Origin of the sequence: Pseudomonas sediminis (assembly GCF_039555755.1) — a bacterium.
Taxonomy (GTDB): Bacteria; Pseudomonadota; Gammaproteobacteria; order Pseudomonadales; family Pseudomonadaceae; genus Aquipseudomonas; species Aquipseudomonas mendocina_D.
Genome location: NZ_CP154631.1, coordinates 962,465 through 1,018,365 on the forward strand (window position 1 = coordinate 962,465; position 55,901 = coordinate 1,018,365).

The following is a 55,901-nucleotide window of genomic DNA, read 5'->3' on the forward strand; positions in this document are numbered from 1 at the left end:
GACATTTTCTGTACAGCGGCGCATAGTCTCCGCCGCCTGCATTGGCGCAGGCCAGTCTGCATGAGGAAACACCATGAGCAAGAAAGCCGGCAAACGGCCGAACAAGGCCAAATCCATCGTCGCCCAGCCACTGTTTCGCTCCCGCCAGGAACGACCACAGAAAGGTAAAGGCAGCTACCGCCGCGAAGCCTCCCACAATTGGGAGGCTTCTTGCTTTATGGGCCTCTTCGCTTCGCTGATAGCCCAGAATCCCCGTCGAGCATGCTAAGGTAACCGCCTGCTTAAACGCCTTGAGATAGACATGCCACACCAGCTTCCACGTCGCGCCCTGGCTCTGCTTCCTCTCCTGCTGCTGGCGGCCTGCGCCCAGGCCCCAGCGGAAAATCTGCCTACTGCCACTGCCCCTGCAGCGGTCCAGACCGCAGCCGAAACGCCCTTGCCCAGTTTTGCCGACTGGCGCCAGACGATGCGTAGCGAAGCGATTGCCGCCGGCATCGACGCAGCGCTGTTCGATCGCGTATTCGCCGGCGTCACCCCCGACCCTGCAGTGCTTAAAGCAGATAGTAGTCAGCCCGAGTTCACTCGCCCGGTGTGGGAATATCTGGACGGTGCCGTCTCCTCCAGCCGTATCGGCCGCGGCCGGGTACTGCTAGCGCAGCACAGCCTGGTGCTGCAACGCATCGAGCAGCAGTACGGCGTCGAAGCCCCGATCCTGGTAGCCATCTGGGGCCTCGAGAGCAACTTCGGCAACAACATCGGCAGCAATAGCGTCATTCGCTCCCTCGCCACCCTGGCCTATGACGGTCGCCGCCAGGGCTTCTGGCGCGTTCAATTGCTGGCTGCGCTGCAAATCCTGCAGAACGGCGATGTATCCAGCGAGCGCATGATCGGCTCCTGGGCCGGTGCCATGGGGCAGACCCAGTTCATGCCGACGACCTACAACCAGCATGCCGTCGACTTCGACGGCGACGGCAAGCGCGACCTGTGGGGTTCGTCGACCGACGCACTGGCATCCGCCGCACATTATCTACAGGCCTCTGGCTGGCAGCGTGGTCAACCTTGGGGCTTCGAGGTGAATCTACCGAACGGCTTCGACTACGCCCTGGCCGATCCCGATCAGCGCCGCACGCTGGCCGAATGGGCAGAGCTAGGCGTCCGCCCGCTGGCACCGACAGGTGCGGCCGCCAGCGCCCGCGCCAGCCTGCAACTGCCTGCCGGCCATAAAGGCCCGGCCTTCCTGTTACTGGATAACTTCCGCAGCATCCTCAAGTACAACAACTCCACGTCCTACGCGCTGGCCATCGGTCTGCTCGCCGACAACCTGCTGCGTCCAAGCGAAGTCAAAGGACAGTGGCCGCGCGGCGAGCGCCAACTGGGTCGTAGCGAGCGCGTCGAACTGCAGGAGCTGCTGACCAAGGCAGGATTCGATCCCGGCCCGGCCGACGGCATCATCGGCGCCAATACGCGCAAGGCCATTCGCGCCCTGCAACTGCAGTTGAACTGGCCAGCCGATGGCTACCCCAATACCCAGTTGCTGGAGCAGCTGCGCACACGCTGAATCCAGGCCTGTCCCGGCAAGGGCTTGCCATGCGAGCCCTTTCCGAGCTGTCGCAGCGGCGTCCAGGAAGCACCTTGCCGGTGCTTTGTCGACAGGCGGCCTCAACGTCTGCATACACCTTCTGTGGTAGACTGGCCGGCGGCCAAAAGCCACCTGCCCACGGAGCCTCTACCGGAGCCCAGATTTCCGATGTCCGACACCTCCTCGCCCAAATCCGTCGCCAGCGGCGAAAAGTTTCGCACCGCCCAAGGCATCACCGCGATCAAGGATGGCCAGAAGCGCCGCGCCTCGGCCGAGCCCCAGGTCTTCGAACCCAAGCCCAAGTGGCTGCGGGTCAAGGCCCCTGGCGGTAGCCGCTTCGAGGCGGTCAAGCGCAACGTCGGCGAACACCGCCTGAGCACCGTTTGCCAGGAATCGCACTGCCCGAACATGGGCGAATGCTGGTCCAACGGCACGGCCACGATCATGCTGATGGGGTCGGTGTGCACCCGTGCCTGCCGTTTCTGTGCCGTGGACACCGGCAACCCCAATGGCTGGCTGGATCTGGAAGAGCCACAGAACACCGCCAAGTCGGTGGAGCTGATGGCCCTGCGTTATATCGTGCTGACCTCAGTGGATCGTGACGACCTCGAAGACGGCGGCGCCGGCCACTATGCAGCTTGCGTGCGAGCGATCAAGGAAAACACCCCGCAGGTGGTAGTCGAGGCCCTGACTCCGGACTTCGATGGCGATCACCAGGCCATCGAGCGCGTGGTCGATTCCGGCCTGGAAGTGTTCGCGCAGAACGTCGAGACGGTCAAACGCCTCACCTATGTAGTTCGCGACCCGCGCGCTGGCTACGAGAAGACCCTCAAGGTGCTCGAGCACGCCAAGAAACACCGCCCGGACGTACTGACCAAGACCAGCCTGATGCTCGGCCTGGGTGAAACCGACGAAGAAATCCTGAAAACCATGGATGACCTGCGCGCCATCGGTGTCGACATCCTCACCCTCGGCCAGTACCTGCAACCCACGCGCAACCACCTCAAGGTGCAACGCTGGGTCAGCCCTGAAGAGTTCAATCGCTTCCGTGACATCGGCCTGGAGAAAGGCTTCATGGAAGTCGCCGCCGGCCCGCTGGTACGTTCCAGCTATCGCGCCGACCGCGTGTTCGAGAAGAACAACCTGGGCCTCGCCGCCCCGGTTCCAGTGCCTGGCCAGGAGGTCAACGCCAGCCTCATTCCGGCGCTGAATCTGAACTGACGGCTATCGCTGGATAAACGAAAGGGGCGCCATGGCGCCCCTTTTACGTTTCTGCTGTTCAAGGGCCCGCGCGCTGCCTGCCTTAACATGACCCTGGCGGACTGTTCGCTTCGCTCCTGAGTCCGCCCTACGCCCTGGAACCGCCCTCTGCTGTGCTGTAGCCCAATCGGCCGCGTAGCGCCTGCTCCAGCCGCTGCGCCACCTCGTCGATTGACGGCGGTGCATCGACCAGATCCCTGAGTTGAACCATCTTCAACCCGGCGTAGCCACAGGGGTTGATACGCAGAAAAGGCGTCATGTCCATATCGACGTTCAGCGCCAGGCCGTGGAACGAGCAGCCACGGCTGACGCGCAACCCCAGGGAAGCGATCTTGTCGCCTGCCACGTATACACCGGGCGCATCCGCCTTGGGCGCCGCCTCGATGCCATAGCCGGCCAATAGCTCGACCAGGCCCTGCTCCATGGCGGTGACCAGCTCACGTACGCCGAGATCGAGGCGACGTAGATCGAGCATCAGATAGGCCACCAGCTGCCCAGGACCGTGATAGGTCACCTGCCCGCCACGCTCGACCTGGATCACCGGAATATCGCCCGCAGCGAGCACATGCTCGGCCTTGCCGGCCTGCCCCTGAGTGAACACCTTGGGATGTTGCAGCAACCAGATTTCGTCGGGAGTCTGCGCATCGCGCTCACGGGTCAGTTGGCGCATGGCCTCCAGCGTGGGCTGGTAGTCGACCAGCCCGAGGTGACGGACGACAAGCTCGGGCATGGGTATCACAGCACCATATGCACGCGGCCGGTTGCACGCAGGTCGACGTGAATCGCCTGCAGCTGCTCGACACCGGTGGCAGTGATCAGCACCTGAACGGAAAGGAAGTTACCGTTGCGGCTGTCACGCATCACCAACGTGGAGGTATCCAGGTCGGGGGCGTGGCGCTGGATCACTTCGATTACCAGGTCGGAGAAACCCTCGCCAGCGGTACCAATGACCTTGATCGGGTAACGCTCACAGGGAAAATCGATTTTTGGCGGTTGCACGTCGCTATCGGTCATGGCATCAGCGGGCTTGTGGCCCGTCCAGAAAGGGCCGCTCCGGGTTGGAGCGGCGGGCTAAAAGAGGCATGGCTTACAGCACGTAAATGGGCACTGCTTCAGCCGGTTTCAATGCCATGACGACAACGCAGGTCGCTTTCAGCGGTGACTGTCAGTTGAACAGGCCGAAGAAGAACAGTCGAATGCTGTCCCACAAACGACGCAGCAGGCCGCCCTCTTCTACCGGCTCCAGCGCCACCAGATCGGTGCTGCGCACCACGTCGTCACCCAGTTTGACTTCGACCTTGCCGATCACATCGCCCTGCTGGATCGGTGCGATCAGCTGCGGGTTGATGATCATGCTGGCCTGCAGTTTTTCCAGCTGGCCCTTGGGCATGGTGATGGTCAGGTTCTCTGCCAGACCTGCCTTGACCTGATTTGCGGCGCCCTTCCAGACGGTGGCCTGAGCCAGCTCTGCGCCTTTCTGGTAGAAGGTGCGGCTTTCGAAGAAGCGGAAGCCATAGGTCAGCAGCTTCTGGGTTTCCGCCGCACGGGCCTGCTCGCTGTCGGTGCCGAATACCGAGGTGATCATGCGCGCGCCATCACGCACGGCCGAGGCCACCAGGCAGTAGCCGGCCTCCGAGGTGTGACCGGTTTTCAGGCCATCGACGGTACGGTCGCGCCACAGCAGCAGGTTACGGTTGGGCTGCTTGATGTTGTTCCAGAGGAACTCCTTCTGCGAGTAGATCGCATAGTGCTCGGCGTCCTCGTCGATGATCGCGCGCGCCAGGATCGCCATGTCATGGGCACTGGAGTAGTGCTCCGGGTGCGGCAGGCCGGTGGCGTTCATGAAGTGACTGTTCTTCATGCCCAGGCGCTCGGCGGTAGTGTTCATCATGTCGGCGAAGGCATCTTCGCTGCCGGCGATGTATTCGGCGATGGCGATGCTGGCGTCGTTGCCGGACTGGATGATGATGCCGTGCAGCAGATCGTCGACCGTGGCCTGGCTGTTCAGCGGCAGGAACATGGTGGAACCACCGGACGCGGCACCACCGGTGCGCCAGGCATGCTCGCTGATGGTCACCAGATCCTGCTCGCCGATCTTGCCGTTGCGGATTTCCAGGGTGGCGATGTAAGCGGTCATCAGCTTGGTCAGACTGGCCGGCGGCAGGCGCTGGTCAGCGTTGTTCTCGACAAGGATGTTGCCGCTGGCGGCGTCCATCAGCACATAGGATTTGGCGGCCAGTTGCGGCGCCGCAGGCACCACCTGCTGGTTGGCCATGGCGAGTGGCGCGGCCAGAAGGGTAAGAACCAGTGAAGCACGTTGCACGAAGCTGGTGATGTTCATCCGTCTCTCGAAAATCGTTGCATGGGTTGTACGGCCCCAAGGGGCCATCTTTCGACTCGCCAGCAGGCAAGCCTCGGATTAGTCCGGCAAAAGCCGGTTAAGTTGCCATCAGTCGGCGCGGACCAGCGTGGGCTGGCCAAGGTTGGCCAGGCGCACGCTGCTCTGTAGCTGCTCAGCCTCGCCCTGATTGCTGATCGGCCCCATTCGGACCCGATGCAGAATCTGCTGGTCGCGTACCACTGAGCTGATGAACACCGGCACACTGCTGGTCTGGGTCAGCTTGGACTTGAGCAGCTCCGCAGCGTCCGGATTGGCGAAGGCTCCCACCTGGAGATACAGGCCAGAGGCTCCGAGTGAATCGTTTTTTTTTGCGTCGATCTGCACGGGCACCACCGCAGCGGCGTGCTGCGTCGGCGGCGGCGCGTACTGCTCGACGACCTGCGGCACGGGCTGCGCGACGGGTTGAGCCACAGCAGCCTTGGCCGGCTGATTGTTGGCCAACACCAATGGCACCGGACGACCCTGCTGCGCCCACCACTCGTGCGGGTCGATACCTTCGACCTTGACCCGCGCAGTGCCCTTCTCGGCATAGCCGAGCTTCTTCGCGGCAGCGAAGGACAGATCGATGATGCGGTCGGAGTAGAACGGCCCACGGTCATTGACCCGCAGGATCACCACCTTGCCGTTCTCCAGGTTGGTCACGCGCACGTAACTGGGCAGTGGCAATGTCTTGTGCGCTGCGGTCATGCCGTACAGATCGTAGGTTTCGCCGTTGGCAGTGGCCTGACCATGGAATTTGGTGCCGTACCAGGAAGCAGGCCCTGTCGCCTGGTAGCGACGGGCGTCCTGAATCGGGTAGTACTGCTTGCCGAATACCACATAGGGGCTGGCTTTGACCGGCCCGTAATGTGGCATGGGGATGGCGTCCTGAATCTTCGAGACATCGACGTCCCACCAGGGTGCGCCATCCCTGTGTGGCCGGTTGAAATCATCCGGGCCAGAGATACCGGCCGACTGACCGGGCACCACCGCGGGCTGCGGTGCCCGATTGGAGGAGCAGCTCGCCAGCAACAGCGCTGCCGTTACGCAGGCTGCCAGCGGCAGCAGTTTGGACGCACTCATCGACTACCCCGCGTTTCGACCAGCAGTTCGGCCAGTTGGTTGACTGCCATGGCATACATCACGCTGCGATTGTAGCGGGTGATGGTGTAGAAGTTGGGCAAACCGAACCAGTATTCGTCGCCTTGCGCGCCTTCCAGACGGAATGCGGTCACCGGCAGGTCTTCTGCCAGTTTGTCCTGGCTCTTCCAGCCCAGCGCGCGCAGTTCGGCGACGCTCTTCACCGGGTCCAGGCCCTGGGTCAGGCCTTCGTCGACGCGAGCACCGCTGACCTCGACGCGACTGGCGACCTGGCCGCCGGCCTGCCAACCGTGACGTTTGAAATAGCTGGCAACACTGCCGATGGCATCGGTCGGGTTGCTCCAGATGTTGATATGGCCGTCGCCATCGAAGTCCACGGCGTAAGCACGGAAGCTGCTCGGCATGAACTGCGGCAGGCCCATGGCACCGGCGTAAGAGCCCTTGAGGCTGATCGGGTCGACCTGCTCCTCACGGGTCAGCAGCAGAAACTCGCGCAATTCCTTGCGGAAGAACGGTGCGCGCGGCGGGTAGTCGAAGGCCAGGGTCGACAGCGCATCCATTACCCGCCAGCTGCCGGTATTGCCGCCGTAGAAGGTTTCCACGCCGATGATGGCGACGATGAACTGCGGCGGCACACCGTACTCGGCCTCGGCTTTTTCCAGCGCAGCCTGGTTCTTGTTCCAGAACTCCACACCCTGAGCGATACGCTTGTCGGTGATGAAAATCGGGCGATAGTCCTTCCAGGGTTTGACCTTCTCGGCCGGACGCGAAATGGCATCGAGGATCGCCTGCTTACGCTCGACCTCGGTAAACAGACTGACCAGTTGCTCACTGGCAAAACCATAGTCGCGGGTCATTTCCTCGATGAACTCGGCCACCTGCGGCGAGCCGTCGTAATCGGCCGCCAGCGCCTGAGCGCCAGTGCCGAACACGCCGGCGATACCGACTCCCATCAACGTACGAGCAGCCCAACTACGCAGAGAATGCATTAACCCATAACCCCCAAATCAAACCTGAGCGATCCACTTTCTGTGGGTGTGGATCGCCATCAATATCCCGAAGCCTGACAACAGCGTGACCAGATGGGTTCCGCCATAACTAATGAAGGGCAGCGGAACCCCAACTACCGGCAGCAGCCCGCTGACCATGCCGATGTTGACGAATACGTATACGAAGAAGGTCATGGTCAGCGCCCCGGCCAGCAGCTTGCCGAACAGCGTCTGCGCCTGGGCGGTGATCACCAGGCCGCGCGCCAACAGCAGCAGATAGAGCAACAACAACAGACAAACGCCGACCAGGCCGAACTCCTCCGCGAGCACGGCAATGATAAAGTCCGTGTGGCTTTCCGGCAAAAAATCCAGGTGCGACTGGGTACCCAGCAACCAGCCCTTGCCCAATACACCGCCGGAACCGATGGCAGCCTTGGACTGGATAATGTTCCAGCCCGCCCCCAGCGGATCGCTCTCCGGATTAAGGAAGGTCAGCACGCGGCGTTTCTGGTAGTCATGCATGACGAAGTACCACATGCCCACCGCGACCGGCACAACGGCAGCGGCGGCGCCGATGATCCAGCGCCATTGCAGGCCGGCCATGAACACCACGAACGCACCCGAGGCGAGGATCAGCAGCGAGGTGCCCAGGTCCGGCTGTTTGACGATCAGTACGAAGGGCACACCGATCATCGCCAGGCTGATGACAATGTGCTTGAAGCGCGGCGGCAGGTTGTACCGCGACAGGTACCAGGCGATGGTCATCGGCATGATGATCTTCATCAGCTCCGACGGCTGGAAGCGGATCACCCCAGGGATATTGATCCAGCGTGTGGCGCCCATCGCGGTATGGCCCATTACCTCCACCACCATCAGCAGCGCGACGCCTATCACGTAGGCAAGAGGCACCCAGCGCGCCATGAAGCGCGGGTCGAACTGGGCAATCACCACCACCGCGAGCATGCCAATGCCAAAGGACGACGCCTGCTTGAGCAGCAGGTCGATGTTCTTGCCACTGGCCGAATACAGAATGAACAGGCTGCCAGTGCCGAGAATCAGCAACAGCAGCAGCAACCAGCCATCGATGTGCATGCGCTGCAGCAGACTGGCGCGACGACGCAGCACGTCCTCGTCGGACAGGGTACGGTCGAAATTGCTGATCATCGCTGACTGACCTCGGCAGGCTTGGGCAACGCGAACTTGGCCTTGAGCTGGCCGGTTTCCTTATCCAGCAGCCAGGCATCCATCACCTGCTTGACCACGGGCGCGGCAACACCGGAGCCGGACTCACCGTTCTCCACCATGACCGCGACGGCGATCTGCGGGTTGTTCGCCGGTGCAAAACCGATGAACAGCGCGTGGTCGCGGTGGCGCTCCTGTACCTTGTTACGGTCGTACTTCTCACCCTGCTTGATCGCCACCACCTGCGCCGTACCGCTCTTGCCAGCGATACGATAGACCGAACTGTCACCAACCTTGCGCGCGGTACCGCGAGGGCCGTGCAACACCTCTTCCATGCCGCGAATGCCGTAATCCCAGAACTTGGGATCACGCAGGACGATATCCGCAATCGGATTGGGGTCTGACGGCAGGCGGCCATCGACGCTCTTGGCCAGGTGCGGACGAATCCACTTGCCGCGCGTGGCCATCAATGCGGTGGCCTGCGCCAGTTGCAGCGGTGTGGTCTGCATGTAGCCCTGACCGATACCGAGAATCAGCGTCTCGCCCGGATACCAGGGTTGACGATAACGTGCCCGTTTCCAGTCGCGCGAAGGCATCAGGCCGGCGGTCTCCTCGAACATATCCAGGGAAACACGCTGCCCAAGGCCGAAGCGGCTCATGTAATCGTGCATGCGATCGACGCCCATCTTGTGCGCCAGATCGTAGAAATAGGTGTCGTTGGAGCGAGCGATGGCCAGATTGAGATCGACCCAACCGTCACCAGTACGGTTCCAGTTACGGTATTTGTGGCTGTGGTTGGGCAACTGATAGAAGCCTGGGTCGAACACCCGCGAAGTAGGCGTGACCACACCGGCATCGAGACCGGCCACAGCAACCATCGGTTTGATCGTCGAGCCCGGCGGATAGAGGCCGCGCAGCACCCGGTTGTAGAGCGGCTGATCGATGGAGTCGCGCAGCTCACCATAGGCCTTGAAGCTGATACCGGTGACGAAGGGGTTGGGGTCGAAGCTGGGCTGGCTGACCATCGCCAGCACTTCGCCATTGTTCGGATCGATGGCCACCACGGCGCCACGTCGGCCGCCCAGGGCGTTCTCGGCCGCCTCCTGCAGGTGTACGTCGAGACTGAGCACGATGTCCTTGCCCGGCTTTGGATCGACGCGGTTGAGTACGCGCAATACGCGGCCACGGGCATTGGTCTCGACCTCCTCATAGCCGACCTCGCCGTGCAGCTCGTCCTCGTAGAAACGTTCGATACCGGTCTTGCCGATATGATGCGTGCCGGCATAGTCGGTAGGGTCGAGGCGCTTGAGCTCCTGCTCGTTGATGCGCCCGACATAGCCGACCGAATGAGCGAAGTGCTCCTGCTGCGGGTAATGCCGCACCAGCTGCGCAGCCACCTCGACGCCCGGCAGACGGAACTGGTTGACCGCGATGCGGGCAATCTGCTCCTCGCTCAGCTCGAACAGGATCGGTACCGGTTCGAACGGACGCCGCCCCTGGCGCACGCGGCGTTCGAACAGCGCGCGCTCGTCCTCGCTAAGCTCCAGTACCTCGACCACTGTATCGAGCACGCTAAGCCAGTCACCGGCACGCTCACGGGTCACGGTCAGGCTGAAACTGGGGCGGTTGTCGGCGATGATCACGCCGTTGCGATCGTAGATCAGCCCACGGGTCGGCGGCAGCGGCTGCACGTGGATACGGTTGTTCTCTGCCAGCGTGCTGTGATGCTCGTACTGAATCACCTGCAGGTAGTACATGCGCATGACCAGCACGCAGGTCAGCAGGATGATCACCACGCCGCCGACGAGCACCCGGCGCTTGACCAGGCGAGCGTCCTTTTCGTGATCCTTGAGGCGAATCGGCTGCGGCATGACTACTTGATCACTTGTGGTACGGGTGGCCGGACAATACGGTCCAGGCTCGGTAGATCTGCTCGCCGAGCAGGATACGCACCAGCGGATGCGGCAACGTCAGAGGCGACAGCGACCAGCGCTGCTCGCTACGCGCGCAGACCTCCGGTGCCAGCCCTTCCGGGCCACCGACCATGAGGTTGACGTTGCGTGCATCGAGGCGCCAGCGATCCAGCTCCGCTGCCAGTTGCTCGGTGCTCCATGGCTTGCCATGGACCTCCAGCGTGACGATACGTTCGCCGGGCTGCACCTTGCTCAGCATGGCCTCACCCTCCTGACGGATCAGGCGGGCGACGTCGGCATTCTTGCCGCGGGTGTTGAGGGGAATTTCCACCAGCTCCAGCGGCAATTCTGCTGGCAGACGCTTGACGTACTCCTGCCAGCCCTCCTCGACCCAACGCGGCATGCGCGAACCGACGGCGATCAGTTTGATCCGCACGGTTTACGCTTACTCGGCGCTGTGCTGGGCGCGACTCTGCTCGGCGCCCTGCCACAGGCGTTCGAGGTCGTAGAACTGACGCGCGGTCGGCAGCATCACGTGCACGACGATGTCGCCCAGATCGAGCAGCGCCCATTCACCGCTGTCCAGACCTTCGCTGCCGATCGGGCGCACGCCCTGCTCCTTGACCTTTTCCAGCACATTGTCCACCAGCGCCTTGACCTGACGGCTGGAGCTACCGCTGGCGATCACCATGAAATCGGTGATACTGGTCTTGTCCTTGACGTCGATCACAGTGATGTCGGTCGCCTTGATCTCTTCCAGCGCCGCCACGGCGATCTTGACCAGCTCTTCGCTGGGCATGTTCTGCTTGCTCATAAATGACTCATTTGCCTCGTGTAATGGACGCCAGCGCACATGCGCAGCGTTTCAAGCATTGGGCGCACGGTACAGATCGTGCGCCTGGATATAAGCCAGTACCGCATCGGGCAGCAGATATCGCGCCGAACGGCCGGTTGCCAACAAGTGGCGAATCTGCGTGGCGGAAATCGCCAGCGGAGTCTGCCAGATGAAACTGATTTGCCCGCCTGCACCTTGCAGGCTCAGCGGGTCACTGACACTGCGTGCAGCCAGCAGATCGCGCAGCGCCTCCGGCGCCTCGCTGTCGGCATCCGGCCGCTGCAGTACCAGCAGATGGCAGTGCTCGAGCAGCTCCTGCCAACGATGCCAACTCGGCAGGCCGCAAAAAGCGTCCCAGCCAAGCAGCAGAAACAGCTGATCGTCCGCCGCCAACTCGGCGCGCACCGACTCCAGCGTGTCCACCGTGTACGACGGCTTGTCACGAAGAAGCTCGCGGTCATCGACCGTCAACCGCGCCTCGCCAGACACCGCCAGTTCGACCATGGCCAGGCGCTGCTCGGCCGTCGCCTGCGGCGTATCACGGTGCGGCGGCCTGGCGCTGGGGATCAACCGCAGCTCGTCCAGCGCCATGAATTCCGCCACTTCCAGCGCGGCACGCAGATGCCCGATATGCACCGGGTTGAAGGTACCGCCGAGCAGGCCGATGCGTCGGGCGCCGAGTCCGTTCATTTATGTGCGAATGTGTCCATCGCCAAAGACCACGTACTTCTCGCTGGTCAGGCCGTCCAGGCCGACCGGGCCGCGTGCGTGCAGCTTGTCGGTGGAGATGCCGATCTCCGCACCCAGGCCGTACTCGAAGCCATCGGCGAAGCGGGTCGAGGCATTTACCATCACCGAAGCAGAATCCACTTCGGTGAGGAAGCGCCGCGCATCACTGAAGTTCTCGGTGATGATCGAATCGGTGTGCTGCGAGCCGTAGTGGTTGATGTGCTCGATGGCCGCATCCAGCGAGTCGACGATGCGAATCGCCAGGATCGGCGCGTTGTACTCGGCGAACCAGTCGTCTTCGCTCGCTTCCAGCACATCGCCGCCCAGCAGCTCGCGGGTGGCGGCATCGCCACGCAGCTCAACACCTTTGTCGCGGTAGATGGCGGCCAGCGGCGGCAGCACCTTGCCCGCCACGGCAGCGTGCACCAGCAGGGTTTCCATGGCGTTGCACGGCGAATAACGCTGGGTCTTGGCGTTGTCGGCAACGCGAATCGCCTTGTCCAGATCAGCGGCGACGTCGATATAGACGTGGCAAACGCCATCCAGATGCTTGATCACCGGCACCTTGGCATCACGGCTGATGCGCTCGATCAGGCCCTTGCCACCGCGCGGCACGATCACGTCGACGAACTTCGGCATGGCGATCAGCTCACCGACGGCAGCGCGATCAGTGGTTTCCACCACCTGCACGGCAGCCGCCGGCAAATCGGCCTCGGCCAGGCCCTGCTGGATGCAGCGGGCAATCGCCTGGTTGGAATGAATGGCCTCGGAGCCGCCACGCAGGATGGTGGCATTGCCGGACTTCAGGCACAGGCTGGCGGCATCGATGGTCACGTTCGGACGCGACTCGTAGATGATGCCGATCACGCCCAGCGGCACGCGCATCTTGCCGACCTGAATACCGGACGGCAGGTAGCGCATGCCCTGAATCTCGCCGATCGGGTCGGGCAGGGTCGCCACCTGGCGCAGGCCTTCGATCATGCTGTCGATCACCGCCGGCGTCAGTGCCAGGCGGTCGACCATGGCCGGCTCCAGACCGCTGGCGCGGGCGGCTGCCAGGTCCAGCTCATTGGCGGCAGTCAGCTCGGCGCGCGCGGCGTCGAGGGCATTGGCAGCGGCCTGCAGCGCGCGATTCTTCTGCGCGGTACTGGCGCGGGCGAGCACCTTTGATGCCTGGCGGGCGGCTTGGCCCAGGCGGGTCATATAGTCGTGCACGGACTCGGTCATGGCGGCGGAGGTCTGGCAGTTGGAAAAAGGGGCTGATTATAGCCGGCTCGCAAGGCCGCGCCCAGCGGCGTCTGGCAAGCGGTAGGTAACCCATCCGCCGGGTGATGAATGCCAGACGTAGCCGATGTAACGCACCGTGGGCAACCGCGGCCATCATGGGCACTGGAACGTTCAGGCATTTTTAAGCTTCTTGTTGCTATGCTCGCCGCCCGAGACTTAGCACCCGTGCGACAGATGAAGCCTGCCGACCCCACCCTCAGCTTGCCCTGGCCTGATGCCAATCCATTGCCCGACACCTTCTTCGACCGCGATGCACAACTGCTCGCCCGCGAATTGCTCGGCATGGTCATCCGCCATCGCGTCGGTGCGCTGTGGCTGAGTGCACGGATCATCGAGACCGAGGCCTACTACCTGGTCGACAAGGGCAGCCATGCATCGCTCGGCTACACAGAGAAGCGCAAGGCGCTGTTCGCCGATGGCGGGCATATCTACATGTACTACGCGCGCGGCGGCGATTCGCTGAACTTCAGCGCTCACGGGCCTGGTAATGCGGTGCTGATCAAATCCGCACATCCCTGGGTCGATGCCATCAGCGGCCCCGATGCCCTGGCGGCGATGCAACGCAACAACCCGGGCAGCCTCGACCAACACCGCGCCATCGAGCGTTTGTGCGCCGGGCAGACGCTGCTCTGCAAGGCGCTGGGTCTGAAAGTGCCGGACTGGGATGCGCGTCGCTTCGATTTGCAGCGCTTGTTCGTCGAGGATGTCGGCGAACGACCGCATGTGATCATCCAGTGCGCGCGCCTGGGTATTCCCAAGGGCCGCGACGAGGACCTGCCCTACCGTTTCGTTGATGCCGCCTACGCACGTCACTGCACACGCAACCCTTTGCGTCGTGGACAGGTCGAAGGGCGTGATTATCGATTGTTGAGGGTTTCAGGAGCAGAACGATGAGCGTCTGGCTGGATAACCTGACCACCTGGCTGAGTGGCAACCCGCAATGGCTGGGGGTGGCGATCTTCATTATCGCCCTGCTCGAGTGCCTGGCCCTGGTGGGCATCGTGCTGCCCGGCGTGGTACTGCTGTTCAGCGTCGCGCTGCTGGCCGGCAGTGGGATACTGACGCTGTGGCAGACGCTATTGCTGGCCTACACCGGCGCGCTGTGCGGGGACATGATTTCCTATGCGCTGGGCAGGCGCTTCAAGCACAACATCGGGCGCCTGCCGGTGTTGCGTCACCATCCGCAGTGGATTCTGCGTGCCGAACTCTATTTCCGTCATTACGGCGTGGCCAGCCTGTTGGTCGGTCGCTTCATCGGCCCGCTGCGCCCAATGCTGCCGCTGGTAGCCGGCATGCTGAACATGCCACTGCTGCGTTTCATGCTGGTCAGCCTGATGGCGGCAGCCGGCTGGGCGGTGGCTTACCTGTTGCCGGGCTGGGCGACCGGCGCGGCCCTGCGCCTGCCGATGGCAGAAGGTTTCTGGACGGAAGCAGCGGTACTGCTGGCCGGTATTGGCGTGATCCTGCTGCTGACCATTCAAGCCAGCCTGGCGGAAAAGCCACGCGCCAGCCTGCTTGGTGGCGGCCTCAGCCTGTTACTGCTGTTGGCCATCATCATCGGCTGGCCGCACCTCGATGCGCTGGATCAGGGTCTGATGTCTTTGGTCCAGGAACAGCGCCAGCCGCATCTGGACCAATGGATCGGTACCTTGACCCGGCTGGGCGACTTCCATATCCAGTTTGCGGCGGCTGCAGTGCTGTGCGCCTTGCTGTTCCTGGCGCGGCAATGGCGTCACCTGGTCTTCGCCGGCTCGACCCTGCTGGTCACGGCGCTAGGCAACACCACGCTCAAGCATGGGTTTGCCCGGGCCCGCCCCGATGTGCTGAGCGAACCGCTAACGACGTACAGTTTCCCCAGCGGTCATAGCTCGGCAGCCTTTGCCTTTTTCCTGGTGCTGGGGGTGCTGGCCGGCCGTGGTCAATCGGCACGCCTGCGCCTGGCCTGGCTGGTAGTGGCGTGCCTGCCTGCCTTGGCGATCGCCTTGTCGCGGGTCTATCTGGGGGTGCACTGGCCCAGCGACATTATCGCCGGCGCTCTGTTGGCCTCAGCGGTATGCGGCCTGAGCCTGGCCCTATGTCAGCGCCAGGAAGCGCTGCCGCCGCTGCCGGCGCGCCTGTGGTGGATCATCCTGCCCGCCTGCCTATCGGTGCTGGGCGCCATGGCGACCTGGCAGTTGTCCACCGCACTACTGCGCTATTCCTATTAAGGCGTCGCCTCAGACATCGCCCTGGAGCACCTCGAGCATGGCGTGCAGTTGCTCCAGGCGCAGGGCAGGATCATCGAGCTGAAGTAGCTGCAGTTTCTGCGCCGGCTCCAGCGGCAATAGATAGGCCAGCTGATTGGCCAGTTGCTGCTGACCGGCGACCACGCCGGTCATATCCAGGCCAGCCACCAGCGGATGCTCGGCCAGGGCCGCGTGCAGGGCGGCCAGATCAGCATGCTCGGCCTGCAGCGGGCTGTTGGGTTGCTCCTCCAGCCACTGCACGTCGGCGACGGTCAGTTGGTCCGGCAGCACCTGAGCGCGCTCGACCCTGAAGCGCCGGCCACCCTCCACGCGAATGCCCAGCAGGCCATTGGGACGCTGCTGGAAATCGCGCACCAACGCCTCGCAGCCAATGGCTGCGAAACGGCTGGCGGCTTCGCCCACCTCTTCGCCCTCGACGATGCACACCACGCCGAACCCCGTGCCCTGTTTCATGCAGCGGCTGATCATGTCCAGGTAGCGTGCCTCGAATATCTGCAGGTCGAGCACACAACCGGGAAACAGAACGGTGTTGAGCGGGAACAGCGGGAGCTTCATGGTTTACGGCCTGTTATCTACGCAAGACTGCCGGAGCATCAGGGATGGTCAGGCAGGCTCTCACAGGAGCATGACAATCGCCAGCGGCAACAGCACGGCGGTGATCACCCCCATCAGGCTCATCGCCAGCGCGGCGAAGGCGCCGCACTCGTCGCTCTCCTGCAGGGCGCGCGCCGTACCCACGGCATGCGCGGTGATGCCCAGCGCCATACCCTGCGCCGCCGGATGATGAACCCGGCACAGACGCAGAATGGACGGTCCGACGATGGCGCCGATGACCCCGGTGATCATCACGAACACCGCCGCCAGTGCCGCGATGCCGCCAATCTGATCGGCCACCAGCATGGCGATCGGCGAAGTTACCGATTTCGGCGCCATGCTCATCAGCATGATGCGCTCGGCGCCGAACAGCCTGGCCAGCCCCGCGCCGAGTACAGTGGCGAAGGTGCCGGCAATCAGCAACGTCAGGATGATCGGCCAGAACAGCTGGCGAATCCGCCGCAGGTTGAGGTACAGCGGCACGGCCAGAGCCACCGTGGCCGGGCCGAGCAGCAGAGTCAGCGCCGCGACGCTGTTGCGGTACTCGGCGAAACTCAGGCCGCACAGCAGCAGGATGCCGATCACCGTGAGCATCGACACCAGTACCGGTTGCAGGAATACCCAGCGGGTGCGCTCGTACGCGGCCATGGCCAGTTGGTAGGCGCCCAGGGTGATGCCGATGCCGAACAGCGGGTGATGGGTCAGCGCCTGCCAGGCGCCCTGCCAATCCGGACTCATACGTCCTCCTGGCGCTGCTGACGCTCGATCAATTTCTGCATCAGCCAGCCAGCGAAGGCCAGCGACACCAGCAACGACAGTACCAGCGCGCCGACCACGGCCCAGAAATCGGCGGCGATATCGCTGGCATAAGCCATCACGCCCACGGCCGGCGGCACCAGAATCAGTGGCAGGTATTTGAGCAGGCTGCTAGACGCGACGCTGAGCGGCTCGCCCACCTCGCCACGCAGCATGAGAAAGACGAACAACAACAGCATGCCGATGATCGGACCAGGCAACATCGGCAGCAGCAGGACGTTGAGAACGGTACCCAGTAACTGGCAGAGCACCAGCCAGGAAAGGCCGCGAAGCAGCATGTTTGAAATCTCCGGAAAACGAGCGATGGCCGTGATCTCCGCTTACGAGTAGGCCGCTGAAAAACGTAGGCGAGGCAGCCAGTGCAAGACAAAAACAGGCGAGGAAGCGCAGTTTACGAGTTGTAAATGAGCATTCCGAGCCTGTTTTTAACGCAGCAATGGCAACGTAGGTAGTTTTTCAGCGACCTACTGGAGGGGATTCCGGGCATCCATTGAGGCATGTCGGCCATTATAGGCGTGATGCCATCTCGCTGGCCTCTGTATTGCTTCGTCGAGCGGACCTATGCAGCGTCATTCATCACGCCAAGGCAGGCTTGACCCGATGCCGCCCCCATGATGATCTAGGCCGCAACGGTTTCACGCAAACAAAAACAACACACGCGTCCTCAAGGAGGAACTATGCCGTTCGTACCCGTAGCAGAGCTCAAGGACTATGTTGGCAAGGAACTGGGCAAGTCCGAGTGGCTGACCATCGACCAGCAGCGCATCAACCAGTTCGCCGAGTGCACCGGCGACCACCAGTTCATCCACGTCGACCCGGAAAAGGCCAAGCTCACCCCCTTCGGCACCACCATCGCCCACGGTTTCCTGTCGCTGTCGCTGGTGCCGATGCTGATGGAAAAGATCATGATCATGCCGCAGGGCCTGAAGATGGCAGTGAACTACGGCCTCGACAGTGTGCGCTTCATCCAGCCGGTCAAGGTCAACTCCAAGGTGCGCCTGGTGGTCACCCTGACCGATGCCACCGAGAAGAACCCCGGCCAGTGGCTGCTCAAGGCGCGCGCCGTGCTGGAAATCGAAGGCCAGGAAAAACCGGCCTACATCGCCGAGCCGCTGACCCTCTGCTTCGTTTGATCCCCGCCTGCTCCCGTTTCCGGCCCTCGCGGCCGGAACGGGAATCTTCTCGCGTCAGCAAAGCGTGCGATGCGACAGCGCAAGCCTGCGGGCTTGCGGCATACTGCCGAGCAAAGCACCGACCTGGACGTCCGCCATGAATTCCCTTGCCCTGCGCCTGCTTCCTGTTTGCTTGTCCCTGCTGATCGCCGGTTGCGACGAAGCCCGTCCGCTACTGCCGGCCAATGCCACCCTGCCCGACGGCGGCCAGTATCGTGGCGAGATCGTCGATGGCCTATTGCAAGGCCCCGGGCGTCTGGACTACCGCAATGGCAGCTGGTTCGTCGGCCAGTTCAAGGACGGCATGCTGGAAGGCAGCGGCGAGTGGCAAGGCCCCGGTGGCGAGCACTATCTGGGCGAATTTCATGAAGGCATGTTCCACGGCCAGGGCACCCTCACCTACAGCGACGGTAGCCGCTACGAAGGCGGTTTCGAACGCAACCGGTTCAGTGGCGTGGGCCTGCTCGAACAGGGCGGCCAACGCTATCAGGGGAAATTTCTCAACGACCGCTTCCACGGTCTGGGCAAACTGGAAATGGCCGACGGCAGCAGCTTCCAGGGCCAGTTCGTCAAGGGACAGCCAGAGGGCCAGGGCGTACGCATCGACGCCTACGGCAATCAGTACAGCGGCGTGTTCGCCCAGGGTCTGCTCAGCGGCCAGGGCAGCTACCACAACGCCGATGGCGACAACTACAGCGGCGGTTTCAAGAACGACGAGTTTCATGGCAAAGGTCGCTACCAGAGCGCTGGCGGCGAGACCTGGGCCGGCGAATTCGTAGAAGGCGTGATGCAGGGCCCCGGCGAATACACCGATGGCGAAGGCACCCGCTACCTCGGCGAATTCGCCGACTGGCAGTACGAGGGCGAAGGCCTGCTCACCTTGCCAGACGGCAGCGCCTACAGAGGCCATTTCTCCGGCGGAGAATACAGTGGCGAGGGCACCCTGACCCTGGCCGACGGCAGCCGTCAGTCCGGCACCTGGCAAAGCGGGCGCCTGGTACGTGACGAACAGGGCCAGCCACTGCCCGACAGCCTGGAGCTGGGCCTGCTGCAACAGGGACAACTGCTCGAAGAGGCCATCGCCGCGATTCCCACCTCGACACCGTCGCGCGAACTCTACGCGCTGACCCTGGCGGGCGACGGCAAGCAGAGCGTGTTCATGCGTGAAGCCGATTACGTCAGCAGGTTGATGCGTGATCGCTTTGGTGCATACGGCAGCGTCAGCCTGATCAATCACCGCGACCATCTTGCCGACCGCCCATTGGCCACGCGCGAGAACCTCACCCGCGTGGTTCAGGCTCTTGCCGAACGCAGTGGCGAGGAAGACCTGATCTTCATCTACCTGACCAGCCACGGCTCGCGCCACCATGAACTCAATCTCGACCAGCCGCGCCTGCAACTGGCCGACCTGCCTGCCAGCGAGCTGGCGGCGCTGCTGGCTCCACTCAAGCAACGCGACAAGGTGGTGGTGATTTCGGCTTGCTACTCCGGCGGTTTCATCCCACCCCTGAAAGACGAAAAGACCCTGGTGATGACCGCCGCACGCGCCGACCGGGTTTCCTTCGGCTGCAGCGAGGAGAACGACTTCACCTATTTCGGCCGCGCCCTGTTCGCCGAGGCCCTCGGCGAAACCGACAACTTGGAACGAGCCTTCGAACTGGCCAAGGAACGTGTCGCCGAGCGTGAGCAGAGCGACGGCTTCGAACCTTCCGAACCGCAAATCTGGGCGCCCCGCGGCGTACTCCAGCACTGGCGCGAACTACGCCAAAGCCAGGCCGAGCGCGCGCTCGGTGCCGTGGCCAGCGGTCCGGCAAAGGACTAACAGGCCGTTGAAAAACGTAGGCGAGGCAGGCAAGACGAGGCAAAAACAGCCGAAAAAGCGCAGTTTACGAGTTGTAAATGAGCATTTTGATCGGACTCGCGCACGAGGCTGTTTTAAACGAAGCATTGCCAACGCAGGTAGTTTTTCAACAGCCTGTTAAGCTGAACTGTGACGGACAAGAGATAACCGCATGTACCTGACCCCACAGCACATTCTTATCGCCGGTGCCACCGGACTCACCGGTGAGCACCTGCTCGATCGTCTGCTCAGCGAGCCGACGGTCGCCCGCGTGCTGGCACCGACACGTCGACCATTGGCCGCCCATCCGAATCTGGAAAACCCGGTGGGTGACCTGCAGGCGCTACTGCCGCAACTGTCCGGCCAGGTCGATACCGCCTTCTGCTGCCTGGGCAGTACCATCAAACAGGCCGGCTCGCAGGAGGCCTTTCGCGCTGTCGACCACGATCTCGTACTGGCTTTCGCCCGCCGCGCCCGCGAGCTCGGCGCACGGCACCTGGTGGTGATCAGCGCGCTGGGCGCCAACGCCGGATCAACAGTGTTCTACAACCGCATCAAGGGCGAAACCGAGCAAGCACTGAAAGCCATGGACTGGCCGCAACTGACCATCGCCCGCCCATCGCTCCTGCTCGGAGCACGCCATGAATTTCGTCTCGGCGAGCGCCTCGCGGCTCCCCTGCTGCGCTGGCTGCCGGGCAAGTACCGTGGCATCGACGCCTGTGCCCTGGCTCGCGCCCTCTGGCGCCTGGCTCTGGAAGAGGAAGACGGCGTGCGCGTGATAGAGTCCTCCGACCTGCGCCGCCTGGGGCGCTGACGTGGTGGATAAAGCGATGAAACCGACAAGCCTGATCGAGGCCCTGCAAGACGCCGACATGCTGGAGATCGACGGTCTGTATGCCTGGCAGTTCGACCTCGACACCGAACTGCTGGCACAGATCAGCGCCGGCTCGGCGGGCAGCGACAGCGCCGCCAAACCGCTGCTGCAGGTGCACTGCATCGATGGTCGCGAGCGCCGCCTGTGGAAGTTCTCTCTGGCTTCGGTACAGGCTGCGCGCTATAGCGAAGCGGACGACAGTTGGTTGATCGAAGGCAGCGAAGTCAGTCATACCCTCAAATGCTTTGCCGCCTATCGCGGCGACAACGATGAGGACGATGAGGGGCAGGACGAAGCCTGAACCATGGGCCTCTATGACCGCCATATCCTGCCGCACCTGATCGATTTCGCCTGCGGCATGGGCGCGGTGATGAAGGCGCGCTCGCAACTCGTGCCACAGGCGCGCGGTCGCGTGCTGGAAATCGGCATCGGCAGCGGACTCAACCTGAGTTTCTACGACCCACAGCGGGTCGAGGCGGTGGTTGGCGTCGATCCGTCCGCGGAAATGCAGGCTCTGGCCCGCGAACGCGCCGCACGCTGCCAGGTGCCGGTGGAAATGATCGCCCTGGAGCTGGGGCAGATTCAGGCGGCGGATGCCAGCTTCGATGACATCGTCTGCACCTTCACCCTGTGCACCATCCCCGATGCCATCGCCGCCCTGCGCGAAATGCGCCGCGTACTCAAGCCTGGCGGGCGTCTGCTGTTCTGCGAACACGGTCTGGCGCCGGATCTGCCGGTGGTGCGCTGGCAAAAGCGCCTGACGCCGCTGTGGAAACCGCTGGCCGGCGGCTGCCATCTGGATCGCGACATACCCGCGCTGATAGGAGCCGGCGGCTTTCATATCCGCGAACTGAGCACCGGCTATCTCAAGGGGCCAAGGCCCATGACCCACGTCTATCGCGGCTGGGCCGACTGAGCGACTAACTGCTTACCGCGCCGGAACGCAACGCCAGCGGATCGACCAACCCGGCGGCGATAACCATACCTACCAGCTCCGGCAGCGTCTCAGCCTGCATGCGTTTCATCACCCGTGAGCGATAGAGGTCGACGGTCTTCACGCTGATATCGAGCTGCTCGGCCACTTCGCGGTTGGTGTAGCCGCGCACCAGCGGCAGCAGCACATCGCGCTCACGCGGGGTGAGCTGATCGAGCCGCGCCTGCACCTCGGCCAGGCGCGCATCGCGCCGCGGACGGGCCGGACGACGATCCAACGCCTGCTGCACGCTATCGAGCAGTAACTGCTCGTTGTAGGGCTTCTCGATGAAGTCCACCGCGCCGGCCTTGAACGCGCGCACGACGATGGGCACGTCGGCATGGCCGCTGACGAAGATCACTGGCAGGTCGATGCCACGCACGCGCATCTCCTCCTGCACATTCAGCCCCCCCATGCCGGGCATGCGCACATCGAGCAGCACGCAGGCATTGGCAGTCGGGTCGCAAGCCTCGAGAAAGGCCCGACCACTGGTGAACGGCACGCCCTTGAGGCCTACCGACTCCAGCAGCCAGAGCGTCGAATCGAGCATGCCCTGGTCGTCATCGACCACGTAAACCAGTTGTTGCATCCCTGTGCTGCTCCTTTTGTTGTTATGCGTGACCTAGTTTGGGTAGCGCCGGCCGCCGTAGGGCGGACCCAGGAGCGCCAGCGAACAGTCCCGCGCTACGCCACCGTCCAAACGGCGTACTGCTACGCGAGTACGCCCTACCTCGGGTTACCTCTCGCTTTCCTCAACCTTGCCCAGTGGCAAACGGCACTCCAGGCACAATCCACCGCCCTCAGCCGGGAAAGCCTCCAACGCACCACCAAAACCTTCGATGATGCTGCGGCTCATGGACAGGCCTAGCCCCAGTCCATCGGCCTTGCTGGTGTAAAAGGGGGTGAACAGCTTGCCCATCTGCTCGTCGCTGACACCCGGCCCCTGATCGATCACCCGGATCGCCAGGTTGCCGTCCGCTTCGCTTGCCTCCAGACGGACCTGCGAAGGTGCACCAGGGTGACGTTCGCGGTTGGCATCAATGGCATTGCGCAGCAGGTTGAGCAGCACCTGTTCGAGCAGCACGCGGTCGGCGAATACCGGCGGCAGATTGTCCGGCAACAGGTCGCTGACCGCTACCTGCGCCGTACCGGCCTCCCAGTTGCACAGGCGCACCGCTTCGCGCGCCACCTCGGCCAGGTTCAGCGCCTGCATGCGCCGCTGGCCCTTGCGCAGGAAGGCGCGCAGGCGCTTGATCACTGCCGAGGCGTGGTTGGCGTGCTCGGTGATGCGCGCCAGGCCCTGGCCCACCTTGTCGACACCGGCCTGATCACCGCCGATGCCCTGCAGGTAGCGCTGGCTGGCGCTGGCGTAGTTGACCACCGCCGCCAGCGGCTGGTTGATCTCGTGGGCGATACCCGAGGCCAGTTCGCCCAGGGTGATCAGCCGCGTGGTGTGCGCCAGCTCGTCCTCCAGGCGGCGCTTGTTCTCCTCGGCCTGGATACGCGCGGTGATGTCGCGCGACACGCTGACCACCTCCACCACCGCACCGGTGTAGGTCTCGCGAATGGCGCGGCTGGCGGTTTCGAACCACAAGTAATGGCCGTCGCGATGACGAATGCGATAGCTCATGGTGTGGTAGCCATCTTGCTCCAATGCCTCGCGCGCCTGCTTGGCTTGCTGAGCCTGATCCTGCGGATGCAGCAGACTATCGACCGCCATGCCGCGCAGCTCTTCCGGCCAGTAACCGAGCAACGTCCAGCTGGCAGGCGTGGCATCGAGAAACACGCCGTCCGGCGTATGTCGGGAGATCAGGTCGGTGGTGTTCTCGGTGATCAGCCGATACAGCCGTCGCGCGCGCGCCGCTTCGCGCTGCTCGCGAATCTCCTGGGTCGCTTCGCGGCAGCGCGCCAGCACACGGCGCTCTGCCACATCGGGAATGAAACTCCAGATCAGGATGCGCTCGCCATCCTGCGCCTCCACCGACTCCACGGCGCGCGACTGCTCCAGGCAGGCGCGCACCAGCGGCAAATGGTTCACCGGCAGCAGCTCGCTCACCTGCGTCAGCGCGCGTTCACCAAGCAGCCCCTGCAACGCCGCGTTGCTCTCCAGCAGACGCGCCTCGGCATCGAGCAGCAGCGCCGGCTGCGGGTCGGCCGACAGCAACGGCGCACTGCGCGCCAACCCCGAGGCCAGTTCGACCATCTGCACCAGCAGCTCGCGCAACCAAGGCAGCCATTCCAAACCAGCCGCGTCATCGACCTGCAACAACAGCACGCCCGGTCGCCCAGGCTGCAGCTGCAGGGCCAGCGCCTGACCATGATGCAGTGCGGCGCGACGCAAACGCCCGGCCAGCCAGCACGGCAGCCGGCGCAGGGCGTCGAAGGTCAGGCTGGCCTGCTCGCCAAGCGCGGTGAACAGTGTCTCGTCACTGGCTTCCAGCGGATCGCCCATGCCGGGTGGCAGGCGCGGGCCGTCATCGACCTGGGCATAGGTGCGACTGGCCGGCTGCCAGGTGAGGTACCAGGCCTGGCGCACCTGCGGGCACCCCAGCAAGGCCTGGCGCAACGCCTCGGCACGCACCCCCAGCGGCGGTGCCTCACGCTGGATGCGCAGCCAGGACTGCAGGGGAACAGCGGAAAGATGAGCATCGATCTTCATATAGTAGTTATTCTATAAAACCTTGGTACAACTTCCATACAAAATAGAAATGACCTATAAATCAAAACCAGCAAGCTTCGGTAATGCCTGCATCATTACCGGAATAACCAGAGCTAACAATCAGCCAAAGGTGTATCCGCCATGTCGATCTACGAGCAGGGCCTCGGCCGCGCCGCCGTCAACCACGTCGCCCTCAGTCCCCTGAGCTTCATCGAACGTACAGCGGCGGTATACCCGCACTACCCGGCCGTAGTGCATGGCTCGATTCGTCGCAACTGGGCCGAGACCTACGCGCGCTGCCGGCGCCTGGCCTCGGCACTGGCCGGCCGTGGCATCGGCCAGGGCGACACGGTGGCGGTGATGCTGCCGAACATCCCGGCGATGCTCGAAGTGCATTTCGGCGTGCCAATGATCGGCGCGGTGCTCAACACCCTCAACGTGCGCCTGGATGCCGAAGCCATCTCTTTCATGCTGCAGCACGGCGAAGCCAAGGTGGTGATCGCCGACCGCGAGTTCTTCGATGTGATCCACGCCGCCATCGGCATGCTCGATCACCCGCCGCTGGTGATCGACGTCGACGACCCCGAGTACGGCGAAGGCCAGGCAGTCAGCGATCTGGACTACGAGGCCTTCCTCGCCGAAGGCGACCCGGAATTCGCCTGGCAGTGGCCGACGGACGAGTGGCAGGCCATCAGCCTCAACTACACCTCCGGCACCACCGGCAACCCCAAGGGCGTGGTCTATCACCACCGCGGCGCCTTCCTCAACGCCATGGGCAACCAGATGACCTGGGCCATGGGCAACCACCCGGTCTACCTGTGGACGCTGCCGATGTTCCACTGCAACGGTTGGTGCTACCCCTGGACGATCACCGCCCTGGCGGGCGTGCACGTGTTCCTGCGCCGCGTCGACCCGGCGAAGATCCTCACCCTGATCCGTGACGAACAGGTCACCCACCTATGCGGCGCGCCCATCGTGCTCAATGCGCTGGTGAACATGCCGGCCGAGGCCAAGGCGGCCATCGATCATCCGGTCAAGGCCATGGTCGCCGGCGCTGCGCCACCCGCCAAGGTGATCGGCGCGGTGGAAGAAATGGGCATCGCCGTGACCCACGTCTACGGCCTCACCGAGGTCTACGGCCCGGTAACCCTGTGCGCCTGGCACGCCGAATGGGACGAACTGCCGCTGGAACAACGCGCCACCATCAAGGCGCGCCAGGGCGTGCGCTACCCGACCCTGGAAGGGGTGATGGTCGCCGACCCGAAAACCCTGGAGCCGGTGCCGCGTGACGGTCAGACCATTGGCGAGATCTTCATGCGCGGCAACACGGTGATGAAGGGCTACCTGAAGAACCCCAGCGCCACCGCCGAGGCCTTCGAGGGTGGCTGGTTCCACACCGGAGACCTGGGCGTGTGCCACGCTGACGGCTACGTGGAAATCCGCGACCGCCTCAAGGACATCATCATCTCCGGCGGCGAGAACATCTCCACCATCGAGGTCGAGGGCGTGCTCTATCGCCACCCGGCGGTGCTGGAGGCGGCCGTGGTCGCCCGCCCGGACGAGAAATGGGGCGAGACGCCCTGCGCCTTCATCACCCTGAAGACCGGCCAGCAGGCCAGCGACAGCGAGATCATGAGCTTCTGCCGCGAGCACCTGGCCGGCTTCAAGGTGCCCAAGACCGTGGTCTTCACCCAGTTGCCGAAGACCAGCACCGGCAAGATCCAGAAGTTCGTCCTGCGCGATATGGCCAAGGCGCTGTAGAAGCCCCTCTCCCCCGGCTCCTCTACCGCAAGCGGGAGAGGGGTGAATGAACCGTTTTCACAACAACAAGAACCGGCCCAGGCGGCCGACGGAGAACTCTCATGCAAATTTTCAAGCGCCGTGACGGCGACGAGCAACCGCACTGGCCTCTGGGCCCGTTCAAGCTGCGCCTGCCCTTCGTGCATTACCGCTGGGAAACCGCCGAGATGCTGCAGGCGCTGATCATGTTCGTGGTCAGCCTGGCGATGATCCCGCTGCTGGAGAAATACCTCGGCCTGCCCTACGACGTGGCCCTGGCTTACGTGGTGGTGTGCGGCATCGGCTTCATGCTGCCGGCGTTGCTCGGCGTGCCCTTCGTACCCGGCTGGATCACTCCAGGCATTCCCGTAGTACTGCTGTTTCTTGGCAATTTCGAACCCGGCCCGCAGGCCATCCAGGCGCTGTTCGCCCTGCAATTCCTGGTGTTCGTGATCTTCCTCGTGCTCGGCGTCACCCGCCTGGGCAGCGCCCTGGTACGGCTGATCCCCAACTCAATGAAAGGCGGCATCATCATCGGCGCCGGCATCGCCGCACTGATGGGCGAGATCAGCGCCGGCGGCCGCCTGGCCAACACGCCGATTTCCCTGGTGCTGGGCAGCCTGATCTGCCTGTACCTGATGTTCTCCGTGTCGTTCAAAGGCCTGACCGAGCGCGTGCCAATGGCGCGCAAGATCGTCAACTACGGCATGGTGCCGGGCATGCTGATCGCCATTTTCATCGGTATCGGCGTGGGCGAGTACAAGATGCCGGACGTGAAATGGGGCATCACCGCGCCGGCCTTCGGCGAGATGTGGAACTACCTGCCGTTCAACGTCGGCTTCCCCGGCCTCGACGTGTTCCTGCTGGCCGTGCCCACGGCGGTGATTGCCTACGTGATCGCCTTCGGCGACATCATCGTCGGCCAGTCGCTGATGCAGCGCGCCGATGAACTGCGCACCGACGAGGTGATCGAAAACAACGTCGACCGCGTACACTTGGTGACCGCCATCCGCAACGCCCTGCACGCCTTCTTCGCGCCCTACCCTGGCCTGGCCGGTCCGCTGTGGACGGCGGTGGCGGCAACCATGGCCGAGCGCTACAAGTACGGCCGCAAGGCGATGGACTCGATCTACAGCGGCGCCGGCACCTTCTGGATCACCGGCTTCGCCGCGCTGTTCATGCTGCCGCTGGTCAGTTTCTTCCAGCCGGTACTGCCGATCGCCCTGTCGCTGACGCTGATCCTCACCGGCTATATCTGCCTGATGGTCGGCTTCGAGCAACTGAACAACAACACCGAGCGCGGCATCGCCGGCACCATGGGTGTGGTGCTCGCTGTCTACGGCGCGGGCTGGGGCCTGGCTGCAGGCGCGGCGCTGTACATCCTGGTCGAACGCACCCATCTGCTTAAATTCACCAGCGTCAAGGATAAGCCGCAAAGTTCGGCGGAAGCCGACTGACGGATTTCGTTCTACACGCGCCGCGCTCGTCGCGGCGCCACTGCTGTCGAGGTTGCACAATGCCCGAGTTCAACGCCCCGCTGCGCGATATGCGCTTCGTCCTCCATGACGTCTTCCAGGCGCCGAGCCTGTGGGCACGTCTGCCGGCCCTGGCGGAAACCGTCGATGCCGACACCGCCGACGCCATCCTCGAAGAGGCGGCCAAGGTCACCGGCAGCCTGATCGCACCGCTCAATCGCAGCGGCGACGAGGAAGGCGCGCAATGGATCGATGGCGACGTGCGCACCCCGGCCGGTTTCCGCGAGGCCTACGCCACCTACACCGAAGGCGGCTGGGTGGGCCTTTCTGGTAACCCGCAGTACGGCGGCATGGGCATGCCCAAGATGCTCGCCGTGGCCTTCGAGGAAATGCTCTATGCCGCCGGCTCCAGCTTCGCGCTGTATTCCGCGCTGAGTTCCGGCGCCTGCCTGGCAATCGACGCCCACGCCAGCGAAGAGTTGAAAACCACCTATCTGCCACCGATGTACGAAGGCCGCTGGGCCGGCTCCATGTGCCTGACCGAGGCCCATGCCGGCACCGACCTGGGCATCATCCGCACCCGCGCCGAGCCGCAGGCCGACGGCAGCTACAGGATCACCGGCAGCAAGATCTTTATCACTGGTGGTGAGCAGGATCTGACCGAGAACATCATCCATCTGGTGCTGGCCAAGCTGCCGGACGCACCGGCCGGGCCGAAAGGCATCTCGCTGTTTCTGGTGCCCAAGGTGATGGTCAATGCCGACGGCAGCCCGGGCGAGCGCAACACCGTAAGCTGCGGCTCCATCGAGCACAAGATGGGCATCAAGGCTTCGGCCACCTGCGTGATGAACTTCGACGGCGCCACCGGCTACCTGATCGGCGAAGTCAACAAGGGCCTGGCGGCGATGTTCACCATGATGAACTACGAGCGCCTGTCCATCGGCATCCAGGGCATCGGCTGCGCCGAGGCCTCCTATCAGTCGGCCGTCAGCTATGCCCGCGAGCGTATCCAGAGTCGCGCCGCCACCGGTCCGGTGGCGAAGGACAAGATCGCCGACCCGATCATCGTCCATGCCGACGTACGCCGCATGCTGCTGACCATGAAGGCGCTGAACGAGGGCGGTCGTGCCTTTGCCTGCTACGTTGGCCAGCAGCTCGACCTGGCCAAGTACTTCGAGGATGCCAGCGAACGGCAAAACGCCGAAGCCCTGGTGGCCCTGCTGACTCCGGTGGCCAAGGCCTTCTTCACCGACACTGGCCTGGAAAGCTGCGTGCACGGCCAGCAGGTGTTCGGTGGCCACGGCTATATCCGCGAGTGGGGCCAGGAGCAGCTGGTGCGCGACGTGCGCATCGCGCAGATCTACGAGGGCACCAACGGCATCCAGGCACTCGACCTACTCGGGCGCAAGGTGGTGGCCAATGGCGGCGCCGCGCTGCGCCTGTTCGCCGGTGAAGTACGCGACTTCGCCCATGCCCATGAATCGCCCTTCGGTGATCGCCTGATGGAAGCACTGGAACGCCTGGAAGCAGTCAGTGGCTGGCTGCTGGAGCAAGCCAAGAGCGAACCCAACGCAGTCGGTGCCGCCTCGGTGGAGTACCTGCACCTGTTCGGCTACGTCGCCTACGCCTACATGTGGGCGCGCATGGCCACCGTGGCGCAAAGCAAGCTGGGTGAAGACGAAGCCTTCTACGGCAGCAAGCTGGCTACCGCCGAGTTCTTCTTCGCCCGTCTGCTGCCGCGCACCCTGAGCCTGGAAGCGAGTATTCGTGGTGGTAGCCAGCCGCTTTACGGTCTGGCCGCCGAGCAGTTCTAAACGTAGGGCGGGTGCAACCCACCACCGCCGAGCCGGCGGGTTGCACCCGCCCTACAGGATTGAGCGTTCGCGCGGCGTCAAGCCGCGCTTTTTTATTCAAACATCGGCTGCGCCATGTTCAGCCGACGAGGAGCCTCTATGCGTGAAGTCGTGATAGTCGCCGCCTGCCGTACCGCCATCGGCAGCTTTCAGGGCGCGTTGAGCCGCATACCCGCGCCGCAACTTGGCGCCGCGGTGATCCGTGAACTCCTGGCCCGCACGGGAATCGAGGGCGAGCAGATCGACGAAGTGATTCTCGGCCAGGTGCTCACCGCGGGTTCCGGGCAGAACCCGGCGCGCCAGAGTGTCCTGCTCGCCGGCCTGCCGCATACGGTGCCGGCCATGACCCTGAACAAGGTCTGCGGCTCCGGCCTCAAGGCGGTGATCCTCGGCGCCCAGGCCATTCGTGGTGGCGACGCAGAGATCATCATCGCCGGCGGCCAGGAGAACATGAGCCTGGCGCCCTACGTCATGCCCGGCGCCCGTAGCGGCCTGCGCATGGGCCATGCGCAATTGGTCGACACGATGATTCAGGACGGCCTGTGGGACGCCTTCAACAATTACCACATGGGCATTACCGCGGAGAATCTGGCCGAGCAGTACGGCGTCACCCGCGCCGAGCAGGACGCCTTCGCCCTGCGCTCGCAGCAGCGCGCCCAGGCCGCCATCGACTCAGGCCGTTTTGCCAGCGAGATCGTCCCCGTGGAAATTCCCCAGCGCGGCGCCGAACCGCTGCGTTTTGCCCAGGACGAACAGCCGCGCGCCGGCACCAGCCTGGACAGCCTCGGCAAGCTGCGCCCGGCCTTCAAGAACGACGGCACGGTGACCGCCGGCAACGCCTCGACGCTCAACGACGGCGCCGCTGCCGTACTGCTGATGAGCGCCGAGAAGGCCGATGAATTGCAACTGCCGGTGCTGGCGCGCATTACCGCCCACGCCAGCGCCGGGGTCGACCCGGCGGTGATGGGCATCGGCCCGGTATTCGCCAGTTGCAAGGCACTGGAGCGGGCCGGCTGGAGCCTGGAACAGCTCGACCTGATCGAGGCCAACGAAGCCTTCGCCGCCCAGGCCATCGCCGTCGGCCGCGAGCTGCATTGGGACAGCGCCAAGGTCAACGTCAACGGCGGCGCCATCGCCCTCGGCCACCCCATCGGCGCCTCCGGCTGCCGCATCCTGGTCAGCCTGATCCACGAGATGCAGCGCCGCGATGCCCGCCGTGGTCTGGCTACCCTGTGCATCGGCGGCGGCCAGGGCGTGGCGCTGGCCATCGAACGCTAGCCTGGAACAAACGAGCCGGTGGATGTAGAAAGCGTGATCCACCCTGGGTGGATCACGCTTCATCGATCCACCACGCAATCCCGGACAAGAACAAGAGAACACCCATGCGAACCCTGACCACCCTCACCGGCAACAGCCAGAAACTCGACGGCGGCGCCATGTTCGGCAACGCGCCCAAGGCCCTCTGGCAACGCTGGATGCCGGCCGACGAACTGAACCGCATCGACCTCGGCTGCCGTGCCCTGCTGGTGCAGGAGGACGAGCGCAACATCCTCATCGAAACCGGCATCGGTGCCTTCTTCAGCCCCGAACTCAAGCAGCGCTTCGGCGTGCAGGAAGATCGCCACGTGCTGCTCGACAGCCTGGCGGCCGTGGGCTTGAGTGACGCCGACATCGACATCCTGGTGCTCACTCACCTGCACTTCGACCATGCCGGCGGCCTGCTCGCTACCTGGCAAGAGGGTCAGCCCGCACGCCTGCTGTTCCCCAACGCGCGCTTCATCACAGGCCGACGCCAGTGGCAGCGTGCCTGCAACCCACACGCCCGGGATAAGGCCTCCTATATTCCGGAACTGCTCCATCTCCTGGAAAACAGCGGCCGCCTGCAACTGATCGACGAAACCGAGCACTGCGAATTGCTCGGCCCCGACTGGCGCCTGCACTGGAGCGACGGCCACACACCGGGCCAGTTGCTGCCGGAGGTGGTCATGCCGGGTGGGCCGGTGGTGTTTCCCGGAGACCTGATCCCCGGATCGCCCTGGGTGCACCTGCCGATCACCATGGGTTACGACCGCTTTCCCGAAGGCCTTATCGAGGAAAAGGAAGCACTGCTCAGCGATCTGTTTTCCCGGGGCGGCCGACTGGTGTTCACCCATGATCCGGATGTAGCGATGGGGCGGGTAACGCGAGATGAAAAGGGTCGCTATGGGCTCGATGAGGCGGCGAAAGCAGCACATCTGCTGGCAAACTGACGCCATCAGGCCTTGACGTGCTGGCCATGCGGCGCGAGCATGGCCGCTTGTTTTTTCGCCGTGCTCACGACCACGCCAGCGCCAGGACGGGGCTGTGCCTGACCAGCACAGACTGGCACCGCGTCGTGCTCACCTATACAGACCTGGGGAACCGCCTCATGAGCCTGGCCTCTGTACGCGCCTTCTTCGCCACCAAGGCGCCCGACATCGCGATCATCGAGCTGCAGACCAGCACCGCCACCGTGGCACTGGCTGCCGAAGCGCATGGCGTGGCGCCAGGGCAGATCGCCAAAACCCTGGCCTTCCGCATCGCCGAGCGTGACGTACTGATCGTCGCCCGTGGCGATGCACGCATCGACAATCGCAAGATGAAGGAATGCTTTGGCACCAAGGCACGCATGCTCGATGCGCAAACGGTGGTCGAACTGACCAGCCATCCGGTGGGCGGCGTTTGCCCATTCGGCCTGGCTACACCGCTCAGCGTCTACTGCGACCGCTCTTTGCTGGCCTTCGATGAAGTCCTACCGGCGGCCGGCGCCACCCACAGCGCGGTGCGCATCGCCCCGCAGCGCATGGCCGAACTGGTCGGTGCCGAGTGGATCGACGTGTGCCTGGAAGTGGAAACGGAAACCTGCTGAACGACGCCAGCAACGACAATCCGGTAGCCCGCGCCGCGCGCACCAGCACCTTTCCCGGATTGCATCGGGCTACAACCCGCCGCTGACACCCAGGCTCACACCCAGCGCCGTAGCCAGCGAAAACGGCAACAGCAGGGTGTCGAGCAGCGCACTGGCCGGCAGATCCAGCCCCGCGTAACGCGGTGCCTCGGCGCCGAAACGATCCAGCGGGCAGCAGCCGCCATTGATCGCATACCAGTCCAGCCGCGTCCCTGCATAAACCACAGGGGCACCGGGCTTGGCCGCGTCCAGCGTACGCACCGTGGCACAGCCGCTCAGGCTCAGCAGCGCCACGGCGCATAAGAGCAGGCGCACGCTGCTAGTCATCCGACACCAAATGATGCTCGCCCCAGCGCGGCAGCATGTCCTGGGGGATATTCAGGCAGTTGAGGATGCGCGCAACGACGAAGTCCACCAGGTCATCCAGCGTCTGCGGCTGGTGATAGAAGCCGGGCGATGCCGGCAGGATGGTCACGCCCAGATTCGACAGCTTGAGCATGTTCTCCAGATGGATGCTCGAATACGGCGCCTCGCGCGGTACCAGGATCAGCTGGCGGCGCTCCTTCAGCGCCACGTCGGCGGCGCGCTCGATCAGGTTGTTGCAGGCACCGGCAGCGATGGCCGACAAGGTGCCGGTGCTGCACGGCACTACCACCATGGCAGTGGGCGCACCGGAGCCGGAGGCGGCCGGGGCCATCCAGTCTTCCTTGCCGTAGACGCGGATCTGCCCCGGCGCCGCACCGGTGTACTCGGTCAGGAACTGCGCCATGGACTGCGGCTTGGCCGGCAGAGCCACGTCAGTCTCGGTAGCCATCACCAGTTGCGCGGCCTTGGAGATCAGGAAGTGCACCTCGCGCTCTTCCTGCACCAGGCAGTCGAGCAGGCGCAGGCCATATTGCGCGCCCGAGGCGCCGGTCATGGCCAGGGTAATTCTCTCAGGGCCGCTCATGGATGCTCCGTAGGGCGGGTGCAACCCGCCGGTTCTTGATATGTGGCGGGTTTCACCCGCCCTACCGCTGGGGTATGCGTTTCAGTCCAGAGCCTTGGCCAGCTTGCCGTGCAAACCACCGAAGCCACCGTTGCTCATGACCACCACTTGGGTACCGGGGCGCGCCAGGGCCTTCACACCATCGATGATCGACTCCAGCGAGTCGCACACCCGCGTCGGGTTGCGCGCCTGCGCCACGGTGGCGGCCAGGTCCCAGCCAAGATTCGGCGGCGCGTACCAGAACACCGCATCGGCCTGTTCGGCGGACTCGGCCAGGCCGTCACGATGGGCGCCGAGTTTCATCGAATTGGAGCGCGGCTCGATCACGGCGATCACTTGAGTGTCGTCACCAACACGCTTGCGCAGGCCATCGAGTGTGGTCGCGATGGCCGTGGGGTGATGGGCGAAGTCGTCATAGATGGTCACGCCGCTCACCTCGGCGACTTTCTCCATGCGCCGCTTGGCATTGATGAACTGGCCCAGTGCCTCGATGCCCAGCGCCGGCACCACGCCGACATGGCGCGCTGCGGCGAGCACGGCCAGGGCGTTGGCGACGTTGTGCTGGCCGGTCAGGTTCCACTCTACGGTGCCCTCGACCTTGCCGTCGAAGCTCACCTCGAAGCGCGAGCCATCCGCACTGAGCAGACGTGCCTGCCACTGGCCACCTTCACCGGTGGTCTGCACGGGCGTCCAGCAGCCCATCTCGATCACCCGCGCCAGCGCGCTTTCGCTGGCCGGATGGATGACCAGACCTTCGCTGGGGATGATGCGTACCAGATGGTGGAACTGCCGCTCGATAGCTGCCAGATCCGGGAAGATGTCGGCATGGTCGAATTCCAGGTTATTCAGAATCGCCGTGCGTGGGCGGTAGTGTACGAACTTGCTGCGTTTGTCGAAGAAGGCGCTGTCGTATTCATCGGCTTCGACCACGAAGAACGGCGTGTCGCCCAGGCGCGCGGATATGCCGAAGTTCTGCGGCACGCCGCCGATCAGGAAGCCCGGCGCCATGCCGGCGTGCTCCAGCACCCAGGCCAGCATGCTTGAGCTGCTGGTCTTGCCGTGGGTACCGGCCACCGCCATCACCCAGCGTCCCTGCAGCACGTGGTCGGCCAGCCACTGCGGGCCAGACACATAGGGCAGACCCTTGTTCAGTACGTATTCCACCGCCGGATTTCCGCGGCTCATGGCGTTGCCGATCACTACCAGATCGGGCGCCGGCTGCAGGTGCGCCGGGTCAAAGCCCTGCATCAATTCGATGCCCTGGGCTTCGAGCTGGGTGCTCATGGGCGGATAGACATTGGCGTCGGAACCGGTGACGTGGTGGCCGAGTTCCTTGGCCAGCACCGCGAGCGAGCCCATGAAGGTGCCGCAGATGCCGAGAATATGGATATGCATGAATAACCTCTATGAAGCCCGACGCTGGGGCGTGAAGCGATGGCCGCAGGTTAGCACAGCCCCCACCGGGCGGCTGCTGCGCCCTGTTCAGACAAGGACGCGAAAACCAAGTTGCCGGACAAGCGAAAATCAAACGCTTGCTTGGATTGCGCTTTCAACTGGCTTTGAGGCAGCATCGGCTGACCCGCTGGCACAACAGCTGCATCGCCACTGCTGCCCCACCATAGAGAAAAGCCGAGGCCCACCATGCGCATCGTCCAAGCCACCCTGGAGCACCTGGACCTGTTGACCCCGCTGTTCGTCAAATACCGCGAGTTCTACAACGAGCTGCCCTACCCCGAGTCCTCACGCAAGTTCCTCGAGAAGCGCCTGCGCCGCAAGGAGTCGGTGATCTACCTGGCGTTGGCCGACGACGAAGACAGGCTGCTCGGCTTCTGCCAGCTCTACCCCAGCTACTCCTCGCTGTCGCTCAAGCGCGTGTGGATTCTCAACGACATCTATGTCGCCGAGGATGCTCGCCGCCAACTGGTAGCCGACCGCCTGCTGCACACCGCCAAGCAGATGGCCAAGGAAACCAACGCCGTGCGTATGCGCGTGGCCACCAGCCGCGACAACGAGGTGGCGCAGAAGGTCTACGAGTCCATCGGTTTCGTCGAGGACGAGCAGTTCAAGAACTACGTGCTACCGATCAACTCTGATTGATCGACTCGCAGGTGTAGCGGCCGCCCGTCAGCCGCCGAGGCTGAGCAGCAGCCCCAACAGCAATGGCAACGTGACCAAACCTAGCGCAGCCAGGCGTGCCGGCTGCATTGGCACACGCTGCAGAGCTTGACTGCGACGCGCATGCAAGGGCTGCTGCAGTGCCAGCTGAAACTCCGACAGCGCCTCGAAACGTGCCTGTGGCTGCGGCGCCAGGGCGCGGGCCAGCACGCCATCCCAGCTTTGCGGCACATACCGGATCAAGGTCGCCAAGGGCACATAACAGTGTCCGGGCCTGACGTCGCTGCGCGCCGCCTCCGGCCATTGCCCCGACATCAGCCAGTAGATCAGCGCCGCCAGGGCGAACTGATCGGCACGACCATCCAGTGCTCGCCCGCTGCGCAGTTCCGGCGCTAGCGGTACAGCCTGCTCAGGCAAAGACTGACGCGCCACACCGGGCAGGATCGCAGCTGCACCAGGCAGAAACAGCACGCGCCCGTCATCACCGAGCAAGATCTGCCTCGGGCTCAACCAAAGCCCCTGCATGCCACGGCGCTGCAGCGAACGCACGGCGGCGATCAGTTGCGTCACTATCCCTATCAGCGTCTGCGTATCCGGCGCCCCATGAGCAGCCACCCAATCGAACAGGTTGCGCATGCCGCGAGGCGGTTTGGCCAGCACCAGGTATGCATGGCTGCGCGCCTGATGCGGCGACAGTACCTGCGGCAACGCCTGCTGCGTACTGCGTCGCAGAGCCCACTCGTGCTGCCAGAAGGCTTCGCCTGCCTCGTCTTCGGCGAACCAGAGCACGGCTTCCCGCCCGGACTCATCACGCCCGAGGTATACCCGTCCAGACGGCCCATAAGGACATTGACGCAAAAGCGTCCAGCCATCGAGCTGCTGGCCGCAGGCGATCTGCATCAGCGCCGGATACACCACAGCGGACGGTGCCGGCGCCAGGTACTGGGTTTCCCCCAGACGCAGCAGAACTGCAGCGCCGGGAGCCTGCAACAGCGGCTTCAGCCGCTCGCCCAGGCTACCCTCCGCCTGGATACATAGCCCTTGCAGATCACTTACATCGAGTAGCGGTTGCGGCGCCAGCAACAGATGCTCGCCGCGGCTCGGCAACAGACTGTGCTGAACCAGCGCCAACTCGGCCTGAGCACCGAGCGCCTGCCCCTCACGCCCTGTCAGGACTTGCAAGATACCTTTGTGCGCACGCGCCAGACCGACACTGCCCGCCTGCAGAAACTGCAACTCATCGCCCTGCATCAGCAACACACCGGCATGCAAGTCGGCGTCGCCCTGCCCGGCCTGCTGCCGCCGGAACAGCTGGAGATTCAGCGCGGCCAGCACCTGTCGCGCCGCCTGGGTTTCACTCCAGCCCTCAGGCGTACAGCGAAAATCGGCGAACAGGGCGTCCAGATGACGTTCCAGGCTTTGCACCACATCAGGGCAGTGACGCGCCCAAAGCAGCACGACCAGCAGCAATGGCGGACGCTGCTGGCGACCGGCCAGCCACATCGCCCGAGCCCGCGCGGCCTGGTGCGGCAAGTCCAGCCCTGTGCCGCTCGCCAGCGTGATGCCCGGGTGTTCCAGCAGTTGTAGCGCCATGCCCAGCCCTCCTGCTGCAGCGAAGCTGCAAGAGGCGTTGCAGCCTTTATGCCGACTTGTAGCGAGCGCCTGGCGCCCTTATGGTGGCCGGGTCCTCCCAACGAGCCCGCATGCATGTGGTCCTTCAAGGCCTGGCGCCGTCGTCGCACCCTCGAAAACAACCCTGTCGATCCCGCCCACTGGGCCGAAGTACGCAGACGCCTGCCGATTCTCGATGGCCTCGACGGGCACGAAGAGCAGCAGTTGCGCGAACGCGCCGTGCTGTTTCTGCATGACAAGCACCTGACCGCCCTGCCGGGCCTGCAGCTCGGCCCGGTCGAACACCTGCTGCTGGCAGCCCAGGCGCAATTGCCCCTGCTGCACCTGGGCGATCTGGACTGGTACCGGGGTTTTCACGAAATCGTCCTCTACCCGGATGACTTCATCAGCCCGCAGCGCCACCGCGATGCCAGCGGCATCGAACACGAATGGGACGACGCGCGCAGCGGCGAGGCCTGGCAACAGGGCCCGGTGATCCTCGCCTGGCCCGGGGTCGAGGCCAGTGGCGGCTGGGAAGGTTACAACCTGGTGATCCACGAACTGGCACACAAGCTGGATATGCTCGAAGGCGGCGCCAATGGCCTGCCGCCGCTGCACCGCGACATGCGCGTGCAGGACTGGGCCCACGCCATGCAGAGCGCCTATGACGCCCTGAACGCCGAGCTGGACGCCAACCCCGAGGCCGAAACCGCCATCGACCCTTACGCCGCCGAAGACCCGGCAGAGTTCTTTGCCGTCACCAGCGAATACTTCTTCACCGCACCGGACCTGCTGGCCGACGCCTTCCCGGATGTCTACCGGCAACTGGCGCTGTTCTACCGTCAGGACACACTCGCCCGATTGCAGCGTTTGCGGGCGCAACACCCCGATTACCAGGAGGTCGAAAACGCGACCAATGGCTGAGTACGACGCCGTAGTAACGCACTGCGAATACGCCTATAATGCGCCCCACTTTTTTGGCCCTCCCTGGGAGTTTCCCCCCATGAGCTACAGCAAGATCCCGGCTGGTAAAGACCTGCCGAACGACATCTACGTTGCCATCGAAATCCCGGCCAACCACGCGCCGATCAAATACGAAATCGACCACGACACCGATTGCCTGATGGTCGATCGCTTCATGGCCACCCCGATGTTCTATCCGGCCAACTACGGTTTCATCCCGCACACTCTGGCTGACGACGGCGACCCCCTCGACGTGCTGGTCGTGACTCCTTATCCGGTCGCGCCGGGTTCGGTGATCCGCGCTCGTCCGGTCGGCGTACTGCACATGAGCGACGAAGCCGGCGGCGACGCCAAGCTGGTTGCCGTTCCGCACGACAAACTGACCGTTCTGTACAAAGACGTTCAGGAATACACCGACCTGCCCGCGCTGCTGATCGAGCAGATCAAGCACTTCTTCGAGAACTACAAGGATCTGGAGAAGGGCAAGTGGGTCAAGGTAGAAGGCTGGGGCGGCGCTGAAGAAGCCCGCGGCCTGATCAACAAGGCAGTCGCGGCTTACCAAAAATAAGCCCTGACCACCTCCTAAAAGCCGGCCACAAGCCGGCTTTTTTATTGCCTTTCACCAGGCAACCTGTACAAATTCGTTACCCCCAGGCAAAACGGCAATGTGCCGGTATGCTGTAGTTGATGGGTAAACTGATCAGCCAAGGCACGTGGATATGATGAACCTGACCGTACGCAATCGAATCATCGTCAGCTTCCTGCTGATCATCGCCATTCTGTTCCTGCTGGCCGGCGTCTCCTACATGCGCCTGGTCAAGATCGAGAACGAGGCCAATGGCATCCGCAACGATTCGATCCCGGGCCTGTATTACCCGAGCAAGGCACAAGACCTCTGGTCCCGTCACATGCTTGGCACTCGCCGCTTGCTGTTGCGCGCCGTCGATGAAGACGTTGCCACCCTGCTGGACAACTACCGCGACCAATTCGCCACGCAGATGCAGGCGCTCGACGAGGAGTTCGGCCGCTACCAGAGTGCCACGACAGACGAGCAGGAGCTGGCGCTGGCCGAACAGTTCCGTCAGGTGCAGCACCAGTATCTGAACCGGCACGGGCAATTGCTCGACAGCCTGCCGAGCCTTGCACCCAAACAGGCTCGCCAATTCAGCGCCGAACGCGTGTTTCCCGAGTGGGAAAAAGGTGAAAGCCTGCTGAGCGAGCTGATCGAAATGAATCGCGGCCAGGCCGATGCCGCCGCGCGTGAGATTCGCAGCGCAGTGCTGATCATGGAAGCGGGGTTACTGATCGCCATCCTGCTGGCCATCCTCGTCTCCGCCGTCTGCGGCTGGCTGCTGATGAGCGCCATCACCACCCCCGTGAACCGCATCGTCAGCATCCTCAAATCCCTGGAAAGCGGCGACCTGTCGGCGAAACTCGACATGCACCGCCGCGACGAATTCAACGCCATCGAGCTGGGCTTCAACAGCATGGTCGGCGAGCTCAAGAACCTGGTCGGCAACGCCCAGCGCTCGGCGGTGCAGATGACCACCTCGGTCACCGAGATCGCCGCCACCTCTCGTCAACAGCAGGCCACGGCCACCGAGACCGCCGCCACCACCACCGAAATAGGCGCAACTTCACGGGAGATCGCTGCCACTTCGCGTGATCTGGTCCGCACCATGGGCGAAGTCTCCGACAACGCCGAGCAGACCTCGATTCTAGCTGGCACCGGCCAGCTGGGCCTGGCCCGCATGGAGGAGATCATGCACCAGGTAATGGGCGCGGCCGATGTGGTCAACGGCAAGCTGTCGATCCTCAACGAAAAGGCCAGCAACATCACCCAGGTGGTCACCACCATCGTCAAGGCGGCCGACCAGACCAACCTGCTGTCGCTCAACGCCGCCATCGAGGCGGAAAAGGCCGGCGAGTACGGCAAGGGTTTTGCCGTAGTTGCCGTGGAAGTCCGTCGCCTGGCCGACCAGACCGCCGTGGCCACCTACGACATCGAGCAGATGGTGCGCGAGATCCAGTCCGCGGTATCCGCCGGTGTGATGGGCATGGACAAGTTCTCCGAAGAGGTGCGCCGCGGCATCGGCGAGATGGCGCAGATGGGTGACCAGCTCAGCCAGATCATTCAGCAGGTGCAGGCCCTGGCGCCGCGTATCCAGATGGTCAACGAAGGCATGCAGGCGCAGTCCACCGGCGCCGAACAGATCAACCAGGCATTGCTGCAGCTCGGTGAAGCCAGCAGCCAGACCGTCGATTCGCTGCGCCAGGCTGGCGCCGCCATCGATGAACTCAACCAGGTGGCCAACAACCTGCGCGTTGGCGTCAGCCGCTTCAAGGTCTGAACATGCCAGCCCCCAGCAAAGCAGCAGCGGGTGAACTGCACCTGCAGTTCACGCTCGGTGATGATCGCTACGCCCTTCCCGCCAGTCAGGTGGTCGAAGTGCTGCCGCTACGCCGTCTGAAACAGGTGCCCGAAGCGCCGCTGTGGGTAGCCGGGTTGTTCGAGCATCGCGGCCGGGTGACCCCAGTGATCGATCTCAGCCATCGCGTGCTGGGACACGCCGCCCAACCCCGTAGCAGCACACGCGTGGTGCTGGTGCGCTTCGACCTGCAGATGGGTGAGCAGTCGCCAGTGCTAGGGCTGATTCTGGAGCAGGCCACCGACACCCTGCGCCTGCCCAGGGAGGCGTTCAAGGCCAGTGGCCTGGAAGCGGGCCAGGCGGATTACCTGGGGCCACTGCAGCGTGATGCCCGTGGCATGATCCAGCGCATCGAGGTCGCCGGGCTGCTCGACGACGAGATGCGCGCCCTGCTGTTCCAACCTGCGGACCAGGGCTGACGGCATGATCGAGCATATCGAGCGCCTGCTGAAAAGCCGTATCGGCCTGGAAGCCGAATCGGTCGGCCGCACGGTGATCGAACGCGCCGTGCGCCAACGCATGAGCGCCCTCGGCCAGCAGAATCTGGAAGGCTACTGGACCACCCTTGGCGGCTCGACGCGCGAACAGCAGGCGCTGGTGGAAGCTGTAGTGGTGCCGGAAACCTGGTTCTTCCGCTACCCGGAATCGTTCAACGCACTGGCCAGCCTGGCTCAGGAGCGTCACGCACAGTTGCACGGCGGTCGGCCACTGCGCCTGATCAGCCTGCCCAGTTCCAGCGGTGAAGAGCCCTACTCCATCGCCATGACCCTGCTCGATGCCGGCTTTTCCGCCGAGCAGTTCCAGATCGACGCGCTGGACGTCAGCGACAAAGTGCTGGAGCAAGCTCGCAAGGGCCTCTACGGGCGTAACTCGTTCCGCGGCGATGCCCTGGCCTTTCGCGATCGTTTCTTTCACGAGCAGGACGCCGGAAGTTTTCTTCTCGACGAGCGGGTGCGCACATGCGTCAGGCTGCGCACCGGTAACCTGCTCGATCCCAGCCTGTTCGCTGGCGAGCCCAGCTACGACTTCATCTTCTGCCGCAACCTGCTGATCTACTTCGACCGCCCAACCCAGGTGCGCGTGCTGGAGCTGCTCAAGCGCCAACTGCAAGAAGGCGGCACGCTGTTCATCGGCCCGGCCGAGGCCAGCCTGGCCAGCCAGAACGGTTTGCAGGCGCTGGGCCGGCAGCAGACTTTCGCCTTTCGCCTGGCCCCGGCCCAGACGCCCATCAGCGCAGCGCCACGAGCGCCTGCCCCGCGTACGCGCCCGGCGGTGGCTACGGTGCCGCGCCCTGTCCCGCCAAGCCGACCACGACCGCTGGGCAGAACACTCAGCGCAGCGGTGCCGGCAACGGTCGTAACGGATACCTGGGCCGACGTCGCCAGCCTAGCCAACGCCGGTCGCACCGACGAGGCGCGCCAGCGCACTGAGCAGCACTTGCAGCAGAACGGCCCCAGCGCCACAGCCTATTACTGGCTGGGCCTGCTCTGCGACGCGGCAGGCCAGGGCGATCAGGCCTGCGCCTACTACCGCAAGGCGATCTATCTCGAACCACAGCACCGCGAGGCGCTCACTCATCTGGCCGCACACCTGGAAGCGCAAGGCGACCAGAGCGGCGCCCAGCGCCTGTATCGACGAGCGCAGAACCCCGAGGTAGGCGAAGGTGACTGATCAGGACCTGCTATACAGCCAACCCGCCGTCGACGACTGCTGGAATCGCATCGGCGTATTTGGCGACAAGAGTTGCCCGCAGCTGGAGCGGCATATCCATTGCCGCAACTGCGAGGTTTACGGCGCCGCAGCCATCGCCCTGCTCGACCGTTACGGCAGCGCGCTGGAGCGTGGCGATGACGACTACGGCCAGGGCGAAGCTCAGGAAGCGCAGGGCGAACAGCGCTCGCTACTGATCTTCCGCCTTGGCGAGCAATGGCTGGCCATCGCCACGCGCTGCCTGGCCGAAGTCATGCCGGTGTCGCCGATTCACGTGCTGCCTCACCGCAACAGCCGCGGCCTGCTAGGTGTAACCAACGTGCGCGGCACCCTGGTCGCCTGCTTGTCGCTGGCCGAGCTGCTCGACCTCGACGCGCCACAGGATGCGCGCCGCAGCGAACGCCGGGTGATACCACGCATGCTGATTCTGGAAAGCAGCAGTGGCCCGCTGGTGACACCGGTGGATGAAGTCAGCGGCATCCAGCGCATCCCCGTGGCGCGCATCAGTAGCAGCAGACACGACGACAAGCGCACCATCAGCCGTTTCACCGCCGGCGTCCTGCAATGGCAGGAACAGAGCATTACCCTGCTCGACGACGAACAGTTGCTGCAAACCATGATTGGGAGCCTCACGTGACACCGGACCAGATGAGGGATGCATCGCTGCTCGACCTGTTCCGGCTGGAGGCCGAGGCACAGAAGCAGGTGCTCGATACCGGCCTGCTGATTCTCGAGCGTGACCCGACCAACGCCAGCCAGCTGGAAGCCTGCATGCGCGCCGCGCACTCGCTCAAGGGGGCAGCGCGCATCGTCGGCCTGGACCATGGCGTGCAGATCGCCCACGCCATGGAAGACTTGCTGGTCGCCGCCCAGGAAGGCCTACTGCGCCTGCTGCCCGACCACATCGACGCCCTGCTGCAAGGCTCCGACCTGCTCCTGCGCATCGGCCAGGCACAGCAGGACGCCGAGCTGGAGGCGCGGGTGGAAACCATCACCACACGCCTGCAGGTGCTGCTTGGCAACGCCGTACCGGCACTGCGCGTGCAGCCAGGTGAAAGCACCGCGTTTGCCACCGAAACGGCAGCCCCCAGCAAACCCGAACCACTCCCGACAACTGCGCCACAAGCAGCCGAGCCGGTCGCAGACGAACGCATCAGCCGCGTATTGCGGGTGTCGGCCGAGCGCTTCGATCACCTGATAGACCTGTCCGGCAAATCGCTGGTGGAGTTCCAGCGCACCAAGCCGCTGAACGATTCGCTGCATCGCCTCAAGCGCCAGCAGGAGTCGGCACGCCGCACCCTGGAGAGCCTGCGCGAGCACCTGCTCGGCACGGACCTGGACGCCTCCGCCCAGGCGCTGTTCGCCGAGAGCCGCAACCTGCTGATCGAATGCCAGCAACAGCTGCAAGCCCATCAGGAACTGTTCGACGACTTCGTCTGGTACGGCGGGCAACGCACGCAGCAACTGTACGACTTGGCCCTGGCTTCGCGCATGCGCCCCTTCGCCGATGTGCTCACCGGGCACACGCGCATGCTGCGTGACCTAGGCCGCTCGCTGGGCAAGCAGGTGCGCCTGGAGATCGTGGGAGAAAACACTCAGGTCGACCGCGACGTGCTGGAGCGCCTGGAAGCCCCCCTGACGCACCTGCTGCGCAACGCTGTCGATCACGGCATCGAGCCGCCGGCGCTACGCGCTCGCAAGGGCAAGCCGGAAGAAGGTGTGGTTCAGCTGCGCGCGCGTCATCACGCCGGCATGCTGGTGCTGGAGGTCAGCGACGACGGCGCCGGTATCGACCTCGAGCGCGTTGCCCAGGCGGTGATCAAACGCCGTTTCGCCACCGCCGAGCAGGTCGAGCAGATGACCGAGGACGAGCTGCTGGCCTTCCTCTTCCTACCTGGTTTCAGCATGAGCCAGCAGGTCACCGAAGTCTCCGGTCGCGGTGTCGGCCTCGACGTGGTGCAACACGAGATTCGCCGCATGCGCGGCAACGTGCGGCTGTTGCAGAACCCTGATCAGGGCTGCCTGTTCCACCTCGAACTGCCGCTGACCCTCTCGGTGGTGCGCGCGCTGGTGGTGACCATCGGCGGCGAGGCCTATGCCTTCCCGCTGGCGCAGATCGAACGCATGCTGCGCCTGCCGCGCAGCGCCATCGTCCAGCTTGAGGGGCGCCAGCACTTCTGGCTGGAGGACGAGCACGTCGGCCTGATCTCCGCCGCACAGCTGCTGCGATGCAATGAGAAACAGGGCGATGATGGCAGCATCCCCATCGTGCTGATTCGCGACCGCGAGCAATACCACGGTCTGGCGGTCGAAGCCTTCCTCGGCGAGTTCACCCTGGTGCTGATGCCCCTCGATGGGCGCCTGGGTAAGGTGCGCGACGTCGCGGCCGGTGCTCTGCTGCACGACGGCACGCCGGTGCTGATCCTCGACGTCGACGACCTGCTCAACTCGGTGAGTAAATTGCTTGACACCGGTCACCTGGAGCGTGTCGACCATGCCAGCCATGCGCGCCAGACTGTCAGCAAGCGCGTGCTGGTGGTGGATGACTCGCTCACCGTGCGCGAACTGGAGCGCAAACTGCTGCTCAGCCGCGGTTATCAGGTATCGGTCGCCGTCGACGGCATGGATGGCTGGAACGCCCTGCGTGCCGAGACCTTCGACCTGCTGATCACCGATATCGACATGCCGCGCATGGACGGTATCGAGCTGGTCACCCTGGTGCGCCAGGACCCACGCCTGCGCTCGCTGCCAGTGATGGTGGTGTCGTACAAGGATCGCGAGGAAGATCGCCGCCGCGGCCTGGAGGCCGGCGCCGATTATTACCTGGCCAAGGCCAGCTTCCACGACGAAGCGCTGCTGGATGCCGTACAAACCCTGATCGGTGAGGCCCGCGAATGAGGATCGCCATTGCCAACGACATGCCCCTGGCGGTCGAAGCCCTGCGCCGTGCGCTGGCGGCAGAACCCGAATACCAGTTGATCTGGGTCGCCGGCAACGGCGAGGAAGCAGTCAGCCGCTGCCGCGACGACCTACCCGACCTGCTGCTGATGGACATGCTCATGCCCGGCATGGACGGCGTGGAAGCGACCCGACGGATCATGCACGACACCCCCTGCGCCATTCTCATCGTCACCTCGGATGTCGAGCGCAACATGTCACGGGTGTTCGACGCCATGGGCGCCGGTGCGCTGGATGTGGTTGCCGCGCCGTCGCTTGGCCCGCAGCAGGTGCTCGACGCCGCGACCGTGCGGCGCAAGATCCACAACATCGCCTGGATGATCGGCCACAAGACCTCGCGCTCGGTCAAACCGCCCCCCATGCGCAGCACTGAAGGCCGCAGCAAGAGCCTGGTGGCCATCGGTGCATCGGCGGGCGGCCCAGCCTCGCTGGTGGAGCTGCTGCGGCAGATCCCGGCGGATTTTCCTGCCAGCATCGTGCTGGTGCAGCATGTCGACGAAGTCTTCGCCGCCGGCATGGCCCAGTGGCTCGGCAGTGAATCGCACATACCCGTGCGCCTGGCGCGGGAAGGCGAAGGGTTGCAACCGGCGACCGTGCTGCTGGCCGGCACCAACAACCACCTCTACCTGGCGCCCGAGGGGCGCCTGGTCTATCGACGCGAACCTGCCGATCAGGTCTACCGGCCCTCTATCGATGTATTCTTCGAAAGTGTGGCCACCTACTGGCGAGGTGATGCTATCGGCGTGTTGCTGACGGGCATGGGCAGCGATGGTGCCAGGGGCCTGAAGCTGATGCGCGAACGCGGCTTTCATACCATCGCCCAGGACCAGGCCAGCAGCGCCGTCTACGGCATGCCCAAGGCCGCCGTGGCACTAGGCGCCGCAGCAGAAGTGCTAGCCCTGGACAGAATTCCCACGCGCCTGATCGAGCGCCTGGGCTAAAAACGCCAACCGCGGCCAAAGCAGCCGCGTAACCTACGAAAAAAGGCGGAGACGCGCTTATGCAACGGCCTCAAGATAACTCCAACCATCATAACGGCTTGCCCGACTATTCGATGATGGTGCTGCTGGTCGACGACCAGGCCATGATCGGCGAAGCCGTGCGACGTGCCCTGAGTGAAGAGAGCGACATCGACTTCCACTTCTGCTCCGACCCGCACCAGGCGCTGAGCGTGGCCCAGCAGATCAAGCCGACGGTGATCCTTCAGGACCTGATCATGCCCGGTGTCGACGGCCTCGAGCTGCTCGCCCAATACCGCGCGGCGCCCGGCCTGAGTGATGTGCCGATCATCGTGCTGTCGACCAAGGAAGACCCCAAGGTCAAGAGCGCCGCCTTCACCGCCGGAGCCAACGATTACCTGGTCAAACTGCCGGACGTGATCGAGCTGCTCGCACGCATTCGCTACCACTCGCGCTCCTACCTGACCATGCTGCAGCGCGACGAAGCCTACCGTGCACTACGCGAGAGTCAGCAGCAGTTGCTCAATACCAACCTGGTGCTGCAGCGCCTGATCAAGTCCGACGGTCTCACCGGCCTGGCCAACCGCCGCCATTTCGACGAATACCTGGAGATCGAGTGGAAGCGCGCCCTGCGCGACCAGAGCGAACTGTCGCTACTGATGATCGACGTCGACTATTTCAAGGCCTACAACGACCAGCACGGCCACGTCGCTGGCGATGAAGTGTTGCGCCGCGTTGGCGAGTCGCTGCGCGGCAGTTGCACACGCGCCACCGACCTGGCGGCCCGCTACGGTGGCGAGGAATTTGCCGTGATCATGCCTGGCACCGCAGCCGGCGGTGCGCGCCTGCAGGCAGAAAAAATCCGCCGCGCGGTCGAAGCGCTAGGTATTCCCCACAACCTGCCCAAACCCGGCTCGCCAATCAGTGTGAGCATCGGAATTGCCACCGTCAGGCCCTCCCCCGAGCGCGATCCACTGAGCCTGGTGATTAAGGCCGATGAAGGCCTGTACCTGGCCAAGCACAGCGGCCGCAATCAGGTGGCGCAGGCAGGCGAAAACCACTGAGCCCGCTCGACGGGCGGTAATCGCCCACTTTCCTGACCCTCTTCGGCTCTGCCGAGATTCGTCGTAACCCGCGCATCTACTGATGCCTGCCGCCCTACCCGGGGGCAGCAGGCATTTTTTTACACACCCGCTTGGCCGTCACTGAATTGACTGAATTAACCAGTTAGTACATTTTTCCCGCAGTCACGTCACAACAACAAGAGACACCCCATGACGCCCTGCATTCTTGTACTCAATGGCCCCAACCTGAACCTGCTTGGAACCCGTGAACCGGCCACCTATGGCCATGAAACCCTCGCCGACATTTCCCAGCTTTGCGCCGATACCGCCGCCGAACACGGTTTGAAGATCGAGTTTCGCCAGACCAACCACGAGGGCGAGCTGCTCGACTGGATTCATACCGCACGCGGGCGCTGCGCCGGCATTCTGATCAATCCGGCAGCCTGGACCCACACCTCGGTAGCCATTCGCGATGCGCTGGTGGCCAGCGAGCTGCCGGTGATCGAGGTGCACCTGTCCAATGTGCACAAGCGCGAAGCGTTCCGTCATCACTCTTTCGTCTCGCCCATCGCCGTGGGCGTGATCTGCGGGCTCGGCAGCCAGGGCTACCGCCTGGGCCTGCAGTACTTCGCTCAATCGCTCAAGGGGTAAGGTCATGTCTAGCGTCAACAGCGGCATTCTCGCCGGCCTCATCGGCAAAGGTATTCAGGCCTCCCGTACGCCAGCCATGCACGAACGCGAAGGCGATGCACAGGGGTTGCGCTACCTCTATCGTTTGATCGACCTCGACCAGCTGGGCCTCGACCTCGATGCGCTGCCGAGCCTGCTCGATGCGGCGCAGCACATGGGCTTTACCGGCCTAAACATCACCTTTCCGGCCAAGCAGGCGATCATCCCGCTGCTCGATGAACTGTCGAGCGAGGCGCGTGGCATTGGCGCGGTGAACACCGTGGTGCTCAAGGACGGCAAACGCGTCGGCCACAACACCGACTGCCTGGGCTTCGCCGAAGGCTTGCGCCGCGGCCTGCCCAACGTGGCCCGCCGTCGCGTGGTGCAGATGGGCGCAGGCGGTGCCGGCGCAGCCGTGGCTCATGCCCTGCTCGCCGAAGGCGTTGAACGCCTGTGCATATTCGAAGTTGAGCCAGGCCGCGCCCAGGCTCTGGCGGACAACCTCAACGCACACTTCGGCAGCGAGCGTGCCGTGGTAGGCACCGACCTGGCTGCCGAAGTGGCAGCAGCCGACGGCCTGGTCAACACCACGCCGGTGGGCATGGCCAAACTGCCCGGCACACCACTGCCGGTTGAGTTGCTGCACAGCGGGTTGTGGGTCGCCGAGATCATCTACTTCCCGCTGGAAACCGAACTGCTGCGCCACGCCCGCGCCCTGGGTTGCCGCACGCTGGATGGCGGCACCATGGCGGTGTTCCAGGCGGTCAAGGCATTCGAACTATTCAGCGGCCGCCCGGCCGATGCCGAACGCATGCAGGCGCACTTCGCCAGTTTCAGCTGAGCCACATGCAAAGAGGCCCCGGTCGCGCACAGCGCGGCCAGGGCCTCTTTTTTGTTCCGTCCTAGCCCTGGATGTAGCGCAGCACCGCCTCGCAGATCATCGCCTTGTGGCGTTGCTTGACCTGTTCGTCAGGCAGATCGATCTGGAAGATCTCGCCAAAGGTATGCCGGTTCGATACGCGGTAAAAACAGAACGAGCTCATCAGCAAGTGTACGTCCAGCACATTGATGCCTGGGCGGAACACGCCCTCTTCCTCGCCGCGGCGCAGGGTCTTGCCGAGGGTATCGAGCACCACGTTGCTCATCTGGCGAATGACCGGCGACTGCTTGACGTATTCGCCGTAGTGGATGTTCTCGATGCTGACGATGCGTACGAAGTCGACGTTGCGGTCATGGTGATCGAAGGTGAATTCCACCAGCCGACGAATCGCCAGGACCGGCGGCAAGGACGCCAGGTCGAGGCGGCTCTCGGTACCGCGGATGTCGCCGTAGAGTTTGACCAGCACCTCGAGGTAGAGCTGCTCCTTGCTGCCGAAGTAGTAGTAGATCATCCGCTTGGAAGTGGCGGTGCGCTCGGCGATGGCATCCACCCGCGCCCCGGATAGCCCCTGCTGGACGAACTCCGTGATGGCAGCCTGGAGGATGCTCTCACGGGTTTTCTCAGGGTTGTTCTTACGTACCTTGCGCACCACCTCGGTCGGTGGTGGGTTCAGGTTGGCAACGGCTTCTGTCATACGGCAATGGTCTTTTTTATAAGTATTGGTGTACGGATTATGGCAGGCCGCACAGATACTGGGCAGCGGCCCCCTCAGGGTCACCGTCAGACCAGAATCAAAGCCTTGGTTTCTTCACCGCACCGCTGCGCGCCTTGGCCATGGCCGCCAGGCGTACCGCGACGTTGGCCGCGCCATAGCCGACATAACCGCCCTTGCGCTGAATGATCTCGAAGAAGAAGCGCTCCTCGAACGGCTCGGTGTAGACATGAAACAGCTCGCCGCCCTGAGCATCACGATCATAGAGCACGTTGTAGTAAGCCAGCTCGCTCAGGAACTCATCGTCGAAATCGAAGCGCGCGGCCAGGTCGTCATAGTAGTTCAGCGGGATTTCCAGCAGCGGCACACCCGCTTCCTTGGCCCGCGCCACCTCGGCGAAGATGTCCTCGCAGGAGAACGCGATGTGGTGCACACCGGAGCCCTGGTAGCTGGACAGCGCATGGGCGATCGCCGTGTTGCGGTTCTCCGAGATGTTCAGCGGCAGGCGAATCGAGCTGCAGCGACTGCGAATCGCGCGGCTTTTCACCAGGCCGTAGGGGTCGGGAAGAACCACTTCGTCGTCCGCCTCGAAGTCAAGCAGGCTCTTGTAGAACAGCACCCAGCTGTCCAGCGAATCGGCCGGCAATGCCAGGGCCATGTGGTCGATACGTTGCAGGCTGCCCGTAGCCGTGGCGGCCGGGTTCAGGCTGAAGTCGGTGTCATAGATGGTCTGGCCTTCACCAGCCTGCTCCACCAGATAAATCAGGCTGCCATCCGGAGCGCGTACAGCCGGCACCTCGCGCTCGTTCGGGCCGACCAGGCCTCGATAGGGCTGGCCGCGATAATCGCAGGCACGCTGCAATGCATCGGCACCATCTTTGACCCGCAATGCCGTGGCGCACAACGAAGGGCCATGGGACGCGAAGAAGTTGTGCGCGAAAGAGTAAGGCTCGGCGTTGAGCACGATATTGATATCGCCCTGACGCAGCAGGCTGACATCCTTGGAACGGTGCTGACCGGCGTGAGCGAAACCCAGACGTTCCAGCCAACCGGCCAGGCGTGCCCCCACCGCCTCATCGACGGCGAACTCGAGGAACTCGATGCCCGCGTAGGGATGGGCCGCCGGCGGAGTGAACAGTACGCCCGGCTCGATCTGATGCCCCTCTTTCTCGAGACGCTTGTGGGTCTTTTCCTCGAGGTAGAGCAATGAGCGCAGGCCATCGGCCGCGTTCTGCCGCGGCGGTGCGGCGCGGAAGCCATCGTTGAAGATTTCCAGCGACAGCGGGCCGCGATAGCCAGTACGCAGGATCGGCGCGAGAAAGCCCGCCAGATCGAATTCACCCTGCCCCGGGAAGCAGCGGAAATGGCGGCTCCACTCCAACACGTCCATCGCCAGGATCGGCGCGTCAGCCATTTGCACGAAGAAAATCTTGTCCCCGGGAATCTCGGCGATGGCGCTCGGGTCACCCTTGAGCGACAGGGTATGGAAGCTGTCGAGGATCATCCCGACGGCCGAGTGATCGGCCTGGCGCACCAGGTTCCACACTTGCTGATAGGTGTTTACGTGACGCCCCCAGGCCAGCGCTTCATAGCCGATACGCAGGCCGCGCGCACCGGCGCGCTCGCCCAGCAGACGCAGGTCATCGACAAGGATTTCTTCGTCGCCCAGCGAATCGGCGGCGACGTTACTGCACACCAGCACCAGGTCGGTGCCCAGTTCCTGCATCAGGTCGAACTTGCGCTCGGCGCGGTCGATGTTGCGCTGCAGACGATCACGGCGGCAGCCTTCGAAGTCGCGAAATGGCTGGAACAGGGTAATGGCGATGCCAAGGTCGGCGCAGCGCTTGCGAATCTCGGTAGGGCTGCCGTCGTAATAGAGGAGGTCGTTCTCGAAGATTTCCACACCGTCGAAACCGGCCGCGGCGATGGCTTCAAGTTTCTCTGGCAGGGTACCGCTGAGGGAAACGGTGGCAATTGAACGCTGCATAGACGGCTCCGGGCTAAGGCGGCGCCGTGGCGGGCAAAGTGAGGGAGGCAAGACGCGCTCATGAGCCCTCACTCGGCCGGTTGGTCGGCGCTCATGGATTGTTCGTAGCCTGGATTATTGGCAGGGGCGGGAATATCGGCAATTCAAAATGAACGAACTGGTTAGTTTTCTGTTCGATTATCGAACACCTATGTTTTCTGACGCCCTCGCCCATTCTGCCAGGCCGCCGCCAGACCACTGAGGCAGATGATGAGAATACCGACCAGCGCGGTGCTGTCCGGCTGATGCTGGAACACCAACAAACCCAGCAGCCCGGCGAAGATGATCTGCCCATAGCCGAACGGCGCCAGCATCGCCGGCGCCGCGTAACGGAAGGAATGCGTCAGCAGCAAGTGTGCGGCCATGCCACAGCCCCCCAACGCCAGCATCATCAGCCCATGCGTGACGCTGGGTATCTGCCAGAAGAACGGCACCAGCAGGCTTATCACCAGGGTGTTGACCAGCCCGGCGAAGAAGTTGCTGGTGGTGGCGCTGTCCACGGTACTAAGGCGCCGAGTCAGTATCTGATAGAGACTGAAGCACAGTGCAGCGCTCAGCGGTAACAACACCGCCGGGGTGAACAGATCGCCACCGGGATGGACGATGATCATCACGCCGACAAAGCCAACGATCACCGCGACCCACTGCCCGCGGCTGACCTTCTCGCCCAGCAGCGGCACCGACAGGGCAGTCACCAGCAAGGGGGCGAGGAAGATCACCGACGTTGCTTCAGCCAACGGCATGAACATCAGGCCCGTGGTGAACAGCAGGCTGACGCCAAGCAGGCTGAGCGCCCGCAACACCTGTAAACCGGGACGCTTGGTGCGAAGCACGCGCAAGCCCGACTGTGGCAGGAAGATGCCGGCCATCAACAGTGTATGCACGACGTAGCGTGCCCAGACGATCAGGACGATCGGATAGAAGCCGGACAGGTACTTGGAAATCGCATCGTGACTGGCGAACAGAAAGGTCGCCAGCACCATCAGCGCAATGCCCTTGAGTGGATGATTGACGCCGGATAGCGGTTTGGAGCTCATGGGATACTCGGGATGCGGCAAGCCGCGCAACCATAGATAGGTAGCTAACTATACAGACCGCCATATCGTGCCGCCTATGACCCGCGTGACAGTATTCGACCCGCGGGTGACAGGCGGCATCGAGGCGCTACAAGCGCTCCAGCAGTCGCAGGGTCTTGTCCATGGCCATCTGCGCCCGCTGCAGCGCGCTGACGCCCTGCTCGAGCAGTTGCCGTGTAGGTATTTCCAGGCTCAGGGCAATACTCGGCGGCAGCGCACGCAGCAGACCTAGCAAGTCGCTGTCGCCATCACCGGGGAAACGCCGTTCGTTGCGCGCCTGGCGCAAGATCTCGTCCATGTCATCCGGACGCGGGCCGTTGACATCACACAGTTGCGCGTAACGCATGCGTTCGGCCGGCACCTGCGCCAGGTCCGCCAGGCTCGAACCCGAGCGATCGAAGTGGAAGGCATCGACCAGAATGCAGCCGTTAGGCCGGTTGGCCGCATCGACAATGCGCTTGGCCTGGGTCAGGTCACGCGCATTGGTCCAGGGCATGAACTCCAAATGCGGGAACAAACCAAATGGCGCGGCCAGGTCACAGACGGCGGCGAAATTGTCGGTCAGGCGCGCTTCGTCAGGGTCGTTGCCAGCGATCAATACGTCTGTAGCGCCAAACTCGGCGCCCACGTCGAAGATGGCCTCGAAGTCGCTGACCCGGGTATCGGGCTTCAGACGCAGAATCTCGATATCCGCCACCTTGATCCCGGTATCGCGCAGGCGCTTGAGCGTCTGTGCGCGTAATCCGGCATCAGCCATCAACGGAAAGTGATGCTCCTCGGCCGTGGCCGGCACCAGGCGCAGGCCCACATGACTGTAGCCAGTGCGCGCGGCGATATCGACCATTTCCGGCGGTGAAACTTCGAGGACGGTGAGGGCAGCCAGGGACAGAATACGTTCGCTCATGATGACTCTCGTGTTTAGAGGGTGTTTACAAAGCAGCGAGCGAAGGTCAAGCAAGGCGAAAGCAGTCGAAAAAGCGGAGTGTACGAGTAGTACATGAGCATTTTGAGACTGTTTTCAACGCAGCATGACCGAGCGCAGCAATTTGTAGGCGCCCTCTCAGATGGTTTCAGGGTTACAGGCCTGCCCACTCTCCGCCGCCTGGCGGATGGCCTCGACCAGTGCCAAGGTACGACCGGCATCGGCGGCGCTGACCAGCGGCTGAGCCTGGCCTTGGGCAACTGCGATGAAATGCAGCAACTGACGGCGCAAGACTTCGCCGGCATCGAAACCTTCCTGCACCTGCAACAACGGCTGGTGCCAGCCGGCGCCGTCCTCGGCGTAGTGCCAGCGCTTGAGCTGCGGAATGCTCAGGGCGCCGCGCGTACCGGCGAGCAGGTAGCAGGGCTGGTCGGCCTGGCGCGGATAGACCGGGTTCTCGCCGGAATCCAGCTCCCAGCTCCAGGGCGCGGCAACGGCGTCGGAGCCAGTCAGGCTGCCCAGCGCACCACTCTCGAACTGCAACAGCACCACCGCGCTGTCCTCGTTGGCGAAGCCGCGCACGCCATTGCTGGTGATGGCTTGCACCTGGCGCACCTCACCACACAGATGGCGCAGCAGGTCGAGGTCATGAATCAGGTTGGTCAGCAACATGCCGGCCCCGGCTTCGCGGCGCCAGGCAATGTCGTAGTAGCTGTCGGGCTTTTGCACCTGCCACAACGCGGTCACCATGGTCAGTCGACCGAGACTGCCCTGCTCGATCAGCTCGCGGGCGCGGGCGATCAATGGATTATGTCGACGATGGTGGCCAACCAGTACCGGCACACCGGAACGCTCGCTGGCAGCGACCAGCTCACGCACCTCGTCCAGATGCACGCCCACCGGTTTCTCCAGGAGCACCGGTACGCCAGCGGCGATGCAATCGAGCGCCGTGCTGACGTGCAGTGCGTTGGGGTTAGCGACGATCACCGCCTCAGGTCGCGCCTGCTCCAGCATCTGCAAGTGATCGGCGAAATACGGCACGCCGCATTCAGCCGCGAAGTCAGCCGCTTGCGGGCCTGGATCGGCGATGGCACAAAGTCGCGCCTCGGTCAGAGCCTGCAGGTGTTGGTAGTGCTGACGGCCCATGACACCGGCGCCGATCAGGGCAATACGCAAAGGGGAAGTCACGCGGCGATCCTCTTGTTGTCGTTCTCACGCAAGCGCACCGAATGCATCAGGCGCAGACCTTTTTAATATTTAGAACTCAGTTCCAAAATTTACGCAAGACGAAAATACAGAGGAGTTTTGCGCGGTACGGAAACGTCGTAGGGTGTGCCGTGCGCACCGAAACCGGCAAAGGAATCGGACTCGACAGGCCGTAGCAGCGGCCTCTGCAGCGAATCACCGTGCTTCGCGGCTGAAGCCGCTCCTACAATGACGTGGCCGTGGGCGTGTCGCTTCTAGCCGATCAGGCAAACAACTCGGAGGCAGGGCTGGCAGCGGACAACTCGTCGGCAGCAGCCAGCAGATCTGCGGCCAGCTCGTGCATGCGCGCAAGCGGCAAACGTGCGCTCGGGCCGGCGATGCTGAGCACACCGATCACCCGACCATCACGCGGGTCACGCACCACGGCAGCCAGCGCTGCGGTGCCGATCGACGAACTTTCCATGACCCAGGCATAACCCTGCTGACGCGCCAGAGCCAGGCGCTGCAGCAACTCCTGCTCGTTGCGTGGCGCATTTGGGCCGACGTCGGCAGGGTCGGCGATACCCTGCCGCGCCACCAACGCCAACGCTTCTGCATCGCTCATACTGGCCAGCCAGGCGTGCCCGGATGCGGTGTAGAACAGCGGCGCGTCACGCCCCATGTCAGGGTCGTAGCGCAGGCCGGAACGGGCGCCCTGGCTCTTGGCAATCCAGGTCTGGCGCTCGCCCTCGATCACGCCAAGGCGTACCAGCTCGCCGCTGGTTTCGGCCAGGCCATCGAGAATCGGCTGCACCACATCAGCGCCGCTGTTGGTCAGATAGCGAAAGCCCAGCGCCACCAGTTTGGTGGAAAGCCGATAGCGACTGGTGAGCGCATCCTGGCGTACGTAACCCAGGCGAATCAGCTCGGCGAGCATGCGATGCGTGGCGCTCTTGGGAATATCCAGCTCATCGGCCAGCGCCTGCATCTGCAGGCCACGGGCGTCGCGAGTGAGGCTTTCGAGAAGGCTGAGCGCGCGTTCGATCTGACTGCCGGCCATGAGAATATCCTGAAAAATTTGCGCCGATTCTAACAGGCCGTAGGAGAACTACCTGCGTTGGCAATACTGCGTTAAAAACGACCTCAAAATGCTCATTTACAAAACGTAAACT

At 63.8% G+C, this 55,901-nt stretch carries 53 protein-coding genes and 1 pseudogene; 28 read left to right on the plus strand and 26 right to left on the minus strand.

The window, feature by feature from the left end; all coding sequences use genetic code 11:
* Positions 1-73: 73 nt before the first annotated feature.
* The 3 genes and pseudogenes from arfA to lipA all read left to right on the plus strand — a co-directional run.
* Positions 74-220: pseudogene (gene arfA, locus AAEQ75_RS04610) on the plus strand (alternative ribosome rescue factor ArfA); the annotation flags it as partial.
* A gap of 81 nt (positions 221-301) precedes the next feature.
* Positions 302-1,558 (plus strand): lytic murein transglycosylase, encoded by a 1,257-nt coding sequence (locus tag AAEQ75_RS04615; protein ID WP_343351005.1) that lies wholly within the window; start codon positions 302-304, stop codon positions 1,556-1,558.
* A 189-nt stretch (positions 1,559-1,747) separates the two neighbouring features.
* Positions 1,748-2,800, plus strand: coding sequence for a lipoyl synthase (gene lipA, locus AAEQ75_RS04620; RefSeq protein ID WP_343351006.1), 1,053 nt, complete (start codon positions 1,748-1,750; stop codon positions 2,798-2,800).
* Positions 2,801-2,927: 127 nt separating this feature from the next.
* Here the strand turns inward: lipA and lipB are convergent, their stop codons facing one another.
* The 11 genes from lipB to AAEQ75_RS04675 form a co-directional block, all read right to left on the minus strand.
* Positions 2,928-3,569 (minus strand): lipoyl(octanoyl) transferase LipB, encoded by a 642-nt coding sequence (gene lipB / locus AAEQ75_RS04625; protein WP_143504743.1) that lies wholly within the window; start codon positions 3,567-3,569, stop codon positions 2,928-2,930.
* A gap of 5 nt (positions 3,570-3,574) precedes the next feature.
* Entirely contained in the window at positions 3,575-3,853 is a 279-nt protein-coding gene (locus AAEQ75_RS04630) for a DUF493 domain-containing protein (protein ID WP_143504744.1), read from the minus strand.
* 151 nt (positions 3,854-4,004) lie between these two features.
* On the minus strand, positions 4,005-5,180 hold the full coding sequence (locus tag AAEQ75_RS04635) for a D-alanyl-D-alanine carboxypeptidase family protein (protein WP_343351007.1): 1,176 nt from the start codon (positions 5,178-5,180) through the stop codon (positions 4,005-4,007).
* A gap of 108 nt (positions 5,181-5,288) precedes the next feature.
* Positions 5,289-6,302: a septal ring lytic transglycosylase RlpA family protein gene (locus tag AAEQ75_RS04640; RefSeq protein WP_343351008.1), complete on the minus strand. Its 1,014-nt coding sequence runs from the start codon at positions 6,300-6,302 to the stop codon at positions 5,289-5,291.
* Complete coding sequence (gene mltB / locus AAEQ75_RS04645; protein WP_343351009.1) at positions 6,299-7,309, minus strand: lytic murein transglycosylase B; 1,011 nt, start codon at positions 7,307-7,309, stop codon at positions 6,299-6,301. Before mltB ends, AAEQ75_RS04640 begins: the two co-directional genes overlap by 4 nt.
* 18 nt (positions 7,310-7,327) lie before the next feature.
* Positions 7,328-8,431, minus strand: coding sequence for a rod shape-determining protein RodA (gene rodA, locus AAEQ75_RS04650; RefSeq protein ID WP_179575927.1), 1,104 nt, complete (start codon positions 8,429-8,431; stop codon positions 7,328-7,330).
* Between the two features lie 38 nt (positions 8,432-8,469).
* Positions 8,470-10,362, minus strand: coding sequence for a penicillin-binding protein 2 (gene mrdA, locus AAEQ75_RS04655; RefSeq protein ID WP_106733488.1), 1,893 nt, complete (start codon positions 10,360-10,362; stop codon positions 8,470-8,472).
* Between the two features lie 10 nt (positions 10,363-10,372).
* Positions 10,373-10,840, minus strand: coding sequence for a 23S rRNA (pseudouridine(1915)-N(3))-methyltransferase RlmH (rlmH, locus tag AAEQ75_RS04660; protein ID WP_013717179.1), 468 nt, complete (start codon positions 10,838-10,840; stop codon positions 10,373-10,375).
* A 9-nt stretch (positions 10,841-10,849) separates the two neighbouring features.
* Positions 10,850-11,203 carry a ribosome silencing factor gene (gene rsfS / locus AAEQ75_RS04665; RefSeq protein WP_179575928.1) on the minus strand — a complete coding sequence of 118 codons (354 nt, stop codon included), beginning with the start codon at positions 11,201-11,203 and terminating at the stop codon, positions 10,850-10,852.
* Positions 11,204-11,269: 66 nt separating this feature from the next.
* A complete protein-coding gene (gene nadD / locus AAEQ75_RS04670) occupies positions 11,270-11,929 on the minus strand; it encodes a nicotinate-nucleotide adenylyltransferase (RefSeq protein ID WP_179574523.1) in 660 nt (219 codons plus the stop codon).
* Entirely contained in the window at positions 11,930-13,195 is a 1,266-nt protein-coding gene (locus AAEQ75_RS04675) for a glutamate-5-semialdehyde dehydrogenase (RefSeq protein WP_125834466.1), read from the minus strand. It abuts the gene before it with no gap.
* 234 nt (positions 13,196-13,429) lie between these two features.
* Between AAEQ75_RS04675 and AAEQ75_RS04680 the strand changes: the two genes are divergently transcribed.
* Together AAEQ75_RS04680 and AAEQ75_RS04685 are read left to right on the plus strand one after the other, a co-directional pair.
* On the plus strand, positions 13,430-14,149 hold the full coding sequence (locus AAEQ75_RS04680; RefSeq protein ID WP_343351010.1) for a DNA-3-methyladenine glycosylase: 720 nt from the start codon (positions 13,430-13,432) through the stop codon (positions 14,147-14,149).
* On the plus strand, positions 14,146-15,462 hold the full coding sequence (locus tag AAEQ75_RS04685; RefSeq protein WP_343351011.1) for a bifunctional DedA family/phosphatase PAP2 family protein: 1,317 nt from the start codon (positions 14,146-14,148) through the stop codon (positions 15,460-15,462). Before AAEQ75_RS04680 ends, AAEQ75_RS04685 begins: the two co-directional genes overlap by 4 nt.
* A 9-nt stretch (positions 15,463-15,471) precedes the next feature.
* Here the strand turns inward: AAEQ75_RS04685 and AAEQ75_RS04690 are convergent, their stop codons facing one another.
* From AAEQ75_RS04690 to AAEQ75_RS04700, 3 genes are read right to left on the minus strand one after another with little or no spacing between them, the layout of a single operon-like run.
* Positions 15,472-16,056: an LON peptidase substrate-binding domain-containing protein gene (locus tag AAEQ75_RS04690; RefSeq protein ID WP_343351012.1), complete on the minus strand. Its 585-nt coding sequence runs from the start codon at positions 16,054-16,056 to the stop codon at positions 15,472-15,474.
* Positions 16,057-16,116: 60 nt separating this feature from the next.
* Positions 16,117-16,833 carry an LrgB family protein gene (locus AAEQ75_RS04695; RefSeq protein ID WP_343351013.1) on the minus strand — a complete coding sequence of 239 codons (717 nt, stop codon included), beginning with the start codon at positions 16,831-16,833 and terminating at the stop codon, positions 16,117-16,119.
* The gene (locus tag AAEQ75_RS04700) at positions 16,830-17,189 is read right to left on the minus strand and encodes a CidA/LrgA family protein (protein ID WP_099526355.1); all 360 of its coding nucleotides are present in this window, start codon (positions 17,187-17,189) and stop codon (positions 16,830-16,832) included. The genes AAEQ75_RS04695 and AAEQ75_RS04700 overlap by 4 nt, the downstream gene beginning before the upstream one ends.
* 399 nt (positions 17,190-17,588) lie before the next feature.
* Here AAEQ75_RS04700 and AAEQ75_RS04705 point away from each other — a divergent pair, with 399 nt between their 5' ends.
* The 5 genes from AAEQ75_RS04705 to AAEQ75_RS04725 all read left to right on the plus strand — a co-directional run bounded on the left by AAEQ75_RS04705 (position 17,589) and on the right by AAEQ75_RS04725 (position 21,713).
* Positions 17,589-18,044, plus strand: coding sequence for a MaoC family dehydratase (locus tag AAEQ75_RS04705; protein ID WP_143497550.1), 456 nt, complete (start codon positions 17,589-17,591; stop codon positions 18,042-18,044).
* Positions 18,045-18,180: 136 nt separating this feature from the next.
* Positions 18,181-19,905 (plus strand): C13 family peptidase, encoded by a 1,725-nt coding sequence (locus AAEQ75_RS04710; protein WP_343351014.1) that lies wholly within the window; start codon positions 18,181-18,183, stop codon positions 19,903-19,905.
* Between the two features lie 190 nt (positions 19,906-20,095).
* Positions 20,096-20,737: an oxidoreductase gene (locus AAEQ75_RS04715; protein ID WP_143504755.1), complete on the plus strand. Its 642-nt coding sequence runs from the start codon at positions 20,096-20,098 to the stop codon at positions 20,735-20,737.
* A gap of 16 nt (positions 20,738-20,753) precedes the next feature.
* On the plus strand, positions 20,754-21,098 hold the full coding sequence (locus AAEQ75_RS04720; protein ID WP_143497553.1) for a DUF5629 family protein: 345 nt from the start codon (positions 20,754-20,756) through the stop codon (positions 21,096-21,098).
* Between the two features lie 3 nt (positions 21,099-21,101).
* Positions 21,102-21,713: a class I SAM-dependent methyltransferase gene (locus AAEQ75_RS04725; protein ID WP_143497554.1), complete on the plus strand. Its 612-nt coding sequence runs from the start codon at positions 21,102-21,104 to the stop codon at positions 21,711-21,713.
* A 4-nt stretch (positions 21,714-21,717) separates the two neighbouring features.
* Here AAEQ75_RS04725 and AAEQ75_RS04730 read toward each other — a convergent pair whose 3' ends face one another.
* Both AAEQ75_RS04730 and AAEQ75_RS04735 read right to left on the minus strand, forming a co-directional pair.
* Positions 21,718-22,359, minus strand: a complete 642-nt coding sequence (locus tag AAEQ75_RS04730; RefSeq protein WP_343351015.1) for a response regulator transcription factor — start codon at positions 22,357-22,359, stop codon at positions 21,718-21,720.
* A 147-nt stretch (positions 22,360-22,506) separates the two neighbouring features.
* A complete protein-coding gene (locus AAEQ75_RS04735; RefSeq protein ID WP_343351016.1) occupies positions 22,507-24,429 on the minus strand; it encodes a sensor histidine kinase in 1,923 nt (640 codons plus the stop codon).
* A 141-nt stretch (positions 24,430-24,570) separates the two neighbouring features.
* Between AAEQ75_RS04735 and AAEQ75_RS04740 the strand changes: the two genes are divergently transcribed.
* The 6 genes from AAEQ75_RS04740 to AAEQ75_RS04765 all read left to right on the plus strand — a co-directional run bounded on the left by AAEQ75_RS04740 (position 24,571) and on the right by AAEQ75_RS04765 (position 32,423).
* The gene (locus AAEQ75_RS04740) at positions 24,571-26,190 is read left to right on the plus strand and encodes an acyl-CoA synthetase (protein WP_206409200.1); all 1,620 of its coding nucleotides are present in this window, start codon (positions 24,571-24,573) and stop codon (positions 26,188-26,190) included.
* A gap of 101 nt (positions 26,191-26,291) precedes the next feature.
* The gene (locus AAEQ75_RS04745; protein WP_343351017.1) at positions 26,292-27,665 is read left to right on the plus strand and encodes a solute carrier family 23 protein; all 1,374 of its coding nucleotides are present in this window, start codon (positions 26,292-26,294) and stop codon (positions 27,663-27,665) included.
* Positions 27,666-27,724: 59 nt separating this feature from the next.
* Entirely contained in the window at positions 27,725-29,497 is a 1,773-nt protein-coding gene (locus AAEQ75_RS04750) for an acyl-CoA dehydrogenase C-terminal domain-containing protein (protein WP_343351018.1), read from the plus strand.
* A gap of 138 nt (positions 29,498-29,635) precedes the next feature.
* Positions 29,636-30,814, plus strand: a complete 1,179-nt coding sequence (locus AAEQ75_RS04755) for an acetyl-CoA C-acetyltransferase (RefSeq protein ID WP_343351019.1) — start codon at positions 29,636-29,638, stop codon at positions 30,812-30,814.
* A 104-nt stretch (positions 30,815-30,918) separates the two neighbouring features.
* Positions 30,919-31,785 (plus strand): MBL fold metallo-hydrolase, encoded by an 867-nt coding sequence (locus AAEQ75_RS04760; protein ID WP_343351020.1) that lies wholly within the window; start codon positions 30,919-30,921, stop codon positions 31,783-31,785.
* A 158-nt stretch (positions 31,786-31,943) separates the two neighbouring features.
* Positions 31,944-32,423 (plus strand): YbaK/EbsC family protein, encoded by a 480-nt coding sequence (locus tag AAEQ75_RS04765; RefSeq protein ID WP_256832839.1) that lies wholly within the window; start codon positions 31,944-31,946, stop codon positions 32,421-32,423.
* A gap of 69 nt (positions 32,424-32,492) precedes the next feature.
* Here the strand turns inward: AAEQ75_RS04765 and AAEQ75_RS04770 are convergent, their stop codons facing one another.
* The 3 genes from AAEQ75_RS04770 to mpl form a co-directional block, all read right to left on the minus strand.
* The gene (locus AAEQ75_RS04770; RefSeq protein WP_003463065.1) at positions 32,493-32,789 is read right to left on the minus strand and encodes a YceK/YidQ family lipoprotein; all 297 of its coding nucleotides are present in this window, start codon (positions 32,787-32,789) and stop codon (positions 32,493-32,495) included.
* Positions 32,782-33,411: a flavin prenyltransferase UbiX gene (gene ubiX, locus AAEQ75_RS04775; protein ID WP_064494985.1), complete on the minus strand. Its 630-nt coding sequence runs from the start codon at positions 33,409-33,411 to the stop codon at positions 32,782-32,784. The genes AAEQ75_RS04770 and ubiX overlap by 8 nt, the downstream gene beginning before the upstream one ends.
* Before the next feature lie 81 nt (positions 33,412-33,492).
* Entirely contained in the window at positions 33,493-34,845 is a 1,353-nt protein-coding gene (mpl, locus tag AAEQ75_RS04780; RefSeq protein ID WP_343351021.1) for a UDP-N-acetylmuramate:L-alanyl-gamma-D-glutamyl-meso-diaminopimelate ligase, read from the minus strand.
* Positions 34,846-35,091: 246 nt separating this feature from the next.
* Here mpl and AAEQ75_RS04785 point away from each other — a divergent pair, with 246 nt between their 5' ends.
* Positions 35,092-35,547, plus strand: a complete 456-nt coding sequence (locus AAEQ75_RS04785; RefSeq protein WP_179574539.1) for a GNAT family N-acetyltransferase — start codon at positions 35,092-35,094, stop codon at positions 35,545-35,547.
* Between the two features lie 27 nt (positions 35,548-35,574).
* Here AAEQ75_RS04785 and AAEQ75_RS04790 read toward each other — a convergent pair whose 3' ends face one another.
* Positions 35,575-37,158: a protein kinase gene (locus tag AAEQ75_RS04790; protein WP_343351022.1), complete on the minus strand. Its 1,584-nt coding sequence runs from the start codon at positions 37,156-37,158 to the stop codon at positions 35,575-35,577.
* Positions 37,159-37,272: 114 nt separating this feature from the next.
* Here AAEQ75_RS04790 and AAEQ75_RS04795 point away from each other — a divergent pair, with 114 nt between their 5' ends.
* The 11 genes from AAEQ75_RS04795 to AAEQ75_RS04845 all read left to right on the plus strand — a co-directional run bounded on the left by AAEQ75_RS04795 (position 37,273) and on the right by AAEQ75_RS04845 (position 48,769).
* Positions 37,273-38,100: a zinc-dependent peptidase gene (locus tag AAEQ75_RS04795; RefSeq protein WP_343351023.1), complete on the plus strand. Its 828-nt coding sequence runs from the start codon at positions 37,273-37,275 to the stop codon at positions 38,098-38,100.
* Positions 38,101-38,179: 79 nt separating this feature from the next.
* Positions 38,180-38,707, plus strand: a complete 528-nt coding sequence (gene ppa, locus AAEQ75_RS04800) for an inorganic diphosphatase (RefSeq protein ID WP_013717208.1) — start codon at positions 38,180-38,182, stop codon at positions 38,705-38,707.
* Positions 38,708-38,861: 154 nt separating this feature from the next.
* Entirely contained in the window at positions 38,862-40,490 is a 1,629-nt protein-coding gene (locus AAEQ75_RS04805) for a methyl-accepting chemotaxis protein (protein WP_430523455.1), read from the plus strand.
* Between the two features lie 2 nt (positions 40,491-40,492).
* Positions 40,493-40,987: a chemotaxis protein CheW gene (locus AAEQ75_RS04810; RefSeq protein ID WP_343351025.1), complete on the plus strand. Its 495-nt coding sequence runs from the start codon at positions 40,493-40,495 to the stop codon at positions 40,985-40,987.
* Between the two features lie 4 nt (positions 40,988-40,991).
* Positions 40,992-42,239, plus strand: a complete 1,248-nt coding sequence (locus AAEQ75_RS04815; protein ID WP_179543935.1) for a CheR family methyltransferase — start codon at positions 40,992-40,994, stop codon at positions 42,237-42,239.
* The gene (locus AAEQ75_RS04820) at positions 42,232-42,915 is read left to right on the plus strand and encodes a chemotaxis protein CheW (RefSeq protein WP_343351026.1); all 684 of its coding nucleotides are present in this window, start codon (positions 42,232-42,234) and stop codon (positions 42,913-42,915) included. The genes AAEQ75_RS04815 and AAEQ75_RS04820 overlap by 8 nt, the downstream gene beginning before the upstream one ends.
* A complete protein-coding gene (locus AAEQ75_RS04825) occupies positions 42,912-45,176 on the plus strand; it encodes a hybrid sensor histidine kinase/response regulator (protein WP_343351027.1) in 2,265 nt (754 codons plus the stop codon). The genes AAEQ75_RS04820 and AAEQ75_RS04825 overlap by 4 nt, the downstream gene beginning before the upstream one ends.
* Complete coding sequence (locus AAEQ75_RS04830; RefSeq protein ID WP_343351028.1) at positions 45,173-46,177, plus strand: chemotaxis response regulator protein-glutamate methylesterase; 1,005 nt, start codon at positions 45,173-45,175, stop codon at positions 46,175-46,177. The genes AAEQ75_RS04825 and AAEQ75_RS04830 overlap by 4 nt, the downstream gene beginning before the upstream one ends.
* Before the next feature lie 59 nt (positions 46,178-46,236).
* Positions 46,237-47,259, plus strand: a complete 1,023-nt coding sequence (locus AAEQ75_RS04835) for a response regulator (RefSeq protein ID WP_106733463.1) — start codon at positions 46,237-46,239, stop codon at positions 47,257-47,259.
* Between the two features lie 210 nt (positions 47,260-47,469).
* Entirely contained in the window at positions 47,470-47,910 is a 441-nt protein-coding gene (gene aroQ, locus AAEQ75_RS04840; protein WP_343351029.1) for a type II 3-dehydroquinate dehydratase, read from the plus strand.
* A gap of 4 nt (positions 47,911-47,914) precedes the next feature.
* Positions 47,915-48,769, plus strand: a complete 855-nt coding sequence (locus tag AAEQ75_RS04845; RefSeq protein WP_125834444.1) for a shikimate dehydrogenase — start codon at positions 47,915-47,917, stop codon at positions 48,767-48,769.
* Between the two features lie 61 nt (positions 48,770-48,830).
* Here AAEQ75_RS04845 and AAEQ75_RS04850 read toward each other — a convergent pair whose 3' ends face one another.
* The 6 genes from AAEQ75_RS04850 to AAEQ75_RS04875 form a co-directional block, all read right to left on the minus strand.
* Positions 48,831-49,502, minus strand: a complete 672-nt coding sequence (locus tag AAEQ75_RS04850; protein ID WP_343351030.1) for a TetR/AcrR family transcriptional regulator — start codon at positions 49,500-49,502, stop codon at positions 48,831-48,833.
* Between the two features lie 97 nt (positions 49,503-49,599).
* On the minus strand, positions 49,600-51,507 hold the full coding sequence (gene quiC / locus AAEQ75_RS04855; protein ID WP_143504796.1) for a 3-dehydroshikimate dehydratase QuiC: 1,908 nt from the start codon (positions 51,505-51,507) through the stop codon (positions 49,600-49,602).
* A gap of 188 nt (positions 51,508-51,695) precedes the next feature.
* The gene (locus tag AAEQ75_RS04860; RefSeq protein ID WP_143504797.1) at positions 51,696-52,583 is read right to left on the minus strand and encodes a DMT family transporter; all 888 of its coding nucleotides are present in this window, start codon (positions 52,581-52,583) and stop codon (positions 51,696-51,698) included.
* 127 nt (positions 52,584-52,710) lie between these two features.
* Positions 52,711-53,526 (minus strand): sugar phosphate isomerase/epimerase family protein, encoded by an 816-nt coding sequence (locus AAEQ75_RS04865; protein WP_143504798.1) that lies wholly within the window; start codon positions 53,524-53,526, stop codon positions 52,711-52,713.
* A gap of 156 nt (positions 53,527-53,682) precedes the next feature.
* The gene (locus AAEQ75_RS04870) at positions 53,683-54,732 is read right to left on the minus strand and encodes a Gfo/Idh/MocA family protein (RefSeq protein ID WP_143504799.1); all 1,050 of its coding nucleotides are present in this window, start codon (positions 54,730-54,732) and stop codon (positions 53,683-53,685) included.
* 280 nt (positions 54,733-55,012) lie between these two features.
* A complete protein-coding gene (locus AAEQ75_RS04875; protein ID WP_343351031.1) occupies positions 55,013-55,789 on the minus strand; it encodes an IclR family transcriptional regulator in 777 nt (258 codons plus the stop codon).
* Positions 55,790-55,901 lie beyond the last annotated feature (112 nt).

Excerpts from the sequence above, each read along its gene's own strand:
- AAEQ75_RS04615 (WP_343351005.1), top strand. The coding sequence starts at position 302 with ATGCCACACCAGCTTCCACGTCGCGCCCTGGCTCTGCTTCCTCTCCTG.
- lipA (WP_343351006.1), top strand. The coding sequence starts at position 1,748 with ATGTCCGACACCTCCTCGCCCAAATCCGTCGCCAGCGGCGAAAAGTTT.
- lipB (WP_143504743.1), bottom strand. The coding sequence starts at position 3,569 with ATGCCCGAGCTTGTCGTCCGTCACCTCGGGCTGGTCGACTACCAGCCC.
- AAEQ75_RS04630 (WP_143504744.1), bottom strand. The coding sequence starts at position 3,853 with ATGACCGATAGCGACGTGCAACCGCCAAAAATCGATTTTCCCTGTGAG.
- AAEQ75_RS04635 (WP_343351007.1), bottom strand. The coding sequence starts at position 5,180 with ATGAACATCACCAGCTTCGTGCAACGTGCTTCACTGGTTCTTACCCTT.
- AAEQ75_RS04640 (WP_343351008.1), bottom strand. The coding sequence starts at position 6,302 with ATGAGTGCGTCCAAACTGCTGCCGCTGGCAGCCTGCGTAACGGCAGCG.
- mltB (WP_343351009.1), bottom strand. The coding sequence starts at position 7,309 with ATGCATTCTCTGCGTAGTTGGGCTGCTCGTACGTTGATGGGAGTCGGT.
- mrdA (WP_106733488.1), bottom strand. The coding sequence starts at position 10,362 with ATGCCGCAGCCGATTCGCCTCAAGGATCACGAAAAGGACGCTCGCCTG.
- rsfS (WP_179575928.1), bottom strand. The coding sequence starts at position 11,203 with ATGCCCAGCGAAGAGCTGGTCAAGATCGCCGTGGCGGCGCTGGAAGAG.
- nadD (WP_179574523.1), bottom strand. The coding sequence starts at position 11,929 with ATGAACGGACTCGGCGCCCGACGCATCGGCCTGCTCGGCGGTACCTTC.
- AAEQ75_RS04675 (WP_125834466.1), bottom strand. The coding sequence starts at position 13,195 with ATGACCGAGTCCGTGCACGACTATATGACCCGCCTGGGCCAAGCCGCC.
- AAEQ75_RS04680 (WP_343351010.1), top strand. The coding sequence starts at position 13,430 with ATGAAGCCTGCCGACCCCACCCTCAGCTTGCCCTGGCCTGATGCCAAT.
- AAEQ75_RS04685 (WP_343351011.1), top strand. The coding sequence starts at position 14,146 with ATGAGCGTCTGGCTGGATAACCTGACCACCTGGCTGAGTGGCAACCCG.
- AAEQ75_RS04690 (WP_343351012.1), bottom strand. The coding sequence starts at position 16,056 with ATGAAGCTCCCGCTGTTCCCGCTCAACACCGTTCTGTTTCCCGGTTGT.
- AAEQ75_RS04695 (WP_343351013.1), bottom strand. The coding sequence starts at position 16,833 with ATGAGTCCGGATTGGCAGGGCGCCTGGCAGGCGCTGACCCATCACCCG.
- AAEQ75_RS04700 (WP_099526355.1), bottom strand. The coding sequence starts at position 17,189 with ATGCTGCTTCGCGGCCTTTCCTGGCTGGTGCTCTGCCAGTTACTGGGT.
- AAEQ75_RS04705 (WP_143497550.1), top strand. The coding sequence starts at position 17,589 with ATGCCGTTCGTACCCGTAGCAGAGCTCAAGGACTATGTTGGCAAGGAA.
- AAEQ75_RS04710 (WP_343351014.1), top strand. The coding sequence starts at position 18,181 with ATGAATTCCCTTGCCCTGCGCCTGCTTCCTGTTTGCTTGTCCCTGCTG.
- AAEQ75_RS04715 (WP_143504755.1), top strand. The coding sequence starts at position 20,096 with ATGTACCTGACCCCACAGCACATTCTTATCGCCGGTGCCACCGGACTC.
- AAEQ75_RS04720 (WP_143497553.1), top strand. The coding sequence starts at position 20,754 with ATGAAACCGACAAGCCTGATCGAGGCCCTGCAAGACGCCGACATGCTG.
- AAEQ75_RS04725 (WP_143497554.1), top strand. The coding sequence starts at position 21,102 with ATGGGCCTCTATGACCGCCATATCCTGCCGCACCTGATCGATTTCGCC.
- AAEQ75_RS04730 (WP_343351015.1), bottom strand. The coding sequence starts at position 22,359 with ATGCAACAACTGGTTTACGTGGTCGATGACGACCAGGGCATGCTCGAT.
- AAEQ75_RS04735 (WP_343351016.1), bottom strand. The coding sequence starts at position 24,429 with ATGAAGATCGATGCTCATCTTTCCGCTGTTCCCCTGCAGTCCTGGCTG.
- AAEQ75_RS04740 (WP_206409200.1), top strand. The coding sequence starts at position 24,571 with ATGTCGATCTACGAGCAGGGCCTCGGCCGCGCCGCCGTCAACCACGTC.
- AAEQ75_RS04745 (WP_343351017.1), top strand. The coding sequence starts at position 26,292 with ATGCAAATTTTCAAGCGCCGTGACGGCGACGAGCAACCGCACTGGCCT.
- AAEQ75_RS04750 (WP_343351018.1), top strand. The coding sequence starts at position 27,725 with ATGCCCGAGTTCAACGCCCCGCTGCGCGATATGCGCTTCGTCCTCCAT.
- AAEQ75_RS04755 (WP_343351019.1), top strand. The coding sequence starts at position 29,636 with ATGCGTGAAGTCGTGATAGTCGCCGCCTGCCGTACCGCCATCGGCAGC.
- AAEQ75_RS04760 (WP_343351020.1), top strand. The coding sequence starts at position 30,919 with ATGCGAACCCTGACCACCCTCACCGGCAACAGCCAGAAACTCGACGGC.
- AAEQ75_RS04765 (WP_256832839.1), top strand. The coding sequence starts at position 31,944 with ATGAGCCTGGCCTCTGTACGCGCCTTCTTCGCCACCAAGGCGCCCGAC.
- AAEQ75_RS04770 (WP_003463065.1), bottom strand. The coding sequence starts at position 32,789 with ATGACTAGCAGCGTGCGCCTGCTCTTATGCGCCGTGGCGCTGCTGAGC.
- ubiX (WP_064494985.1), bottom strand. The coding sequence starts at position 33,411 with ATGAGCGGCCCTGAGAGAATTACCCTGGCCATGACCGGCGCCTCGGGC.
- mpl (WP_343351021.1), bottom strand. The coding sequence starts at position 34,845 with ATGCATATCCATATTCTCGGCATCTGCGGCACCTTCATGGGCTCGCTC.
- AAEQ75_RS04785 (WP_179574539.1), top strand. The coding sequence starts at position 35,092 with ATGCGCATCGTCCAAGCCACCCTGGAGCACCTGGACCTGTTGACCCCG.
- AAEQ75_RS04790 (WP_343351022.1), bottom strand. The coding sequence starts at position 37,158 with ATGGCGCTACAACTGCTGGAACACCCGGGCATCACGCTGGCGAGCGGC.
- AAEQ75_RS04795 (WP_343351023.1), top strand. The coding sequence starts at position 37,273 with ATGTGGTCCTTCAAGGCCTGGCGCCGTCGTCGCACCCTCGAAAACAAC.
- ppa (WP_013717208.1), top strand. The coding sequence starts at position 38,180 with ATGAGCTACAGCAAGATCCCGGCTGGTAAAGACCTGCCGAACGACATC.
- AAEQ75_RS04805 (WP_430523455.1), top strand. The coding sequence starts at position 38,862 with ATGAACCTGACCGTACGCAATCGAATCATCGTCAGCTTCCTGCTGATC.
- AAEQ75_RS04810 (WP_343351025.1), top strand. The coding sequence starts at position 40,493 with ATGCCAGCCCCCAGCAAAGCAGCAGCGGGTGAACTGCACCTGCAGTTC.
- AAEQ75_RS04815 (WP_179543935.1), top strand. The coding sequence starts at position 40,992 with ATGATCGAGCATATCGAGCGCCTGCTGAAAAGCCGTATCGGCCTGGAA.
- AAEQ75_RS04830 (WP_343351028.1), top strand. The coding sequence starts at position 45,173 with ATGAGGATCGCCATTGCCAACGACATGCCCCTGGCGGTCGAAGCCCTG.
- AAEQ75_RS04835 (WP_106733463.1), top strand. The coding sequence starts at position 46,237 with ATGCAACGGCCTCAAGATAACTCCAACCATCATAACGGCTTGCCCGAC.
- aroQ (WP_343351029.1), top strand. The coding sequence starts at position 47,470 with ATGACGCCCTGCATTCTTGTACTCAATGGCCCCAACCTGAACCTGCTT.
- AAEQ75_RS04845 (WP_125834444.1), top strand. The coding sequence starts at position 47,915 with ATGTCTAGCGTCAACAGCGGCATTCTCGCCGGCCTCATCGGCAAAGGT.
- AAEQ75_RS04850 (WP_343351030.1), bottom strand. The coding sequence starts at position 49,502 with ATGACAGAAGCCGTTGCCAACCTGAACCCACCACCGACCGAGGTGGTG.
- quiC (WP_143504796.1), bottom strand. The coding sequence starts at position 51,507 with ATGCAGCGTTCAATTGCCACCGTTTCCCTCAGCGGTACCCTGCCAGAG.
- AAEQ75_RS04860 (WP_143504797.1), bottom strand. The coding sequence starts at position 52,583 with ATGAGCTCCAAACCGCTATCCGGCGTCAATCATCCACTCAAGGGCATT.
- AAEQ75_RS04865 (WP_143504798.1), bottom strand. The coding sequence starts at position 53,526 with ATGAGCGAACGTATTCTGTCCCTGGCTGCCCTCACCGTCCTCGAAGTT.
- AAEQ75_RS04875 (WP_343351031.1), bottom strand. The coding sequence starts at position 55,789 with ATGGCCGGCAGTCAGATCGAACGCGCGCTCAGCCTTCTCGAAAGCCTC.